The following is a 57,671-nucleotide window of genomic DNA, read 5'->3' on the forward strand; positions in this document are numbered from 1 at the left end:
ATCAAAGAACGTCTTGTATATATTATATTTACTGATGTTTTAAAATATTTAATCTATCTTAACGCATCAGTACTAATATTGGATTATGATGAAATTGATGGTATGCTAATTCCAGCTAAGCGTAGGTACAAAAAATCTACTTGGGATGCAGCGATAAATGAAGGTCCTTGGACGACTGTAAATTGGACTAATATTCAATTTAATAATGATCTAAGTGAAGAGGTTTTTGAGAAGTAAATTTACGAGGTTTCGATTTTCTTAAGAAGTTTAATCTCAAAAGTAGTTCCTTGATTAAGTTCGCTTTTAAGTACTTTAATTTTGCCTTCGTGATAGATTTCTATAATGCGTTTAGCTAAAGAAAGACCAAGTCCCCAACCTCTTTTTTTAGAAGTTACTCCTGGTGTAAAGATCTTTTTAAACTGACTTTTAGGGATACCCTTACCGTTATCGGAAATTAAGATTTGTACCCATTTGGTTTCTTCGTTAATTTCAATTTTTATGTCTCCTTTTCCTTTTAAGGCATCAATGGCATTCTTTACAAGATTTTCTATAGTCCAACTATAAAGTTCTTCATTAAGGTCTACCATAATCTCTTTCTGCGGAAGCTTTATTTCAAAATGTATAAGTTTTGAGGTTCGTGCTTTTAAATAATCATAAGAATCTTGAGTAGCCTCTATGATATTTGTGGGTTGTAACCTAGGTAAAGAACCTATTTTAGAAAACCGTTCGGTAATGGTTTGTAGCCTACTTACGTCCTTTTCTATTTCTACTAAATAGGAAGGATTAACATTTTCACTTCTTAAAATTTCTGTCCAACCTACTAAAGAAGACAAAGGTGTTCCTATTTGATGAGCAGTTTCTTTTGCCATTCCCGCCCAAAGCTGACTTTGTTCGTGAGATTTTGAAGTTGAAAAGAAGTAATAGATAATTCCTAAGAATAGTAAAATGATTAAAATAATAATGATTGGAAAGTACTTTAATCGTATCAATAAATCTGAATAACCATAATAAACAATACTTACAAGCGTATCACCATCGTAAACCTCTATGGGTTGATATTGTTCTTTAAAATTCTCTATGAGTTCTAACTTTTTCTCTGGAGAATTAATTTCTTCATCGGCAATATTTCTAGAGCTATAACTTTCATCATTTACTCCAAATACAATCATTGGAGTAGTGCTATTGGTAGACAATATTTCTACAATAATATCATTGATGTTATCATCATTATTGCTTTTAGAAATTTCGGAATAGGCACTTCCTAAAATTTCCATTTTATTACGCTCTTCTTCTTTTATCTTATCAAAGAAGATAGAGACGTTCCATAAGAATAAACCTATAATAATGATGGAAGATAAAGTGACAAACCACCTAAAAAATTTACGCTCTTTCGAGTAAAACATATAAAAATCTATAATGAATTTGAAATATAATCTTTTTTATAAATATAAGCTCATTTTTTCATTGCTCACAAGATTAATTATCTTTGCGGAAAAGAAACTTACATGCTCACAATAGATCCTAAAAAAGTACCTGTTAAAAAAACATACGGACTTATGGTAAGTGCCGTTGGACCTCGGCCAATAGCCTTTGCAAGTACCGTAAATGAAAAGGGAGAGCCTAATTTGGCACCTTTTAGTTTTTTTAATGTATTTAGTGCAAATCCGCCTATTCTTGTTTTTTCTCCCGTATTGAGAATTAAAGACGATTCAGAAAAGCACACGTTAGAAAATGTAAAAAATCATAAAGAAGTTGTAATTAATATCGTGAATTACGATATGGTGCAACAAATGTCTTTAGCGAGTACAGATTATGCCGACGGTATTAATGAGTTTGAAAAAACAGGTTTAACCATGCAGGAATCTGAAGTGGTAAAACCTTTTAGAGTGAAAGAATCTCCGGTTCAATTTGAATGCAAGGTAAATGAAGTAAAACCTTTAGGTGATAAAGGCGGAGCTGGAAATTTAGTGATTTGTGAAGTGTTGAGAATTCACGTAAGTGAAGATGTGTTGGCAGAAGGAGAAAAGATAGATCAGCATAAGCTAGATCAAGTTGCGAGAATGGGAGGAAACTTATATTCTAGAGCAAATATGGGTGTTTTTGAAATTCCGAAGCCGCAAACCACTTTAGGTATCGGGGTAGATAATATTCCGCAAAGTATTAGAACAAGTACAATTTTAACAGGTAATGATTTAGGTAAATTAGGCAATGTAGAAAACTTACCTAATGAAACAGAAATTACTGAATTTTTATCAGAAAATAAATTAGTAGATTACGTTAAGGAGAGTTCAGAAGAGAAAATTCATGCTATCGCTCAAGAATATCTTAAAAAAGAAGAAGTAAGGAGTGCATGGAAGATATTATTAGCAAAAAATAAATAGTAAATTATGGAAGTTCAAGGAAAGATTAAAAAGATTGATGAGACTAAAACTTACGGAAGTAACGGATTTAGAAAGAGAGAGGTAGTAGTAACGACAGAAGAGCAATATCCACAACATATTTTAGTAGAGTTTATTCAAGATAAATGTGATTTGCTAAATAGCTACCAAGAAGGGCAAGCGGTAAAAATAGGAATTAACTTAAGAGGAAGAGAGTGGGTAAACCCTCAAGGAGAAACGAAATATTTCAACTCTATTCAAGGTTGGAGAATTGAAAACTTACAAGCAGGAAATTCTCAAAATAATGCTCCAATTCCTCCAGCAGATCAATTTGAGCCAGCAACTAATCTTAATGAAGAAGATCACGACGATCTTCCTTTTTAAAATAAGCATATGAAACTAGGAGCATTTTCAATGAGTTTAAATGTAAAGGACTTGCAAATATCTAAAGTCTTTTATGAAAAATTGGGTTTTAAAGCCCTTGGCGGAAATGAAGAAATGAACTATTTAGTCATGAAGAATGAAAATGCGATCATTGGTTTATTTCAAGGAATGTTTGAAGATAACATTCTTACTTTTAATCCTGGATGGGATGAGAACGCTCAAACTTTAGAGAACTATAATGATGTTCGAGAGATTGAGAAATCTTTAAAAGAAAGTGATATTGTTTTAGAACAAGAAGTGAAAAAAGAAACTCAAGGTCCTGGCAGTTTAATTGTAAAAGACCCTGATGGAAATGTGATTTTAATCGATCAACATATCTAAAAATTATAAGTTTTTCAGCAGAAAATCCGACTTTTTAAGTCGGATTTTCTTATTATTAACCTTGTGAAAAACAAATTCAAAAAAGCAATGATGAACAAAAATTTAATCTCAAAAGGTTAACTCAAATATCGTTAAAAATTTGAAAACGAGCAATGTAAATTTAATATAAATGATTATTTTTTCTTTTTCATGATAATTTTATACGATAAAGAACCCTTCCCTGCTGTAGAAAAAGCAGATGATCAAGGCTTGTTAGCTATTGGCGGAAAACTGTCTCCAGAGCGTTTATTAGAAGCTTACCGCTCAGGTATTTTTCCATGGTTTGAAGAAGGTGATCCTGTTTTATGGTGGAGTCCAGATCCTAGAATGGTTCTTTTTCCTAAAGACTTAAAAGTTTCTAAAAGCATGAAACAGCTTTTTAAAAAAAGTGCTTTTAAAGTGACCTACAATCAAAATTTTGGGGAAGTCATTAATAATTGTTCTCAAGTATTTAGAAAAGACCAGGAAGATACTTGGATTACTCCAAATATGATTTCAGCTTATATGAAGCTACATGAGTTGGGCCATGCGCTATCAGTCGAGGTTTGGGAAGAAAATGTACTTGTAGGAGGTTTATATGGCGTCTATTTGAGGGAGAAGCAGGTGTTTTGTGGAGAAAGTATGTTCACTAAAGTAAGCAATGCTTCTAAATATGGATTTATCTCTTTAATAGAGAAATTAAAAGCTGAAAATATAAAACTTATCGATTGCCAAATGCATACTAAACATTTAGAAAGTCTAGGAGCAAAAGAAGTGGCGCGCGAAGTGTTTTTAAGCTATTTGTAACAAGATTAGAGAGATATTTTTAATCCGCTAAGGAGAAACACCTCCACATAAGGAGAATGAGTGTAATCTCGGTGTCTATATTCAAGTCCTAAGTTGAGTCTAGTGTTTTCAAATAGGCGATAAGTGATTTGAGCGGCAAAACGTTGACCTAAATTAGGTCTTTCCTTTTTTCCCATTTCCCAAACAGCTTCGGTAGAAGCGACTAAAGAGAATTCTTTTGGGTTAACTTTATCTCCTTGCAAAGGAAATTCTGCTGAAAATCTGTATCGAGTCCTAAACGTTGTAATTTCTCTATAACGTTGAGCCAGTCTTAGGCGGTGAGCAATTTTAATTCTACCTATTTTTTTTGAATAAGCATATTGTTCTATAATACGGGTTTCATTCTTTCCATCTTCAAATCGGTAACGAATACCGGCACTAACCTTACTATGAAAGCCTATTTGTCTACTAGTATAATGATTAAGCTCTAAAAACTTATATTGAAAGTCTAGTTCTTTGTTAAAATCATTTACATTTTCATAATCTGTATAAACTATGTCTCTATTGGCTATACCAAAAGAATGAGACCAAGGACTTTCATTAGAAATATTTATGGATATCTCTGGATTAATATAGCCAGTAAAGTTGGTTTGTGAATAACCAGTGTAAGAAATGAATAAGAAAAAAACAGAAAATAGGAATTTAGAAAATGAGGTAATCAAATTGATTTTTAACCACTTTTCGTTTCTCTTTATAATCTCCGTTAGCATCAAACAAAAATTCATATTTATAATAGCTTTCCTTTAGCCTTGTTTGTACAATGAGTTCAAAATTATCGGGATGATTTGTAGGTAAAAGTGACTTTTCAAATACCACTTTCGCTATCCCGTTTTTAAACTGCTTTTGTACTTTAACTATTTTAAACGCATCGAAATTATCTTTTAAAAAAGATTCTATTTTATCTAAAGGTTTTGGAGCAATTTGTTGTTTTTTTATAACAACTTCAACGTCCTCAAGTTTACCTTTAGGGGAGAATTCTACACTATAAGCACTTTTATTATAAATAAATTTTGCTTCGAAACTCTCTTTATTTCCGTCTTTTTCAAAAAAATAATGCTGCTTTTTAAATTTTTTATCTTTAAAAAGATCTAAAATTTGAAGAGCTCCTAGAGGCATTTTCTCCCTAGAGATACGTTGTTCAACTTCTTCTTTTTTTGATTGTGCAATAGTACTCAAACTAAAGATTATAAACAGAAAAAAACATAACTTTTTCATAACTAAAACTTAATATTGAGAGATTTCTTTATATCTAAAACAAGAAACTTCATGATCATTTACCATACCCGTAGCCTGCATATGAGCATAAACTACGGTAGATCCTACAAACTTAAAACCTCGTTTTTTTAAGTCTTTACTTAGTAGATCACTTAACGGAGTGTTAGCTGGAGCTTCTCTGTAATTTTCAACTTTATTTTGAAGAGGTTGATGATCTACGAACCCCCAAATATATTTACTAAAACTACCAAACTCTTCTTGTATATTTATAAACGCTTGTGCGTTGGTCACGGCAGATCTAACCTTAAGCTTGTTTCTTATTATCCCTGGGTTTTGTAGTAATTCTTCAATCTTTTTTTCAGAATATTTTGCAATTTTTTTATACTGAAAATCGTTAAATGCTTTACGGAAATTTTCTCGTTTTTTTAAAATGGTAATCCAGCTTAATCCAGCCTGAAATGTTTCTAATAAAAGAAACTCAAATAGGGTTTTATCATCAAAAATAGGTACTCCCCATTCTTGATCGTGATAGGCCTCATATAGTTCATCTCCTTCACACCAACCACACCTTTTCTTCTTCATAGTTTAAAAATTTATTCTAATTTAGTAAGTTATAGGTAGCAAACTACGACCTACATAAAAATTAACCTAATGAAAACATTATCTTTAAAAAAGACGATAGAAGAAGCATTAGATAATGCAATGTCTTATACAGAATATAAAACCTTAATGAACGATTTGTTGGCCGAGAATAAATCTACAGCAGCAATTCAAGAAGAAAGTCTAGTTGAATATTCTAAACTTAATCAACGCCGAATGAAGCGTTGGGAGAAAACTTTAAAAATCACTGATGAAGCTGAAGCATTTTTTAAAAACTACGATCAAAAGATGGTTTGGTTAGTAGTTTCTGAAGGTTGGTGTGGAGATGCTGCACACGGCTTACCTGTTCTTAACGCTTTAGTGGAATTAAACCCCCATATAGAATTGAAAATTGTTTTACGAGATAGTGAAGACGATTTGATCAATCAATTTTTGACCAATGGGGCAAAATCAATTCCTAAATTAATCATGCTTAAAGAGGAAAATTTAGAAGTAATAGAAACTTGGGGGCCGAGACCTTCAACAGCGGCAAAACTTACTGCAGATTATAAGCAAGAATTTGGTCAATTAGACGCTAGTTTTAAAGAAGATTTACAGCGTTGGTATAATCAAGATAAAGGACAAACTACTATAGAAGATTTACAAGCTTTATTAAGCTAAGTAAGATTTACTCCCTCGGAGATTTTGGTGGAAGTGTAGCTATGAATCTATCTAGATCATAGGAATCATTGACATTAAAATCTCCAATTTTTGTTCTTCGTAAAGCCGAAAGATGTGCGCCACTTTCTACAGCTTTTCCAAAATCGTGCGCTAGGCTTCTAATGTAAGTACCTTTGCTACATCTCACTTGAAAATCTACTTCTGGTAAATTTATCCGCGTAAGCGTAAATGAAGAAATACTTACTTTTCTAGAATCTATTTTTACTTCTTCTCCTTTTCTGGCATATTCATACAGCCTTTTACCGTCTTTCTTCAATGCTGAAAATACGGGAGGGTATTGTTCAATTTCTCCTAAAAATTGGGGAATAGCATTATTTAAAACCTCTTCGTTAAGATGATCTATAGGAAAGGTATTATCAACTTCGGTTTCTAGATCGTAAGAAGGAGTGGTGGCTCCTAGGGTAAATGTGCCTGTATATTCTTTTTCTTGTCCTTGTAATTCTTGTATGCGTTTGGTAAATTTTCCTGTACAGATGATTAAAAGTCCCGTTGCTAACGGATCTAAAGTCCCAGCGTGTCCTACTTTTATTTTCTTAATTCCGCAGTGAGAGCGAATGAGCCAACGCACTTTATTAACCAATTGAAAGGAAGTCCATTCTAGAGGTTTATCAAAAAGTAAAATTTGTCCGTTTTTAAAATCTTCAGCAGTAAAATTAACCATTCATATAGCTTACGGCAATTGCAATAATTCCCACAATTAAACAATAAATGGCAAAGTAACTCAATTTACTTTTTTTAACCAAAGCAATCATCCAGGTACAGGCAATTAATCCTGCTACAAATGCAGCGATAAAACCTACGCCTAAACTCGCGACGTTATCTGTGGTAAAAGTTAAATCTCCGCTAAGAAGATCTTTGGCAATTTTCCCTAAAATTAAAGGAACAACCATTAAAAATGAAAACCTTGCAGCTTTAGTTTTGTCGTTTCCTAAGAGAACCGATGTAGAAATGGTAGCACCACTTCTAGAAATACCAGGAAGCATGGCTATGGCTTGAGAAACTCCAATGACGAAGGCATTGGAGTAACTTACAGGTTTTTCGGTGTTTTTAGCTTTATCGGCTAGCCAAAGCAAAAGAGCCGTGATAATAAGCATAAAACCTACAAGCATAACACTTCCGCCAAAAAGCTGTTCTAATTCTTCTTCAAAAAGAACTCCAATAATTGCTGCAGGCAGCATAGAAATAATAATTTTTAGAGAAAACTTTGTTTCTTCATTCCATTTCAACTGAAATAAGCCTTTTAGTATTTCTAAAATATCTTTACGGAAGACTACAATGGTACTTAATGCGGTTGCAAAATGCATGACTACCGTAAAAAGCATAGATTCTTCGGGAATACTGTTGTCGCCTAAAATGGCTTTTCCTAATTCTAAATGACCGCTAGAAGAAACTGGAAGAAATTCGGTTAAACCTTGAATAACACCAAGGATTAAAGCATCAAGTACTTCCATTATTTTTTATTAGGGTTTAAGAGTATAGCATAAACTTCTATACCAAAACCTAGTAAAACGAGCATAGGAGCTAAACGAATTCTTCGCCAGCTAAAAATTTCGGGATTAAAAACTTCGGGGTCATCGCTACCACCGCCTGCCATGAGTATAAAACCTAAAGCGATTACGCCTAAGCCAATGGCCATCATCACGTAATTTTTCTTTTCAAAAATAAAATAAGGTTGGGTTTTTTCTTCTTTAACTTCTCGTCTTTTTTGCTCTCCCATAACATTCTAATTAAGGTTTCAAAAGTAATGAAAACTTCTCGAAAATAAATTAATAATAAAGTTCGTCTGTCTTTAAGTTTAAGAAGCGTTGTGTAGCAAAGAAGGTGCTGAACCAAGAGATAAGAATTCCCAGTAAAAAAACTGCCAAGAATAAAGCTCCTAGAATCATTTCATCTTTAAGTAAGTTTAATTCAGGGAAACCTTTATCAATATAATATAGAACTGCTGCCATCCCTATTAAAGCGACAACGGCACCTACTAAACCAAGTTTAATGCTTTTCCAAATAAAAGGTCGGCGTATAAATCCTTTTGTTGCACCTACCATTTGCATGGTTTTTATCGTAAATCGTTTAGAATAAACGGAAAGACGAATAGAACTGTTGATCAACAACACCGCAATAAAAGTAAATAAGCCACTAACTACTAGAATCCAAAAACTAATTCTTTTTACGTTATCGTTTAATAAAGCGATAAGGGGTTTGTCATAAACCACTTCATCTACAAAATCTTTTTCGCCTAGGTCACGAGATATTTCTGCGATTTGGGTTTCAGAAACATAATCGGCGTTAAAATAGACATCAATCGAATTTTGTAACGGATTGTATCCAAGGAAATCCATAAAATTTTCTCCAATTTCTTCACTATGCGCTTTTGCAGCATCTTCTTTGGATACGAAATTGGTAGATTTAGTAAATTCGGCTAAAGCCAAACTTTTTTCAAGTTGATTAATTTCTACTTCTTTCGCAGTGTCTTTTAAATAAACCGTTAAAGCGATTTGTTCTTTAAAATGATCGGCTACTTTTTTTGTATTCAATACTAATAAGCCTAGCAATCCCAGTAAAAAAAGTACTAAGGAGATGCTAATGACAACAGAAAAATAAGACGAAATTAAACGTCTTTTTTGATATCTTTCAAAAGAAGAACTCATAAATTAACCAGTTGTTTTTTTGTAAAAATAAGAAAGTAATTGAAACTCTATTCTTTAAAACGTTCAAACTTTTCACTTTCGTACATTAATAGTACTTTTGCGACTTAATTTTGATGATTCGTAACGACGATAAATAGATAAAATGAGCTACAATTTTAATGAGATCGAAGCCAAATGGCAGAAATATTGGGAAGAAAACCAAACTTTTAAAGCATCTAACAACAGTGAAAAACCTAAGTTTTATGGTTTAGATATGTTTCCTTATCCCTCTGGTGCTGGGCTCCATGTAGGGCATCCGTTAGGTTATATTGCCAGTGATATTGTAGCAAGATATAAACGCCATCAAGGTTTTAATGTATTGCACCCACAAGGGTATGATTCTTTTGGTTTACCAGCAGAGCAATATGCGATACAAACCGGTCAACATCCTGCAGATACCACTCAGGTGAATATTGAAGGCGGTGTAGATAAAGCAGGAAACAAAATTGCAGGTTACCGCAATCAACTCGATAAAATTGGTTTTTCATTCGATTGGAGCCGAGAGGTGAGAACGAGCGATCCTAATTATTATAAATGGACGCAGTGGATTTTCATTCAGTTGTTTGAAAGTTGGTATGATAATGAGGCGGCTAAAGCTAGACCTATTTCTGAGCTTATTGAAATTTTCTTAGCGGAAGGAAATGAAAAAGTGAACGCGGTGTGTGATGATGAGGTAAAAGATTTTTCCGCAGCAGCGTGGTCATCTTTTTCCCATAAGGAACAACAAGAAATTTTATTGCAATATAGATTAACTTACCTCGCCGAAACCGAAGTTAATTGGTGTCCCGAGTTAGGAACCGTTTTAGCTAATGATGAGATTGTAAATGGCGTATCAGAACGTGGTGGGCATCCTGTGGTAAGAAAGAAAATGAAACAATGGAGTATGCGTATTTCTGCTTACGCGGAAAGATTACTGCAAGGTTTAGAAGATATCGATTGGACAGAAAGTCTTAAGGAAACACAGCGTAATTGGATAGGGAAATCGGTGGGAGCATCGGTTACGTTTAACGTGCAAGATCACGAAGACACTATTGAGGTCTTCACCACTCGTCCCGATACTATTTTTGGTGTAACTTTTATGACTCTAGCTCCAGAACATGAGTTGGTCTCAAAAATTACGACACCAGCGCAAAAAGAAGCCGTAGAAAATTACATTCAAGCAACTGCAAAACGTAGCGAGCGAGAGCGAATGGCCGATGTAAAAACCATATCGGGAGTATTTACAGGAGCTTATGCAGAACATCCATTTACCAAAGAATCTGTCCCTGTTTGGATTGGAGATTACGTATTAGCTGGTTATGGTACAGGAGCTGTTATGGCGGTACCTTGTGGCGATCAACGTGATTATGACTTTGCGAAACATTTTGATATTCCTATCAAAAATATTTTTAAAGACGTAGATATTTCTGAAGAAGCACATGCCGGTAAAGACGGAACTGTGATTGCTAATTCAGATTTTCTAAATGGTCTAACCTATAAAAAAGCATTAAAAACGGCGATCTACGAACTAGAGAAATTGGGACAAGGTGAAGGGAAAACCAATTACCGACTTCGTGATGCGGTATTTAGCCGTCAGCGTTATTGGGGAGAACCTTTCCCGGTGTATTATGTCAACGGAATGCCACAAATGATTGAAGCCGAGCATTTACCTATCCGTTTGCCCGAAGTAGAGAAATACTTACCGACCCAAGAAGGAGAGCCGCCATTAGGTCGCGCCGATGTTTGGGCTTGGGATGCTACAAAAAACGAGGTGGTAAAAAATAATCTGGTGGATAATGAAAAGGTGTTTCCGTTAGAGCTAAATACGATGCCAGGTTGGGCAGGAAGTTCTTGGTATTTCTTTAGATATATGGAAGATCAAAAGCGAGATGAGGTTTTCGCTTCCGCGGAAGCGATGCAATACTGGCAAAATGTAGATTTATATATTGGAGGTAGTGAACACGCAACAGGCCACTTACTTTACGCACGTTTTTGGACAAAGTTCTTAAAAGACCGTAACCTCGTTCCTGTAGATGAACCCTTTAAAAAACTCATCAACCAAGGAATGATCTTGGGAGAGAGTGCATTTGTTTATCGCATCAGTTATGAAGCTTCTGGTTGGGGAGATAATATAAACGAATTGCTTTTGGAAATACTAAAAAAAACTGATGAGATCCCTACTTTAATAGTAGGTTCTCCTGAAGTTGATAATACTAACTTAATTAAAGAATATATTTTAAAAAATGAATATTTAAATGCCATAGAAGTTAGTAACTTGAGTTTTAATTTTAATCCTATTCATGTAGATGTTTCTTTAGTAAATACATCAAACGAGTTAAATATTGAAGGTTTTAAAAGTTGGCGAGAAGAATATAAAGACGCTGAGTTTATTACCGAAGAAAACGGAAAGTATATTGTAGGACGCGACGTAGAAAAGATGTCGAAGTCTAAATACAACGTCGTGAATCCTGATGATATTTGTAAGGAGTACGGAGCCGATACTTTACGTATGTACGAGATGTTTTTAGGTCCGTTAGAGCAAGCGAAACCTTGGAACACCGCAGGAATTACAGGAGTGCATAATTTCTTAAAGAAACTGTGGAAGTTGTACCAAAATGGCGAAGAGTTTTTGGTAAGCGATGAAAAAGCGAGTCCAGAGAGTTTAAAAACCTTTCATAAAACCATTAAAAAGGTAACCGAAGATATTGAGGAGTTTAGTTTTAATACTTCAGTCTCTACGTTTATGATTTGTGTGAACGAGCTGGCTGCTCAAAAATGTACCAGTAGAGAAGTGTTAGAGCCTTTAGCGGTTTTAATTTCGCCTTATGCGCCGCATATTGCAGAAGAATTATGGAGTTTGATGGGGAATAAAGAAAGTATCGCAACTGCTAGCTATCCTCAATTCGAAGAAAAATTCTTAGTGGAAAGCACCAAAACCTACCCGGTGTCCTTTAACGGAAAAATGCGTTTTACACTAGATCTATCTTTAGACCTGTCTAAAGACGAGATAGAAAAAGCAGTGATGGAAGATGAAAGAACACAAAAACAATTGGACGGTAGAACCCCTAAAAAGGTAATAATTGTTCCTGGTAAAATTGTGAATATTGTAGGGTAGAATGACAAAATAACAGCAAAAAATAACCTCGCTTCTTTGGCGGGGTTTTTGCTTTTAAAAAGACTATATTAGAGTTTTAAAAAAATAAAAAATTATGATGGGATATTATATTCTTATTGGCGCAATTATGCTAGTAAGTTGGTACGTAAGTCACAAGCTTAAATCTAAATTTAAGCAGTACTCAAAAGTACATTTGCAAAATGGAATGAGCGGAGCAGAAATTGCTCGTAAAATGTTAGAAGATAATGGGATTTACGATGTAAAAGTCATTTCAACTCCAGGACAATTGACAGATCATTATCATCCTCAAAAGAAGACTGTGAATTTGAGTGAATCGGTTTATGCGCAACGTAATGCAGCTGCAGCGGCTGTAGCAGCGCACGAATGTGGTCATGCGGTACAACATGCACAAGCTTATGGATGGTTAAAAATGAGAAGTACTTTAGTTCCTGTTGTAAGTGTAGCTTCTAAATATAGTCAGTTTGTGATTATGGGAGGAATTATCTTAATGATGATGGTCGCTGGTGGAGTAGGACAAATGGTGCTGTTGGCAGGAATTATTATGTTTGGGATGGGAACTTTGTTTAGTTTTATTACCCTTCCGGTGGAATATGATGCGAGTAACAGAGCTTTAGCCTGGCTTAAATCCGAAAACATTGTAACCCCGCAAGAGTACGAAGGTTCTAAAGATGCTTTAAAGTGGGCAGCAAGAACATATGTTGTTGCAGCAATTGGTTCTCTAGCTACCTTACTTTATTTTATCGGGATCTTTCTAGGCAGAGATTAAATCTGTAAAAGAAATATAGATTAAAAAATTAATAAATTATACTTGAAAACGCCTCTACTTAGAGGCGTTTTTTTATTTTTAGGCTATGAAGACTTTTATAGAAGAAACCTTAGATACCTTACTGTCTAATCCCGATTTTAATTTTGAAAAAACCACGTTTATCTTGCCGAGTAAAAGAGCAGGAAGTTTTTTAAAAGAAAAGATTAAGAGTAAAGTGCATACAACTATTTTTATGCCAGAGGTTTTGAGCACCGAAGATTTTATTGCGCAAGTTACTCAGCTTATTCCCTTAGATAATACAGGGAGTATATTTGAGCTTTATCAAACTTATGTGCAAACTATAGACAAAGAACATCAAGAATCTTTTGATAGTTTTTATGCTTGGGCACAGACCTTAATTTACGATTTTAATGAAATCGATAGGTATTTAATAGATGCCGACCATTTTTTTAATTATCTCTCTAGAATACAAGACATTAATCACTGGTCTAAAAGTGAAAATCAAACCGATTTAGTAAAAAATTATTTATGGTTTTGGAAGCAGCTACCCGAACTTTATAAAAACTTCACTCACCGCATTATTAAAGATGGGAAGGCGTACCAAGGTTTAATGTATAGAGAAGCTTCAGAGAAGATTGTTTCATATTTAGAAGAAAATACACAAGACTATATTTTTATTGGTTTTAATGCTTTAAATACAGCCGAGCAGAAATTAATTCAGTATATACTAAAACAAAATCGAGGAAAAATATTTTGGGACCTCGATGAGGTTTTTTATCAGAACCCTAATCACGAAGCTTCTTTGTTTGTTCGTAATTATGTGAAAAAATGGGACTACTTTAAAGAGAACCCTTTAAAAGATTTACCGAGAAATTATGAGCAGCCTAAAAATATCCAGCTTACAGGAATTCCAAAAAATATAGGACAAGCAAAATATATAGCACAAATTTTAAAAGACCTTCCAGCAGAAGAAATCAAGCAAACGGCAGTCGTGCTTAATGACGAAAGTTTATTACCTGTTTTACTTAATTCTTTACCAGAGAATGTAGAGAAGATAAATATTACGATGGGATTGCCTTTGGGAGATACTCCTTTAGCTTCCTTATTTGAGAGTTTATTTAAAATACAAGAACGAGAAGAGGATCAGCTTTATTTCAAATGGGTTTTAGAAGTTTTAAAACATCCATTTGTGTTGCAAATATTTGCATTAGAAAGCGAGCAGCTGCAAAAAGAAATCATTGTCTCCAATCTGGTCTTTATTAGTTTAGATAAAATTAAATCGGTAGAGAATTCCGCATTTAGCGAATTTTTAAATCAAGCTTTTCAATTACATCAATCCACCAAAAGTTTTATCCAAGCCATGCTGAATATTATTCAAGTCTTGCGAGGAAAAGAGGTTGATAACTATGCTTTAGAAACCGAGTATTTATTTCATTTTAATGCGCTATTTGTTCAGTTAAAGAATATTTTAGAAGAGCAAAGTACTGTAGATCATATTAAGGTGTTGTATAAAATTTATAGAGATAGTTTAACGACCAAATCTTTAGATTTTGCAGGTTCTCCTTTTGACGGTTTACAGCTTATGGGAATGTTAGAAACAAGGGTAATTGATTACAAAAATGTGATTCTTACATCGGTTAACGAAGGTGTTTTACCTGCAGGAAAAAGCAGTAATTCGTTTATTCCTTATGATCTCAAAAAAGAATATGGTTTGCCTACCTACAAAGAAAAAGATGCAGTATATACTTATCACTTTTACCGATTAATGCAACGTGCTGAGAATATTCATATTTTATATAACACCGAGCAAGACGGACTTAATGCCGGAGAAAAAAGTAGGTTTATTACCCAGTTAGAGGTCGAGAAGAAATTAGAATCCACTTTTGTTAACCCTAAAGTGCCTTCTTTATCGAGCCAACTTTTAGAAATAGAAAAAACTCCTGCGGTAATTAAAAAGCTAGAAAAACAAGCCGCTTATGGGTTTTCACCCTCTGCTTTGACTACCTATATTCGAAATCCTTTAGATTTTTACAAGCGTTATGTATTGGGGATAAAAGAGGAGCAAGAGGTAGAAGAAACTGTTGCTGCAAATACGTTGGGAACGATTATACACGATAGCCTTGAGCAGATGTTTCTTCCATTTGTTGGGAAAGAGATCTGTAAAGAAGATGTGGAGAAACTTGTTAAAACCAGTGATGATGAGGTTTTGAAACAATTTAAAAAAGTATATAAGAATGCTCCAATTCACAAGGGTAAAAACCTATTGATTCATGAGGTGGCTAAACGTTATTTACATAATTTTTTTCAGTTTCAGAAAAATGAATTAACACAACATTCGGTTCAGATTATTAGTTTAGAAGCCGAAGAGAAAATACAAGTAGAGATTCCGCAGCTGCAAACTCCCGTTTTTATCAAAGGAAAAGTAGATCGCCTAGATTCCCTTGACGGAATTAAAAGAATTATAGATTACAAAACAGGAAAAGTAGAAGCAAAAGATGTTACCATCAAAGATTGGGATTTGCTGGGAACCGATTATAAATTCAGTAAAGCATTTCAAGTTTTATGTTATGCGAAAATGATTTTAAAGGACGAAGATTATGATAAAGCTCAAGGCGGAATTATTTCTTTTAAAAATTTAAAATCAGGTTTTTTGGAATTAAAACAAGGGAAAGAGACCTTAATTAGTAATGAAATGATGATTCAGTTTGATGAAGTATTACAGAATTTAATTCTCGAAATTCTCAATCCTGAAATTCCGTTTAAAGAAAAAGAAGTATGATAAGAGAAAAGAATTTTAAACTAAAAGGAAGTAATGGTTTACCAATTGTCATTGATGCATTTTTTAAACCCAATCAATCTCCAAAACCTGTCGTTGTTTTTTGCCATGGTTATAAAGGATTTAAAGATTGGGGAGCTTGGAATTTAGTAGCCGAACATTTTGCTGAAAACCATTTTTTCTTTGTTAAATTTAATTTTTCTCATAATGGAGGTACACCTGAGCTACCAATAGATTTTCCAAATCTAGAAGCTTTTGCACAAGATAATTATACCAAACAGCTGTACGATTTACAGTGTGTGATAGATTGGTTGCTCAACGATAATCGATTTGCTGCAAATATTAATACTCAGAAAATACATTTAATAGGTCACAGTAGAGGTGGCGGAATTGTTTTATTAAAAGCCAACCAAGAAAAAAAAGTAAGTACGGTCACCACCTGGGCAGGAGTTAGTGATTTTGCTTCTCGATTTCCCTCGGGAGAAAAATTAACCCAATGGCAAAAGGATAAGGTCTATTATGTGGAAAATGGAAGAACTAAGCAACATATGCCCCATAATATTCAGTTTTATGAAGATTTTATAGAACATAAAGAAGATTTAGACATTTCTAAAGCGGCACGAAATTTAAAAATTCCGCAACTTATAATTCATGCCAAAGGAGATACTTCCGTAAAGGTAAAGGAAGCCGAACAACTACAAGAGTGGAATCCGAAAGCAAAAATGTTTTTATTAGAAGAAAGTAATCACGTTTTTGATACCCAACACCCTTGGGGAAAAGATGAAATGAGTGCGAGTTTGAAACAAATAGTAAATAAAAGTATTCAATTTATTAAAAACAATTAGATGGAATCTCAATATCTTATTCTTGTAGGTTCGTTGTTGTTGCTTATGAGTATTTTGGCAGGTAAAACTTCTTATAAATTTGGAGTGCCAACCTTAATTTTATTCCTTTCCGTTGGGATGCTGGCAGGATCTGAAGGAATCTTAGGAATTAATTTTGATAGTCCTAGTTTTGCACAGTTTATAGGAATAATTGCCCTTAATGTCATCTTGTTTTCAGGAGGGTTGGATACTCGTTGGAAAGCTGTAAAACCTGTGGCCGCAAAAGGATTTTTGCTATCTACACTCGGTGTTTTTATAACCGCAGGAGCCGTGGGAGGTTTTACGTATTACTTATTAGATTTTACACTTATTGAAGCATTTTTACTTGGCGCTATTGTATCTTCTACAGATGCTGCTGCGGTATTTTCTATTTTGAGATCTAACAATATCAATTTAAAGTATGGGATTAGACCCATGCTCGAGTTAGAAAGTGGAAGTAACGACCCAATGGCTTACTTTCTTACCACCTTATTTACGGGGATGGTCGTAGCTCAAGAATTTTCTTTAACCTCTTCTGTTTTAGATTTGGTTTTACAGCTTGCCATAGGTGGAGTTTCTGGATATTTTTTAGGGAAAGGAAGTAAGTGGCTTATTAATAAAATCGCTTTAGATTTTGAAGGCTTATACCCAGTTTTAGGTTTAGCCTTAAGTTTTATTATTTATTCCTTTACGGAAGTGATTCACGGTAATGGTTTCCTAGCCGTATATGTATCTTCGGTTTTGTTAGCGAATAGCGAATTGGTTAAAAAGTATGCTTTACGTCAGTTTTTTGACGGTTTTGCTTGGTTAATGCAGATTATACTATTCTTAACTTTAGGATTGTTGGTATTTCCTTCTAGAGTAATTGATATTCTTCCTATTGGTTTAGCGATTGCCTTGTTTCTCATATTTGTAGCTCGTCCCTTAAGTGTTTTTATAAGCCTAGCTTTTTTTAAATTAAATATAAGGAGTAAACTATTTATCTCTTGGGTGGGATTACGAGGAGCGGTGCCTATTGTTTTTGCAACTTTCCCGATGGTAATGGGATTAGAAAAAGCCGATTTAATCTTCAATATCGTATTTTTAGTCACCTTGGTTTCTATTATGTTGCAAGGAACTACCATCAACAAAATGGCTCAATGGCTTGGTGTGCAAGATAATGAGGTGAAAACTTTAAAGAAGGCAAGAGCATTTGAGTTTTCTGAAGATTCAAAAACTGAAAGTGCCGAAATTTATATCTCTTCTAACAGTAAAGTTATTGGTAAAAAGATTCACGAATTAGATCTGCCAAAAGATAGTTTGGTGGTAATGATCATTAGAAAAGCGAAATATTTTGTTCCATCTGGATCCACAGAATTGAAATACGGAGACACTTTACAGGTGATTTCAACGAGTACTAAAGATTTAACTAAAATGGCTCAGGATTTTGGATAAATGTTTTACATTAGCCACTCCATTGGGGGATTAGCTCAGTTGGCTAGAGCGTTTGGCTGGCAGCCAAAAGGTCATCGGTTCGACTCCGATATTCTCCACAAAAAAACCTGCTAAATTATAGCAGGTTTTTTTTATAAAAATTTAATAAAGCTTATCCCACAATATTATCTTTGTTATAGCCTAAATACTCCACTTCTTTTTCAGTAAATTCAATTCCATTTTCAGCTAATTCTGCTAAAATAGGCTCGTAAACTTCTTTGCTAATTGGTCTTAAAACTCCAGGAGTAGTAATTTCTTTGTTTAAGATCTTAACAGTTGCAATTGCTACAGGTAAACCTACAGTTTTCGCCATTGCAGTATAAGTTTGGTCTTCACCAATATGAACCATGGTAGAGTCGATCTGTTTTTTCTTTCCGTTAAGTTCATATCCAAATTTATGATACATTACAATCATGTCTTTATCATCTTCCGCTAAGGTCCATTTGTCTTCAAGAATTTTTTGGAGCGCTTGGGCAGGTGTTGCATCTTTAATTCCTATCTTTTTCTCGGTGTTGAAAATATCAAGTTCCAAAAGTTTTTCCCACATCAAATCATCTTGATCTATTTTAAGGGAATAACGCATTTTAAGCTCTACAGAATCTGTTGGGGAGTAAGGGAGAAATGAGTTTACAAACTCTCTATAACTCATATTTTCTGAGTTTTGCATAAAGTAAGTGTCATCGGTCATTCCTAATTGAACAAACATATTCCATGCTTTACTAAAGCCTACTCTTCGTAGAGTTCCTCTATATAAAGTTTTTATACTGTCTAAGCCATAAACGCTTTGGTAAGCAAGAGAGTTTCTGTTGGCAAGTCCTTCAAATTTTCCGTAACCTTCAACTTCCAAAAATTCGGTTCTTCTAAAAAGTCGGTGATAGGGAATATATTTATACTGTCCTTCTTGCATAAATTCTGCAGCACCACCTTGACCCGCTACTACAACATTTCTAGGATTCCAAGTAAACTTATAGTTCCATAAATTGGTATCGCTCTCTGGAGCTACTAAACCGCCAGTAAAAGATTCAAAAAGCAATAGCTTGCCGCCATTCTCTCTAATTTTATCAATTACCTGCATGGCACTCATATGATCAATGCCTGGATCGACACCAATCTCATTCATAAACACTAAACCCTTATCTTTTACAGCTTCATCTAGAGCTTCCATTTCTTTGCTTACGTAAGAAGCGGTAACCATATTTTTCCCAAATTCTACACAATCTTTAGCGACTTCTATATGGAATCTTGCGGGAAGCATTGAAATAACAATATCTGCATTTTTAATAGCTTCTTTACGTTCTTCTTCCTTAAAAATATCTAGAGAAATTGCTTTGGTGTTTTCATGATCTCCAGCAAATTTTTGAGCATTTTCTATAGATAAATCTCCAATAGTTAAGAAGAGTTTTTCTGAAGTAGATTTTTCTTTTAAATATTTAATGAGGGAAGAGGTAGATTTTCCTGCTCCAATAATTAATATGTTTCGCATCTTAAATAGTTGTTTAAATTTGCAGTTATTCTTCAAAGTAATTAATTAATTACCGGTAAAAAAAATAATAGATGCATAGAAAGTTGTTAATTTTAGGGAGTGTAAGTGGATTTTTGGCAGTAATTCTTGGCGCTTTTGCAAGTCATGGATTAGAGAAGGTTTTATCTGTGAGTGAATTGAGTACTTTTGAGGTGGGAATTAGGTATCAGTTTTATCATACGCTATTAGCGATCCTTTGCGGAAGTATTTCGGCGTTAAGCGAAAAAAGTAAAAACACTATATTTTACTTAATTCTTATAGGTGTGATTTTATTTTCGGGATCAATTTATGGTTTAGCTACCAACATTCTTTCTGTTTTCGATTTTAAAACCATTGCCTGGTTAACTCCTGTTGGGGGCATATTTTTAATTTCTAGTTGGTTAGTGTTGTTTTTTAACGTGCTGAAAATGAAAAAGAAATAAAAAAACTAAGTAATCCTATATTTGTTTGGTATTATTTATATTTTTGTTCTAAAGAACACAACAAATCAATTTTATGGTGGAAAATAATAAAACCACGAAAGCGTTTTCATTAGAAAACTACGGAATAAAAGATACTAAGGCTCACTATCAACTATCTTCAGAAGAGCTTCACAAAATCACAGTAGAAAAAGGACAGGGCGTTGAAGTAAGTTCAGGTGCTTTGGCAGTCAATACAGGAGAGTTTACAGGAAGATCTCCTAAAGACCGTTTTATTGTAAAAGATGAAGTGACTAAAGATGAAATATGGTGGGGGGATGTAAATATTCCTTTCGATCCAGAAAAATTTGATCAGCTATATGATAAAGTAACCGAGTACCTTTCAGGGAAAGAGTTATACGTAAGAGATGCTTACGCTTGCGCGGATGAAGAATATCAATTAAATATTCGTGTAATTAATGAGTACCCTTGGAGTAATATGTTTGCTCACAATATGTTTTTGAGACCTACGGAAGAAGAATTGAAAGACTTTACTCCAGAGTGGACGGTTGTAAATGCTCCAGGCTTTATGGCAGATCCAGAGGTTGATGGAACAAGACAGCATAATTTTGCAATCTTAAATTTCTCTAAGAAAATAGCTTTAATTGGTGGAACTGGTTATACTGGGGAAATTAAAAAAGGTATTTTCTCTGCTTTAAACTTTATCTTACCTGTATTTAAAAATACATTGTCAATGCACTGTTCTGCTAATGTGGGAGATGATGGTGATACAGCAATTTTCTTTGGTCTTTCAGGAACAGGAAAAACAACTTTATCTGCAGATCCAGAAAGAAAATTAATTGGAGATGATGAACACGGATGGACGAAAGATAATAAGGTGTTTAATTTTGAAGGTGGTTGTTATGCAAAAGTAATTAACCTTTCTAAAGAGAATGAACCAGATATCTTTAATGCGATCAAACCGGGAGCCATTCTAGAAAATGTCATTATTGATGATAAGGGAGGTGTAGATTTTGAAGATGTTTCAATTACACAAAACACGAGAGTAAGTTACCCTATATACCATATTAACAATATTCAGCAGCCTTCTGTAGGAGAAAATCCAAAGAATATTTTCTTTTTAACGGCAGATGCTTTTGGGGTATTACCTCCAATTAGTAAGCTAACGCCGGGTCAAGCTGCTTACCACTTTATTAGTGGTTATACAGCAAAAGTAGCAGGAACAGAGGCAGGAATTACCGAGCCAGTACCAAGTTTCTCTGCTTGTTTTGGAGCGCCATTCATGCCATTACACCCAACACGCTATGCAGAAATGTTAAGTAAAAAAATGCAAGATGCAGGTGTAAACGTATGGTTGGTTAACACAGGATGGACTGGAGGTCCTTACGGAGTTGGTTCTCGTATGAAGTTAAAATACACAAGAGAAATGATTTCTTCTGCTTTAGAAGGTAAATTAGATAAGGTAGATTATATAACGCATCCAATTTTCGGATTAGAAATGCCAAAAGAGTGCTTAAACGTTCCTTCTGAAGTTTTAAACCCAAGAGAAACTTGGAAAGATAAAGAAGCATACGATGTGAAAGCAAATGAATTAGCATTATTCTTTAAAAACAATTTTAAGATGTTTGAAGATAATGCAAGTGAAGAAATATTAAAAGGCGGACCTATTGTTTAGGTTTTTCTTTTAGAAATATTAAAAATCCGGTTGAAAAATTCAACCGGATTTTTTTTTGATAAAAAAATATAGCCTAGTTGATATCAACTAGGCTATATTTTTAACTTGATATTTGGTAAACTACTTCTTGTTTTGCTCCTTTATGTACTTTTCTAAAGCCATAGTCATAGAAGGGGTTTCTGGGGTAGGTGCTTTAATATTAGCAACTAACCCGTGTTCTTTCGCAGCTTTTATGGTAGAATTTCCAAAGACAGCAATACGTGTATTGTTTTGTTTAAAGTCTGGGAAATTCTCAAAGAGAGATTTTATTCCGCTAGGACTAAAGAAAACAACAATATCATAAAACACTTTTTCTAAGTGTGATAAATCACTTACTACTGTTCTATAAAAAATACCTTTTGTCCAATCTACTCCTAATTTATTTAATTCTTTAGGGATATCTGGCTTCAACATATCAGAAGAAGGGAGTAAGAATTTTTCTCCTTTATACTTTTTGATGGTTGGAGACAATTCTGCGAAAGTTCTCTTACCAACATAAATTTTTCTTTTTCTGTAAACTACATATTTTTGTAGATAATAAGCAACAGCTTCACTCAAACAGAAGTATTTTAAAGTATCGGGCACTTTATAGCGCATTTCTTCTGCGATTCTGAAAAAATGATCTACTGCATTTCTACTTGTAAGAATAATGGCTGTGTATTGAGTTAAATCAATTTTTTGCTGTCTTACATTTTTTGAAGAAACTCCTTCAACGTGAATAAATGGTATGAAATCAATTTTTACTTTTTGTTTTTCTTCAAGTTCAGAATATGGAGAATTTTCAACCTTAGGCTCTGGTTGAGAAATTAAAATTGTTTTCACTTTCATATGCGTACAAATTTAGAGTTTTGAAACTTAGCTTTTATGTAATTACTTTATATAAAATAATATACGGTGCTATTTCAAGGGTGCAAAGGTACAAAATAAAATAAAACGAATACTTAAAAACAAGTTTTTGGTTTTTTAAATAATATTTTAATAGAATAAATAAATTTAATAAAAGGTATAAGAGTGTAGATATAATAAGGGTTATAGGGCTTGGAGTCCAGCTATATATAAAGATCAATAAGATGGGAAATAAGGTGAAAGCCAGTAAGTTTTTATAGGTAATCTTATAAAAAATATAATTATCGATCACTTTATCTATCGTAAAAATAGAAGCGATGATTTTTTCTACAAGGTATTTTATTCCGATAAGGACATTTAACAGAATAAAAATCTGAAGAAAAAAAAGGAAATTATATTCAACATTTAAAATTCCGATTACTTTAAACAAGGTGAAAAGTCCTAAAGAAAGGATAACACTATGGGATAAGTAAATAATAAAACTAAAAAAATTAAAGACCGATGGTTTTTTTTGGTGTGAGGTAAAATACTTACCCGAGAAGAAAAGATTTCTAAAATCGGTAAATTTTTCAGGATATAATTGATTGCTAACTAATACTAAGACTAAAACAAATAAAAAGGTTAAAGTAACCCAATTGTTATGCTCCATATTTCTTACAATCACTTCCAAAGTATAGAATTTTGAGCAAAGTTAAAAATTAAATAGCTAGGATTTGCTAAAATTTTGAGGTTAAAAATAGTTACATTTGCCAAAAAAAGAGAATGCCCCAGCGCTTAGTAATTATACCTACATATAATGAAATTGAAAATATAGAGCGTATTATTCGCAATGTGTTTTCACAAAAGCACGATTTTCATATTTTAGTTGTAGATGATAATTCACCAGACGGCACAGCCTCTTTAGTTTCATTATTACAAAAAGAATTTGATAATAAACTCTTTCTAGAAGTTAGAAAAAATAAATCGGGTTTAGGGACAGCTTATATTCATGGGTTCAAGTGGGCTTTACAAAAGGATTACGAATTTATTTTTGAAATGGATGCCGATTTTTCTCACAATCCAAACGATTTAATTCGTTTGTACAATAGTTGTGTTAAGGAAAAAGCAGATGTTGCTATTGGGTCGCGATATGTTAAAGGTGTAAATGTAGTTAACTGGCCCATGAAACGGGTTTTGATGAGCTACATGGCCTCTAAATATGTAAAAGCTATTACTAGAATGCCAATTCAAGATACTACGGCAGGGTTTGTGTGTTATCGAAGAAATGTATTGGAAAAAATTAATCTTAATTCTATTCAATTTGTGGGATATGCTTTTCAAATTGAAATGAAATTTAAAGCTTACCTATTAAATTTTAAAATTGTTGAGGTACCTGTTATTTTTACTGACAGAACTCGTGGAGAATCAAAACTGAGCAGCAATATTATCTCTGAAGCTGTTTTTGGTGTATTAAAAATGAAGTTTAAAAGTCTATTTGGAAAAGAAGTATGAAAAAGATACTAATAAAAAATGCTAAGATTGTAAATGAAGGCATCGTTAGAGATGGAGAAGTTTACATTGAAGATGATATCATTAAAGAAGTAGCAGACATTATAAGTGTAAAATCTCATGATGTTCAAGTTATTGATGCAGAAGGGCAATACTTATTGCCAGGGGTAATAGATGATCAAGTTCATTTTAGAGAACCAGGATTAACTCATAAAGAAGATATCGCTTCGGGTTCAAGAGCTGCTGTAGCAGGAGGAATTACTTCTTTTATAGAAATGCCTAATACCAAGCCGCAAACCACCACGATAGAACTGTTGGAAGAGAAATTTGCCACAGCAAAAGAAAGCTCTGTTGCAAACTATTCATTTATGTTTGGTGGTACTAATGATAACCTTGAAGAGATAAAAAAAATTAATCCTAAAAACACGGCTGCTTTAAAGTTGTTTTTAGGATCTTCTACGGGGAACATGTTGGTAGATGATGAAAAAACATTAGAGGAAATTTTTAAACATTCTCCAGTACTTATCGCGGTACACTGTGAAGATGAACAGACGATAAAAGATAATTTAGCTAAACATAAAGAAGAGTTTGGTGATGATATTCCTATGGTTTATCATCCAAAAATTAGAAGCGAAGAAGCTTGTTATTTATCGTCTTCAAAAGCGGTAAAACTTGCAAAGAAAACTGGAGCACGATTACATGTGTTTCACTTAAGTACAGCAAAAGAATTAAGTTTATTTGATGGAAAAAAACCATTAAAAGACAAAAAGATAACAGCAGAAGTTTGTATTCATCACCTATGGTTCAATAACTCAGATTATGAACAAAAAGGTACGAGAATAAAATGGAATCCTGCCGTTAAAACGGAAAAAGATCAAAAAGCATTATTTAAAGCATTGCTAGAAGATAAACTAGATGTAATCGCAACAGATCACGCTCCTCATACTAAGGAAGAAAAAGATCAGATATATACCAAAGCACCAAGTGGCGGACCCTTAGTGCAACACGCTTTGCCTGCGATGTTAGAATTTTATCATCAAGATAAAATCACATTGCCTAAAATTGTAGAAAAAATGTGTCACAATCCTGCCATTCTATTTCAGATAGGAAAAAGAGGTTACATTAAAGAAGGGTATAAAGCAGATTTAGTTTTAGTAGATTTAAATGCTCCATGGACCGTTCAAAAAGATAATATTTTATATAAATGTGGTTGGTCTCCATTTGAAAAAACCACATTTAAATCTAGAATTACCCACACATTTGTGAATGGAAAACTAGTATATAAAAACTTTAAAGTTTTAGAGGTTAAAAATGCAGAACGCTTAATGTTTGATAGGTAATGAAAATCAAATTTCTCATCATTTTCGTCGTTATTTTAGGAGCTTGTCAAAATGTTAATAAAGCACCAAAACCAGATAATCTTATTCCTGAAGATAAGATGGTTGATATTTTGGTTGATCTTCAGCGATTAGATGCAGTTATTCAGAAGAATGACCAACAGTTCGAAATGAGAAATGTAAAGGCTAAAGATTTGATTTTAGAAAAATATCAAGTTGATAGCTTGCAAATAGCAAATAGCAGTAATTATTATGCAGAAGATTTTTCAGTAAATGAAAGCATTTACGAAAAAGTAAAAACTATACTTGAAGCTGAAAAGAAGTTAGTTGATAGTTTGTATGCTAATAAAAAAACTGAAATGGAAAAAGTCAAAGCTAAGAAAACAACAGCAGTCGATAGTCTCTAATTATTAGTATCAATATAATACTTAGAGACTCTTTTAATGGTTTTTTCTAAAGGGGTAAACTGTAAGTCTACCGCTTCTTCAATCTTAGTAGTCTTATAAAAGGTCTCATTAAAAGCTGCTTTTATAGACAATTTAGTGATTTCTTGTGGAGTTCCTAATAGCTTTCTTCCTATCGATTGAAAAATCCATCCTAGACTGATCATCCAAGATTTTATTGGTTTTTTAGGAGCTTGGCACTTTAACTCTTTAGCAATTTGTTGAAGAATTACCTTAAAAGATAAGTTCTCTCCAACCAAAATAAAGCGTTCTTGTTTAATATGAGAAGTCATAAGGCTAACCATAGCTTTAGTAACATCTTTTACATCTACAAAGCCTGTTATTAACGAAATGTAATAGCTTAACCCTTTTTTTACTTTACTGAATAATAATCCGCTGCCGCTTTTCCAAAATCCCTCTCCAATGATAATTCCCGGGTTAACAATAACCACATTTAAACCTTCTTGAGAAGCTCGCCAAACTTCCATTTCTGCCCCATACTTTGTAATTGAATAATTATCGTATTTTTTTTCGTTGTTACGAGGAGAAACTTCAGTAACCATTTTTTTATTTAACTCACTCCCCAAAGTTGCGATAGAACTTACATGACAAAATTTCTTTACGGAATGTGACAAAGCCAAATTCACCATATTAGAGGTACCTTCAATATTCACTTTTCTCAGCTTCTTATATTCCTTTTCAGAAGGATTATAAGAGATGTATCCTGCACAATGATAAACTTCGTCAATTCCTTGAAAGGTATCAGATAGTTGTGGGATATTTTCTAGGGTAGCATTAACCCATTCAATTCGCTCTAATTGTGAGGCAGTATTAGGGTAGCACGAAAGGAGTAATTTTTCTACGTAAATTACTTTTTCTTGAGACCTATAAATAGCTCTTATAGGTTTGTTTAATTGTAAGAGTTGGGCAAGAAGGTGACTCCCTACCAAACCTGTGGCGCCAGTAACTAAAATCATACTGTAAATATAGCGAAATCCTTATAGGAAAATTTTGAGTTTCCTATATCTTTGCGCTTTGCTATAATTAAATAATAAAGCCATGACCAAAAATTTTGTACAAGAAATAACTTGGAGAGGAATGTTGCATGATACCATGCCAGGAACAGAAGAACATTTACAAGAAAAAATGCGTGCAGCATATGTAGGGATAGATCCTACGGCAGACTCCCTTCATATTGGTCATTTAGTAGGGGTGATGATGTTGAGACACTTTCAGTTAGCTGGGCACAAGCCTTTTGCTCTTATAGGTGGTGCAACAGGTATGATTGGAGACCCATCAGGAAAATCTAAAGAAAGAAATTTGTTAGATGAAGAAACTCTAGCACACAATCAGGCAGCTCTTAAAAGTCAGTTAGAGCGTTTTTTAGATTTTTCTAAAGACGAAGCGAACGGAGCAGTTTTAGTGAACAACTACGACTGGATGAAAGATTTTAGTTTTCTAGAATTTGCGCGAGATGTAGGAAAACACATTACCGTAAATTATATGATGGCAAAAGATTCTGTAAAAAAGAGACTCTCATCGGAATCAAAAGAGGGAATGAGCTTTACGGAATTTACTTATCAATTATTGCAAGGCTACGATTTTTTACATTTGTACAATCAGCATGAATGCACTTTGCAAATGGGGGGAAGCGACCAATGGGGAAATATTACTACGGGAACAGAACTCATAAGAAGAATAGGAAACGGTAAAGGTTATGCTCTTACCTGTCCCTTAATTACAAAAGCAGACGGGACCAAATTCGGGAAAACCGAAGGAGGGAATATCTGGCTAGATGCCGAAAGAACTTCACCTTATAAATTTTACCAATATTGGTTAAATACCAGTGATGACGACGCTGCTAAATATATTAAGATTTTTACATTTTTAACTCAAGAGGAAATTGAAAACTTAATAAAAGAACATCATGAAGAGCCGCATTTAAGACAATTGCAAAAGAAGCTTGCCGAAGAAGTAACTACAATGGTGCATTCTAAAGAAGATTTAGAGAATGCCATAAAAGCTTCTAATGTGTTATTTGGTAAAAGTACTGCAGATGATTTGAAGGCTTTAAATGAAAAAACCTTTCTAGATATTTTTGAAGGTGTTCCACAAGCAGAGATTAAGCATAGTCTTATTGAAAACGGGATGGATATGATTGCAGCTTTGGCGGCTGAAACCAATTTCTTGAAAAGTAACGGTGAAGCAAGAAGAGCACTTAAAGAAAATTCTATTTCAGTAAATAAAGAAAAAGTAAAAGAAGATTACACCATTACTGAAAAAGACTTGATAAGTGGAAAGTACATTATCATTAATAAAGGAAAAAAGAATACCTATATTATTAAAGCGATCTAAATAAATTAAAGTTCGTTAAAATAGATAAAAACAGAAACCCCAAGCATCACACTTGGGGTTTCCTACTAACTAACCAATCTATTATGAAAAAACTTTCATCTTAGCACTTATTAAGACGTAATAAAAATAGTTTAATTACAGCTTAGGCTGAATTTTAACATAATTATAATACCATTAAATTACAGCCTCTAACATCACTGGCATCAAACCTTCCTAAAATCTCAAATTGATTGTCATCAATTTTTTTTCCTAAATCTTGAGTAGCAATAAATGAGCAAGAATCTACATTTGCCAAATCAATTATATTTAAGCCTCCAGTTTTTTGCTTAGAAAGTAGGCTTAAAGGATCTTCAGAGTCACGAATGAGTATATCCATATGATTAGGGCAAGAAAAGATACCATCACCTTTAGAGTAGGCTTGCGAAAGTAATTCGGTCATTCCATATTCACTGTGAATTTTATCCACTTGAAAAGCTTGGGCTAAAATTTCGTGTAATTCAGTTCTAATTATTTCTTTTCTTCTTCCTTTCATTCCTCCCGTTTCCATTACAATGGTATTTTTTAGCTGAAGCGGAAATTTTTCTGCTAAATCTAATAGGGCAAAAGAAACCCCAATAAGTAAGGTTTTAATCCCTCTTTCTTCTAAATCTTGGAGCGTATTCGCAAGCTCTTTTAAGTTGTCTAGGTAAAAGCCACTTTCCTTATACTTACTTCTTTTTATAAAATCATTTGCCATATAAACTAAAGAAGATCCTTTTCTTTCTAAATAGGCCGGTAATAAAGCAAGAACGGCATAATCTTCTAAGTTGCCATAAAATTGCTGAAATCCGTTAAGGAAAGATGTTTCATAGATGCTAAGATTTTTTACGAAATGCCGACTTACTTGGCTACCTGTGGTTCCGCTGCTTGTAAATGTCTCTTCATAATCTGAATCTTGAGAGATAATTTTTTTTGTTTTAAAGAATTCTATAGGTAAAAAAGGAAGCTCCTGTAGGGAATGCACTGTAGATATGTCTTTATTTAAATGATGGCAAAAGTTTTGGTAAACCTTATTATGTTTATATTGATATTGAAAAACTTCAATGGCTATAGCTTCAAACTCTTGTTTGTTTTGAATGGAGAAAATACGTTCGATTAAAGACATGGTAAGTATTATGTACTTTGCAAAAATAAAAAAAGCGCCTCTATTATGAGGCGCTTTAAATATGAATTAAATGAAAGATTACTCAATCACTAATTTTTTAGTAGCTGATTTTCCTTCAACAGAAACTTTTACTAAATAAACACCGCTAGATAAATTAGCTACATTTAAAGTAGAGTTAGTTAATGTTTGAGAAATTACTTGCTTACCTAAAAGGTTGTATACTTCTACTGCCGCAGCTTCGTTAGAAGCAGTTTCGATAGTAACTAAACCTGTATTACTTGGGTTAGGGTAAATACTTACATTTGTTAAAGTATTGCTGCTAGCCGATAAGTTTGCATTAAAGTCATTTGAATCTCTTGGGAAAATTTGTGGAGTCACATCTGTTCCATTATCAAATTGAGAAGCAATTCCTACAATGTTCGATAACTGAGTAGTTGGGATAACTTGTCCAATGTAATCAGCATCAAAAAACTGAGTTCTCATAGTTGTAGTTTCAGAACCATTAGAGATGACGTAATTTGTACCTGTAGCAAAAGTTACAGTACCATCAGCATCAGTTAATGACACATTTAAGAAAGCGATCAATTCAGACTCATAATCTTCAGAGTTTGCATTAAAATCTGCAATAGTAACCGTTTGTATAGTTAAGTTGTTTCCAGTAGAAGTTGCAGCACCTGGATCAGACTCAGGAATAAATTGCATTACACCATTAAATTCAGATAACTCACCTGTTATTCCAGTGATTCCATCACCTACAGCATATGTAGTAGTAATATTTCCATCATTATCATCTATTAAGATAGCAGCAGTTGCATCTTGAATATATTTTTGACCTCTAAAAGTTTGCTGATAAGTTAAAAATGCTTCACCTGTAAGCGTGTATTTGTCACCTAAAGTACCTTGTCTTAAAGTAGCGATATCTACTACATTTGTTGAAGGTTCACATTCAGGAGATGTTATACTTCCTTGAATATTACAATTTGCACTTGTAATTGTATAAACTACATCTGTACCTTCTGTTGCGTTAACAATAATTGTTCCTGTTGCGCTTGTTGACGGATCATCAGAATTAGCAACATCTATAGTTCCTCCTACAACGGTTGGAACGTAAGTTTCTGTTCCTCCTCCTGTAAATGAAGCTACAATAGTATAAGTATCTGAGTTAGCTCCAGTAGTTTGTGTATCACAAGTAATACTAGTAACTGTAATTACTAATGGGCAAGCTACTGTACCAGGTGTAAATGTTCCAATTCCTATAATAGACTCAAAACTACTTCCTCCTTGACATAGTCCTTCTCCATTTAAATCTCCATTATTGAAAGTCCAATCCCCAGGATTAAAAGAGCCGTTAGCTGTAGTTCCAGCATTTCTTTTAGCATAACCATCTTTATACTCCCAAGTTTCACCAGTACCATCTACACCACTTGCGCCGTATTGATCAACAGCTGCGGTTGGGTTACTGTCTAGAATTATTCTCACTCGATCATTACCATTAAAACTCATTACAGATGAAGTAGTGCTTAAAGTGTTTGTAGCACTTGGATATTCCGTTGCAAAAGTTGGATCATCCGCATGGATGTATACAAAATCATCAGTTACAGTTCCTAAACCAGAAAGGTTAAACGAATTTCCAAAACCAGTATTTCCATTCGTTTCATTCTCTAATGAATATAAAGAGAAATCTACGGTTCCATCTGCATAAACTTCTAATACTTTAGGATTTCCTCCAGAACAATCTCCGTCAGAGATCATAGTAATAATTGGTGTTTGTGCCATTGATGCTAAAGCAATCAACATACATGACATTAATAAAGTAATTTTTTTCATAATAAAATGTGTTTTTATAATACGGTCAAAGATACAAAGATGTAAAATGAAATTTTAGAATATCTTTGATTATTTATGTGTCTTAACTATAAGATAATAGATAATATTTAATAAAAAGCCACTCTAATAGAGTGGCTTTTATGTATAAAAATGTATGTTTATTAATTTAATGCCCACGCAAAAGTAGAAGCATCTACGGTAGCTGCTGCATCATAATTCATAGAAGGGTCTGCGTCTACGCCGTCAATTTGTACATTTGATAATGGTCCATTGTCAGCCATGTCAATAGTTGTATCATACCCATTCAAAGATAATCCTGTGATGGTTGCACCAGATTGAGCTTTAAATTGTAATGCTTTACCACCAGCTTGAGATACTGCAGTAAAGTTGGTGATAGTTGGATTGTTATTTGCTCCATCTGCTTCTAATGCAGTAGAAAAATTGCTCTCTGTATGTAATACATAAGTATTGGTTAAAGTTCCGTTCCAACCTTCTGTCCAGTCAATAGCATCATCTTGCAAATCTTGAACATAAACATTTGTTGCATTTACAGATCCTCCAAAAAATTCGATACCATCATCTTCACCATCAATAAAGGCAACATTGTTGATAGTCGTTCCAGAACCAACAGCATATAGTGTTAATCCATTATATTGAGAATCAGCGTTAATTTGTGCACCAGATTTTTTGATGATTAAATACTCGATAGAACCAGAGTTATCTGCATTGTCATTACCACCATAAATAAGACCGCCCACTTCTGCAGTTGCATCTGTACCAGCAGTAGTAACAGCGTTTCCTAGTAATAATAAACCTCCCCAAGTTCCTTCTGTTGTAGGAGCCATAGTTACTGGGTTACTTTCTGTACCTTCAATGAAAATTTGACCTCCTTTTTGAACAGCAATATATACATCTGTTCCTATTCCTGTTTCAATAGTTGTCCCAGCTGGTATGGTTAAAGAAGCTCCGTTTTCTATGCTTAAAATTCCTTGTAGGTTATAAGTGATAGAAGCATCTAAAGTAACATCAGAAGTAATAGATCCGTTAAGTAAGTTATCACTACCTGCATTAGCAACCCAAGCAAAGTCAGCAATGTTTACTGTGGCAGGACCTGTGTAAGCATTAGCTAAGTCTGCCACTTCACCGTTAATTGATACGTTTGCTAAAGGTCCATTGTCAGAAAAATCTAAAGAAGTTTCATAACCGTTTAGGGATAAACCAGTGATAGTTGCTCCCGATTGTGCTTTAAATTGTAAAGCTTTTCCACCTGTTTGAGAAACAGCTGTAAAATTTACGATAGTTGGATTATTGTTAACTCCGTCGGCTTCAATTGCCGTAGAGAAATCACCTTCACTATGTAAAACATACGTATTGGTTAAAGTTCCGTTCCAACCTTCAGTCCAATCGATAGCATCATCTTCTAAGTTTTCAACATATACATTAGAAGCATTTACACTACCACCAAAGAACTCAATCCCGTCATCAGTTCCGTTAAGGATAGCGACATTATCGATGGTTGTTCCAGATCCTACAGCATAAAGTGTTAAACCATTATACTGTGAATCAGCGTTAATTTGAGCTCCAGACTGCTCGATGATTAAATATTCGATAGAACCAGAGTTATCAGCATTATTAGAACCACCATAAATAAGACCGCCTACTTCTGCAGTTGCATCTGTACCAGCAGTAGTTTCAGCATCACCTAAGATCACTAAACCTCCCCATTCTCCAGCTCCTGTAGGTCTCATCACTACTGGAGAGCTTGCAGTACCTTGAATATCTATTTGAGCTCCTTTTTGTACAACCATATATACATCTGTACCTGTACCAGTTTCGATAATTGTTCCTGCAGGAATAGTTAATTTATTACCTTCTTCAATACTTAAGATTCCTGTAAGGTTATAGGTTACTGAAGCATCTAATGTTGTGTCTTCAGTGATCATTCCGTTTAACTCTGCAGATGGAGTTGAACCTTCGTCATCAGAGCTAGAAGAAGAGTCATCGTCACTACTACAGCTAATTGCTGTCATACTCAATATTGCAACGGAGCATAAAATAGATAAATTTTTAATTGCTTTTTTCATTTGTTTAGTGTTTAAAATTAAAGTTCAAGTTTATAGTTTGATTTAAAAGTTATAATTAATACCTAGAGTAAATACCGCTCCTCTGGTATATGATCTGGTAGTTTGATTATTTTCTGTTTGAACCCCTCCTGAAAGTGGTAAGACGTCTTGTGTCCTTTTAATCTCTGGATTTAAAATATTCTGAGCTTTAAATCTTAGTAATAATCTTTCGGATAGTTCTTGGCTAAGTGTAGCATTTAGAGTTACGAAACCTTCTTCAATAATTTCATTATTATATAATACCGAGTTTGCATCTGTCTGGCTATCTGGTGCAGAGCCTAATGCAAATATTTTATCTGAAGCGTAATTTCCTGAAATATTAGCATTAAACTCTCTCTCCCAATTGGTAGAAAAGTTTAAAGAAGTGTTTACGATGTAATCTGAAGCTCCTTGTAATCCTACTTCTGTTTTATTATTGTATTGAAATGTTCGAGCTAAAGTTCCGTCATCATTAAAATTTGTTTTCAGATCTTGGTTATGCCACATTCTACTAAAGTTAACACCTAAATCTAAATTGATTCCATTTTCTTCTTCTGAAGAAGTTAAGTTTACATTTGCATCTAATTCTATCCCATAAATAGTAGCTTCTTCTCCTGAGTTGAAGAAAGAAAATACGCCTGCAGAACCTCTATCTAATACTCTATTTATTGGATCTTTAATATTTTTGTAAAAAGCAGTTGCGGAAATAAGCTCTTTATTAGTTGGGAAAAATTCCCATTTTAAATCTAAATTATAGACGTTACTAGCCTCTAAATCTACATTACCTCGGGTTATTTGGCCAGTAGCAGAAACATATTCGAATGGAGCAATTTCTTTAAACTCTGGTAATGTAATAGTTTTACTAGCTGCTAGTCTAAGATTATGCTTTTCGCTTACAGCATATTTTATATTTAAAGCAGGGTAAAAATTGTCGTAATTTTTTTCAACATTTCCTCCTTGTCCACCAGGAGCATTAGCAACATCATAATCGAGGTTTATCATATCTTTTTGATAACGAGCACCTACATTAAAATTAAACTGACTAAAAGAGTAATTAATATTAAAGAAACCTGCGCTAGAATTGAGTTCTGCATCATAAGTGTCAGGTGTAATATTCCCTTCACTATCAGACCTCACCAATCTAAGGTCTAATAAATCATTATTAAAATTTTCAGTAATGAATACAGCATCAAGATGATCGATAGAAGGAGGATTAACTCCCGCTCCATTTTCTGTGACACCAAAAAAACTTGAAGTGAAATCTCTAGTTTTGTTTCTATAATTTCCTCCTAAACTTAATTTTAAAGTTGATATAGAATCGTTTTCAAAGACGGTAAATTCGTTTTTCAATCTTGCATTATATTCTAAATCTTCAAGGATTTGAGAAGTTTTCCTTTGTTGAAAACCTCCTTGAAAACCTAATTCTACAAGTTCACCTTCCATATCTGTAGGTTTCTTGATGTTTACCTCGTTACGAATACGATTAGGCTCATCTGCATTTAACTTATTATATCCTAATCCCCAAGTAAGGTGATTTTTTTCTCCAATTTCGTGATCACCTAAAAGTTGATTAACCCATAACCTTGTTTGTTTGGTGTTTTGATCCCTAATAAATTGGCTGTATTGATCTTCGTTATTTACTTCTTCAAAAACGAAACCTTCACGGTTTCTACCAGCTTCATAAACTTCATCTTTTACTTTATTAACAAAAAGACTTAAAGCTTTAATTTCATTTTTTTTGTCAAAACGATACTTCAAATCCAATAATCCGGTAGTGTTGATGGTATTGTTATATAAAGAAGCATCTGTAAATTCTACATCTGTTCTATTTCTTTCAAACTGCCTAAAAATTCCTTCAGAATATTCAAATTTGCTAGATTGGGAACCTGTAAAAAAGATTTTAAATTTTTCTCCTATTTTCTTTCCAGCAGTTAAAGAGTATTGGTAATTAATAGGCATATTGGTGCTCTGAGCATTCCAAGTCTGGTCTGTGATTGCATCTCTTGTAGAAATATCTTTAGAGTAGAAACCTAAAGAAAGATCACTTTCATTAGCTGTTCTTTTAAAGTTGCTTCCTATACCTTTAGCATTAGCATTTGTGTTTAAGCCTACTTGGGTTCCAAAACCAAATTCCTCTAACCCAACTAAGCTTCTAGAGCTTATGTCTACACTTCCTGAAGATTGATCTGCAGAGTTTGCAGAAGAATAGGTTTTGCTTATTGATACGCTTTGAACAATTCGGGTAGGGAATAAGCTTAAATCGATATTTTTTCTTTCAATATCATCTGAAGGAATAGGCATTCCGTTAAGGGTGGTGTATAAATAACGATCACCAAGTCCTCTTACGAAGACATCTCCAGAAGCTTCACTGCTACTAACTCCAGAAATTTTTGTAGTTGCCGTAGCAGCATCACTTACACCAAGCTTGGTAAGTTCTTGAGAACCTATACTTTCTTTAATATCAACAGCATCTTTTTGATCAAGTAAAAGAGCTACTTCAGAGTCTCTCCTGCTTACGGTAGTAATCATGACTTCATCTAACGCAGCAGCACTCGCTCCTAAGCCAGTATTTATTTCAGTAACCTTATTGGCTTCCACTTTTACATTGGGAATTTCTACGGTTTCGTATCCAATAAAACTAAATACAATGGTGTAAGTTCCAGTAGGGATGTTTTCAATTTTGTACAATCCGTCAAAGTCAGAGGTTGTACCTTTAGAGGTGTTTTTAACGGTTACGTTTGCAAAAGGCAAAGGTTCGTTATTCATTTCTTTATCGCTAAGGGCACCAGCGATAGTTCCAGTTTCTTGGGCAAATGCGAAAACTGAAAAGAAAAATAAGATTTGGGCAAAAAGTTTTTTCATTACATGTTTATTTACGCTGCAAAGAAAAACAAGTGATGCTTAATAGGTGTTACCCATGAGTTAACTTTGAAAGGGTTCAATGTTAGAAAAATGTTACCAATGTTATGTGATTGAAATATTTGTTAACTTAGAGGTTTTAATATTATATTTACTTTTACCTCTTAAATTTTTAACCACGTTTGTTATGAGTAAAAATGACATGAGTATACTGCTTGTAGATGATGATCCAGATATTCTAGAGATTGTAAGCTATAACCTTTCTGCAGAGGGGTATCAAGTATTTACTGCCGAAAATGGAATAGAAGCCGTAAAAAAAGCAAAAAAGAAAAATCCAGATCTAATCATCTTAGATGTAATGATGCCAGAAATGGATGGGATTGAGGCTTGTGAGCAAATAAGAAAAATACCTTCTTTAGAAAACACCATTATTACCTTTTTAACTGCTAGAGGAGAAGATTACTCCCAAATGGCTGGTTTTGATGCTGGGGCAGATGATTACATCACCAAGCCTATTAGACCTAAAGTATTAGTAAGTAAAGTAAAAGCTTTATTAAGGAGAGTGAGTTCAGAAGAAATTGAAACCAATATTGTTGAGATAGGAGACCTTACTATTAATAGAGATGAGTATAAGATCCTTAACGGAAAGGAAGAAATTATTTTACCAAGAAAAGAATTCGAACTTCTTTCTCTCTTAGCCTCTCAACCCGGAAAAGTTTTTAAAAGAGAAGACATTCTCAATAAAGTTTGGGGAAATGAAGTAATTGTAGGAGGTCGAACTATTGACGTGCACATTAGAAAGTTAAGAGAAAAAATAGGAGATAAAAAGTTTAAAACCGTAAAAGGAGTAGGGTATAAATTTGTAATTTAATGGCGCAAGAATTTAAACGATCATATAAATTTGCTTTTTATACCTCTTTGTTTGTTACCTTATTTATGGTAACTCTTCTTCTTTTTTATCAATTTGTTTATTTAAAAATTTTTAACTGGCAGCCTATTATCATCTTCGGATTAGGTTGCTATGTTTTCTCTTTCCTTATTATACAACTTAGAATAGAGCATTTTATTTATAAAAGAGTAAAAGCGGTTTATGATAAAGTTTCTTTGTTAGAGTCTTCTAGTCTAGAAGAAAAGCAAATCACTACAGATATGGCAACTCTAACAAAAGAAATAGAAAAGTTTGCCAAAGGAAAGAAGCTAGAAATAGAATCTTTAAAAGTGAGAGAAAACTATAGAAAAGAGTTTATGGGAAATGTTTCTCACGAATTAAAAACACCTCTCTTTACCGTTCAAGGTTATATTTTAACTTTATTAGATGGTGCAGCAAATGACAAAAAAATTAGAGATAAATATTTGGAGCGTGCAAGTAAAGGGGTAGACAGGCTCATCTATATTGTTAGAGATCTAGATATGATCACCAAGTTAGAAACAGGTGACTTACACTTGTACAAAGAAAAGTTTGATATCATAGAGCTTGTAGAAGGACTTTTTGATATGTTAGAAATGAAAGCTTCCAAAAAAAATATCTCTCTAACTTTCGATATGGATTATGAGCAAGAGATTATGGTGTTTGCCGATAAAGAAAGAATACAGCAGGTAGTCACTAATTTAATCGTTAACTCCATTAAATATGGTAAAAATGGAGGAACCACCGAAGTAAGTATCGAAAACCTAATTAAAAATAAAATTATTGTAAGAATAACAGATAACGGAGAAGGAATAGAACAAAAAAACATTCCTCGTCTTTTTGAACGTTTTTACAGAGTAGATAAAAGTGGTTCTAGAAAAGAGGGAGGTTCTGGGTTAGGACTCTCTATTGTAAAACATATCCTAGAAGCACATAAAGAAAAAATCTACGTAGAAAGTGACTTTGGAGTAGGGAGTGAGTTTTCATTTACGCTCGAAAAAGTGAAAAAAACTGCTTAGAGGAAGAAAGCTTTTATATTCCATAAGACCATTATAATCCTTTAAATTGTCCAAAAGAGACAATTTAAATTCGTGCTGTCTACAGCTAGGAGCTATATTTTTTCGGGTTAGGCGTTTAGCAAGGTATTCTTGTTCGGTTTGACCAGGAGTGGGGATAAAAAATGCTTTCTTCTCTAATTTGGCAATATCCATTATGGTAGTATAACCAGCTCTAGCAATGATAAATTTACTTTCATTAAATGCATTTTCTAAAGCTTTTCCTGTAAGAAAATTATAAAAAGTAACATTGCCTTCTTGCCAGCGTTTTTGCTCTTCTTCCATTTTTCCGCAAATAAAAAGTATCTTGTTTTCGCTTCCGCGGATTTCTTCTCGCAATCTTTTTTCTAAAAGTCCGCGTTGAGGTTCGGGGCCAGAAAGAATAAACAGATACTCATATTTTAAAGGAATGTCTTTTTTAGAGAACCTGCTTAAAGGACCTATATAGGTAATTTCAAATTTCCTTTTCTTTTTAAAGTGACCTAGTTTTCCGCTAAGGCTAGGAGAAAATTCTACATCAGGAATCCAACACGTATCAAATTTCCTTATGTAATGTTGATGTAACCAAGAGGTGATAAAGGTAGTGCTGCCAGAAAGTACGTTTAGTTGATGTGTGATAAAAACACTTTTCACGTAAGAAAGTCTTACTCCTAATCGATTGTCAGATATAATTCCGTTAAGGTTTTCTTTTTTATGAATTTGTAGCGTTGCCTTTTGTTCTGCCCAAATAGCTTTTACCACATGATAACTTCTTAGTAAGAATTTAAATTTAAAGAAATATCCCTTTTTTGCATAGCTTATTTTGTAAGAAGGTAATACGTAGGTTTTTAAGTTAGGAAATTCTTTTCTTAAAAGCTGTAAAGCATCCCCATCTGAAGCTAAAATAGGTTCAAATCCGCTCTCTTGCAACGCATTTATAATAGGAATACACCTGGTGGCATGTCCTAATCCCCAATTAAGAGGAGCTACTAAAATTTTCTTTTTTGCCATAAACAAAAATAACATGAATTACCTCTGCATTATTTTAGTTAATTTTACCAAAATATTAAATGTAAGTTGTGGGAAGTAAAAATAAGTTAAAACGTTTTAAAGAAAACGAAACCTTTACAAATGTAATTCAACCCTCTAGAGAAGAAATAGTAGATCAAACATTTCCGTTAAAAGGAAAGTGGAGGGAAGATTTTTTTAAAAACGAAAAACCTATCGTCTTAGAGTTAGGTTGTGGTAAAGGAGAGTACTGCTTAGGACTTGCAGAAATGTTTCCTGAAAAGAATTTTTTAGGAATAGATATTAAAGGCGCAAGATTTTGGCGTGGGGCCAAAACAGCCTTAGAAGAAGGGATGGATAATGTAGGTTTTCTAAGAACACAAATAGAACTCATCGATCATATCTTTGCAGAAAGTGAAGTAGATGAAATTTGGATCACCTTTCCAGATCCTCAAATTAAATACAAAAGAACCAAGCATAGATTAACGAATACTGAGTTCTTACAAAAGTATAAACATATCCTTAAAGAGGACGGCGTGGTGAACTTAAAAACCGATAGTGAGTTCATGCACGGTTATACATTAGGCTTGCTGCACGGGGAAGGCCATGAGATTTTACATGCCAATCACCATGTATATAAAAACGAATACAGCCCTAAAGAAGTAATAGGTATACAAACTTTCTACGAAAAACAGTATCTTGAACAAAATAAGCCTATTACTTATATAAAATTTAAGGTAAAATAGATTTGATAGAAACAGCTCAACTTTTTTTAATTACCTATTTTGCGGCTCTTGCCGGAGTAATACCACCAGGATTGGTAAATATGACAGTAGCAAAAAGTTGCGTCGAAAAAGGGAAGAAAAGTGGCGTGTACGTAGCTTTAGGAGCTTCGATTATTGTTTTTGCTCAAGCTTTGGTCGCCATACTTATGGCGAAGTATATTTTTACGCATCCTTATGTGCAAAAGATGATGTTGCGTGCAGGCTTGGTCGTTTTTGTCATTATGGGGATTCACTTTTTTGTAGCCGCAAGAAAGAACAAAGCAAAAGAAAAAGTACGTACCTCTAAAAAAAACTCTGCTAAAAGTTTTTTAAAAGGAGTCATGATCGCTTCGGTCAATGTGTTTCCTATTCCTTATTTTGTAGCGATAAGTATGGCATTTAGCCCTAATGAGGGCTATGGATGGCCTACCATAATCGCTTTTGCGATTGCCGCTGCTTTAGGTACATTTACAACTTTATATATTTATGTAGTTTCCTTTTTAAAAATTGAAAAAAATACCCAAGCTTTTTCCAAATACTCTAATTATTTTATGGCAGGCTTAATGGCCTTACTTATTTTAATAACGCTTTTTAGAATTTTCTATTAAATGCCTAGCGATAATTTTTATCATAAAGTATATGAAGTAGCTCGAAAAATCCCTTACGGAAGGGTGACGAGTTACGGTGCTATTGCTAAAGCCATAGGAGCTGCTAAAAGTGCTCGCATGGTAGGTTACGCGATGAATGGAGCAGCAGCAATGCAAGAGGTTCCTGCGCATCGAGTGGTCAATAGAAATGGGCTACTTACAGGGAAACACCATTTTCCTGGTACTCATTTGATGCAACAACTATTAGAGAGCGAAGGGGTAGAGGTAGAAGACGATAAAGTCCAAAATTTTAAAACAATTTTTTGGGATCCTATGCGTGATTGCTAAAAGTAAAATCATCATCGATAAATTCAATCAATCTCTTTCCGTGTTACGCACTTAACCCTTATATTTGCACTTTAGAATTATTCTAAGTAAGCATTAACAGAAAGAAGACTTTTTATGAAGTTGCAAAAGAAAGAAATCCTTAAAGCATTAGAAACCATTAGTGTTTCTGGTGAAGGTCAAAATATGGTAGAAAGTGGTGTGGTTAAAAACATACTTACTTTTGGTGATGAGGTAATTGTAGATTTGTTATTAACTACTCCTGCAATGCATATTAAAAAGAGAGCAGAGGTAGATGTAATGAAAGCTATTCATGAACACGTTTATGAGAAGGCAAAAGTGAAAGTGAATATCAAGGTGGAGGCTCCTCAAGAAAAAAAGAACGAAATAAAAGGGAAAGCTATTCCTGGAATAAAAAATATTGTAGCGGTAGCCTCTGGTAAAGGAGGAGTAGGAAAGTCTACGGTCACTGCAAATTTAGCAGTAAGCTTAGCAAAAATGGGCTTTAAAGTAGGTTTATTAGATGCAGATATTTATGGTCCATCGGCTACGATTATGTTCGATGTTGAAAGAGAAAGACCTTTATCGGTTACGGTAGATGGAAAGTCTAAGATGAAGCCTGTTGAAAACTACGGAGTAAAAATACTTTCTATTGGTTTCTTTACAAAACCAAATCAAGCGGTGATCTGGAGAGGGCCTATGGCAGCAAAAGCGTTAAATCAAATGATTTTTGATGCCGACTGGGGAGAACTTGATTTTTTATTGGTAGATCTTCCTCCAGGAACAGGAGATATTCATTTATCAATTATGCAATCTTTACCTATCACAGGATCTGTTATTGTTAGTACACCTCAAAATGTAGCTTTAGCAGATGCTAAAAAAGGAGTAGCCATGTTCCGTCAAGAAAGCATCAACGTACCTATTATAGGAATTATTGAAAATATGGCTTATTTTACTCCAGAAGAATTACCAGAAAATAAATATTATATTTTCGGAGAGAAAGGAGCTAAAAATTTGGCTGAAGATTTAGAAATTCCATTTTTAGGAGAACTCCCATTGGTACAAAGTATTAGAGAATCTGGAGATATAGGGAGACCTGCAGCTCTTCAAGAAAACACTCTAATTGCTAATGCCTTAGAAAAAATTACTAAGAATGTAGTTCAACAAACCGTAAGCAGAAATAAAGATTTACCACCAACGGAGGCAATTAAAATTACTACTATGGCAGGTTGCAGCGCCGTTAAAAACTAAACCTATGACAACAGTAAATCACGAATTAAGAGCAAACGTAGAAAAGGCATTAGAAGAAATAAGGCCATTTTTAAGAAACGACGGAGGAGATATTTCACTGGTTGAAATTAATGAAGAAGAAAACGTGGTGAAAGTTCAGTTAGAGGGAGCCTGCGTAGGTTGTAGTGTGAATCAAATGACACTTAAATCTGGCGTAGAAATGACCATTAAAAAGTATGCTCCTCAAATTGAAAGAGTGATTAACGTTAGTTAAATGATGTGATTTAATTTCCGTCAAGCGGATTTGAAGACCCAAGAGTAGAAAAGAGTTATGATTAAAACAGATATACTGATTATAGGAGCCGGACCTACTGGTTTATTTACAGTGTTTGAAGCAGGTTTATTAAAATTAAAGTGTCACCTTATAGATGCTTTGCCTCAACCAGGAGGACAATGCTCAGAGATTTACCCTAAAAAGCCTATTTACGATATTCCCGCTTTCCCTGAAGTTTTAGCAGGAGATTTAGTAAATAATTTGATGGAACAAATAAAAGCATTTGAGCCAGGATTTACTTTAGGTGAGCGAGCACAAACTATAGACAAATTAGATGATGGTACATTTATCGTCACTACCAATAAAGGAACTAAACATCACGCCCCAGTAGTAGCTATAGCAGGAGGCTTAGGTAGTTTTGAGCCTAGAAAACCTCCTATTGCTAACATTGTAAATTTCGAAGATAAAGGAGTAGAATATATCATTAGAGATCCAGAGCTTTACCGCAATAAAAAAGTGGTTATTGCGGGAGGTGGAGATTCTGCATTAGATTGGAGCATTTTTCTAGCCGATGTCGCGTCAGAAGTTACCCTAGTTCATCGTAGAAATGAATTTAGAGGTGCTTTAGATTCTGTTGATAGAGTAAAAGAATTAAAGGATATCGGGAAGATTAACCTAATCACTCCTGCAGAAATTGATCAGGTAAACGGTAATGAGAAATTAGAGTCCGTTTTAATCCGTAAAAATAATGAAGCTTCTGAAGAGATTCTTTTAGAGGTAGATCACTTTATTCCATTATTCGGACTTTCACCTAAGTTAGGTCCTATAGCCGATTGGGGATTAGAAATTGAGAAAAATGCCATTAAAGTAAATAATAGCTTAGATTATCAAACGAATATTCCTGGCATTTATGCTATTGGTGATGTGAATACTTATCCAGGAAAATTAAAGCTTATACTTTGCGGATTTCATGAAGCTACCTTAATGTGCCAGAGTGCATACCAGCGAATTTTTCCAGACAAAAAATATGTGATGAAGTATACTACGGTAGGCGGAGTTACGGGGTTTGATGGTACTAAAAAAGAAGCGCCAAAGGCCGTGGTTAAAGCAATTAATTAGCGATGAGTGATATAAAAGTTACGATAATTGATAGAGATAATGTAGAGCATACGATAGATGCGCCTACAGATATGGCGATGAATTTGATGGAAGTGGTACGTTCATATGAGCTCGCTCCAGAGGGAACAATTGGTGTTTGTGGCGGAATGGCGATGTGTGCCTCTTGTCAATGTTACGTGCTTTCTGATACTGAATTGCCAGAAATGCAAGATGATGAGGAAGCTATGCTCGCAGAAGCATTTTACGTAGAGGATAATAGCCGGTTGGGTTGCCAAATCCCTATTCTTCCAGAAATGGAAGGTTTAAAGGTAAAACTGGCTCCAGAGTCTTAAAATTCAATTTTCTTATAAAACAATAAAGCCTCTATTTTTAGAGGCTTTATTGTTTTATAGCTATATGGTTTTTGCTTAAGATGAGATGCTTTCTTCTATTCCGTCCCAGAGCATAATTCTGTGTTGTAAAGACTCTATCGAGATGGTTTCGGCTTCTTTCCATTTTTGCTCATCGTTTTCACAAAGCTCTTTGACCATTTGCAAAGCCATAGGTCCGTGTTCATCCTCATCCAATTCAATATGCCGATCAAAATAGTACTTAAATAAACTAAGGTCCTGCTCTGGGAAATTACGTTGTACTTTTTCGATAATAGAAGTAAACATTGCTGGGATTAGATTTTCTCTTCCAAAAGTAAAGGCGGCAGCAACTAAATGTGGTTTTCTGCTATAGATCACATCGAAGCTAAATTTTAAAAATTTTTTAATGCTTGCAGGAATATCACTCGATGCAATGACTAAATAGATATCGGTACCATGCTGAATATGATCTACAAAATTGTGGATAGCTTCTGTATTGGCTTCACTTTTTTGCATCGCATCCAAATACATTTCATAGTGACTTTGTCTTTTTCCGTCAAGGTTAATATCGGTTTCTTCTGCTAATACAATTTCGTTAATAAGGTATCGAAGTTCAGGATTGCCAACGGGGTACCAGGGAAAAGAAGTATGTGTTAAACTAGATTGTAAAGATTTTAATAAAGACATAAAATCCCATACAGCAAAAACGTGATGCTCCATAAAAACTTGCAGGTCTTTAGGCGTTTTAATCTTTTCGTATAAAGTATGTTCTAGCAATTGCTTTTTATAAGGTTCTATTGCTGATTCTATATGCGCTAAATTCATATCAATTTTTTTTTCAAAATTACAGCGAATTAAGCGTATTTACAATGTGTTATTTAACTTTCCAAAAGAAAAAGCTGTACGGTTTTTGTTGATAATAATATATGATTGGAATTCTTATTTTTTATTCTCAAAGATCAATAGATTTTCTTCAAGTAGATGGAGTAGTTTCTGCTACTTCAAAGCCTTTGAAGAAAAAGTGTTGTGATAAATATATAAAAAAGGGCAAGCGTTGTAAACGTTGCCCTTGTGATGATCTTCTCTAAGTATTTCCTATTTAAATGCAGAAATACCGGTTACATCTAATCCTGTAATTAATAAATGGATATCGTGTGTTCCTTCATAGGTAATTACACTTTCTAAATTCATCATATGGCGCATAATGCTGTACTCTCCACTAATTCCCATTCCGCCTAACATTTGTCTAGCTTCACGAGCAATGGTAATCGCCATATCTACATTATTTCTTTTAGCCATTGAGATTTGTGCGCTTGTGGCTTTATTTTCATTTTTTAACTGACCTAGGCGTAAAGCTAACAATTGAGCTTTGGTGATTTCGGTAATCATTTCAGCAAGCTTTTTTTGCTGTAGCTGAAAACCAGCAATTGGTTTGCCAAATTGAATACGTTCTTTTGCATAGCGTAAAGCCGTATCATAACAATCCATCGCTGCTCCAATAGCTCCCCAGGCAATTCCGTAACGCGCAGAATCTAAACAACCTAATGGCGCTCCTAGTCCGCTTTTGTTGGGTAATAAATTCTCTTTAGGAACTTTTACATCCTGAAAAATCAGCTCTCCCGTAGCAGAAGCTCTTAAAGACCATTTGTTATGAGTCTCTGGGGTCGAAAATCCTTCCATCCCACGTTCTACGATAAGACCGTGTATTCTTCCTTCTTCATTTTTTGCCCACACTACGGCAACGTCACAAAAAGGAGAATTAGAAATCCACATTTTAGCTCCGTTTAATAAATAATGATCGCCTTTATCTTTAAAATTGGTAGTCATTCCACCCGGATTAGAACCATGATCGGGTTCGGTTAAACCGAAGCTTCCCATAAATTCTCCCGTAGCTAATTTGGGTAAGTATTTTTTACGTTGTTCTTCGGTACCATATTTCCAGATAGGATACATGACTAACGAAGATTGTACAGAAGCTGTAGAACGAACACCACTATCGCCACGCTCAATTTCTTGCATAATTAAACCATAAGAGATTTGATCTAATCCTGCACCACCATATTCTGCAGGAATATAAGGACCAAAGGCGCCAATTTCGGCAAGACCGCCAATAATAGATTTAGGGAATTCTGCTTTTTGAGCAGCTTCCTCAATAATTGGAGAAACCTCTTTTTTTACCCAATCGCGGGCAGCGTTTCTCACCATAAGGTGTTCTTCGGTTAATAAATCGTCTATATTGTAATAGTCTGGGGCTTGAAATAAATCAGGTTTCATCTATATTAGGTTCTATTGTTAAAAATCTTAAGGGTAAAGTTAACGAATGAGGTGTTAGTCGCCAATTTTATAAGTAATAATTTTTTATCATAAAATTTATATACGATCTTTTTATTTTCTATATAAATTTAAAGGATTCTTCTTGTAATATATAACTAATGAAAAATTACCATATTATATACATTTTCTTCTGTCTATGCTTTTTGACAAGTTGCAAAAACAATCAAAAAAGCCAATCAAAAGAATTTCATAAAAAAGAAGATAGAGTTTTAAAAGATACTAGGGTTACTGATATAGTTTGGACTTCTGATTCAGCAAGTTTTGAAAAAATAGAATATATTCAAGTCACTAATTATGGATATTTCTATGGGGTAGATCCAGATGAGAAAACAAGTAAGTATACGGGCTTAAGAAAAGAAAATTCTAAACTTATTATTCCAAAAATAAGCGAACCTCAAGTGCTTGAAATTCGTAGTGGAATTAAATTAAAGGAGGGTATAAAAGTTTTCAATACTCGAGTTCTTGCAAGTCCAGGTGACAGTCTCAATTTTATCGTCGATGGAAGTAATATTAAATTTGAAGGAAAAAATGCAGCAAATTATAATTTCTTCTCCGAATTAGATCCTGGTAATTTGGCTTGGTCTAAAGTGGGTTATCAAAACGATTTAATAAATTATAAAAACCGAGCAAAAAACCTCTACAATTCCCGAAAAGTCTTTTTTGAAAATTATATTCAGCAGAATCCCCAGGTTTCAAAGGAATTTGTCAAAGAAGTAGAAGAAGAACTCTATTTTGAGTATTTGTATAATTTATTGTCACCAAGATCTAAGTGGGACCCTGTAAATAGGTTGTACGTGAACACGATGCAAGGATTAACTTCAATTATTGAAAAAAATGAAAACTCCACAGAAGCGCCATTTAATTTAGAAACTTATTTGGATGACATTCAATTAAAAGATTTTGATCAACCAGATCTTGTGGGAAATGATTATTATCAACGTAGTTTGGAAGCCGTTATCCGGAGTTATTTTTCAGGAAATAAATCTTCTAATTATACCATCGAAAATTTTAAGAAAGAACGTCAATATATAGAAGATAATATCGATAATCCTTTGATGACTAATTTACAAGGAAAGTTGATTAGGCGTTATTATTATAGTGGTGGTTTTGGGAGGGGAAGTGTAGAGAAGGAGTTTCTGCAAAAGCAAATTTCAGCCTATAGAGAAAAAAAACTAACTGCTTCTCAAAAAATGGCTATGAGTGAAATTGAAAATAAACTGCAAAGTAGTAGCTCACAAATCCCTTCTTCTTTCTTAGAAGAAAAAATAATTAGTTTTTCCACAGGTGATACTATGACCTTAAAAACGGTATTAACAGAAAAGCAATTTAGTATTTTATATTTTGATAGGTTTTTACCTAATGAGGATATAGATATGCAAAAAGGAAATTTATCTCGTAAGAAATTAGAAAAATCCCAAGAGGTGCAATTCATATATATAAATTTAAATAAGTCAATTTCCACTTGGGAAAAAAGAGCGCAATTATATGAAGAGGAACTCGGTGTTCAAAATCAATATAGACTATTAAATATAGGTGATTCTAAATTGTTAAGGTTTTTAAAAGTAAGAACGCAACAAGTTCTTCATTTTCCCTCACTTTCTTTGATTGATAGAGATGGTAATTTATTGAGAAACGATTTGCCGTTACCTTCAACAGGTGTTCCTTTTGAAAGATCTGTTGAAAACGCTTGGGAATAAACAATCTTTTATTCAAAATTAATGTTTATAACAGGATATCTCGAAGAGAATATAAAATCCCTAAAATAAGCGTACCTTTGCGGCTTATAACAAGATATGACATTTAAAGAATTGGGCGTTATTGAGCCCATATTAAAGGCGTTAGCCGAAAAAGGATATACACAACCTACACCTATTCAAGCACAGGCGATCCCTGTTTTATTAAAAGGAAAAGACTTGTTGGGGTCAGCACAGACAGGTACTGGAAAAACAGCAGCTTTTACCATTCCTATTTTACAGCATTTGGCAGAAGGTGTGCCGCCTAAAAAACAAAGAAAAATACAAGCGCTTATCATCACTCCAACACGAGAATTAGCAATTCAAATTGATGATAATATACGAGCTTATGCTCAGCATACCGATATTCGAAGCACCGTTATTTTTGGAGGTGTAAAGCAAGAATCACAGGTAAAAACCTTAAAAAGAGGGGTAGATGTACTTACAGCAACTCCTGGGAGGTTACTCGATTTGATTAATCAAGGATTTATTTCCTTAAAAAATGTAAATCATTTTGTGCTCGATGAAGCCGACCAGATGTTGGATATGGGCTTTGTACACGACATTAAAAAGATCTTAAAAAAGTTACCTCAAGAAAGACAATCTTTATTTTTTTCGGCAACTATGCCTAAATCGATTATTGAGCTTTCAAAACAAATTTTAGGAGATTTTGAACGTGTAAATATTGCGCCGCAACACACCACTGCCGAGCGAGTAGATCAAGCCATTTATTTTGTACCTAAGAAAAATAAAACGAAGTTGCTGGTTCACGTATTGAAAACAGAACCTTTTGAGACCGTTTTGGTGTTTTCTAGAACAAAACACGGAGCTAATAAAATTGTAAAGAAACTCAGTCAAGCTGGAATTCAATCTGCTGCGATTCATGGAAATAAATCGCAAAACCAACGTCAGAAGGTGTTGAATGAATTTAAAGATGGGAAAATCAATGTATTGGTAGCTACCGATATCGCTGCCCGCGGAATTGATGTTTCACAACTTTCATTAGTAGTACAATTTGATTTGCCTAACGTACCAGAAACCTATGTACATAGAATAGGAAGAACAGGCCGGGCGAAAGCAAGTGGAAATGCAATTGCTTTTAGTGATAAAGATGAGCGTCCGTACTTAAAATCCATCGAGAAACTTATAGATCAGCGTTTACCTGTGGTTAAACATGAGTTTAATGAAGTAGTGGTAGAAGAAGGGGATTCAAGCTCAGCTAAACCTCCAAAAAAATCCTATAAACCTAATTCTCGAAGAAATTCAAATTCTAGGAACAAGAAAAAATCAAATTAAAGTTTTAAGTAAAAGTCTTTAACTAAGTCGGTATAAGCTTCCGTGTAAACGTGTCTTTCTTTTTCAATAATGAGAGTTTGCTCTTCTATCGTTATTTTTTCAAAACCCAATTGGAGTAACACACGTTTTATGGGAGTGGTTTGGTTGCCTTTTACGTAGGTGACCCGCTGTAAATAAAGTTGGTTTTTACTGGCTAGTTGGATAAAATCCTCATATTCAGAAAAAGGAATTATAGTTTGAAAAGTTCCTTTTTTTGAAAGTAGTTGCGCGGTATTTTTTAAGAGATCTTCAAAAGGCAACGCATCATAAAAACGAGCCTTTTTTCGAGATTCAGGTGTTGTTTCTGCTAAAGAAGGTTCAAAGAATGGAGGGTTGCTAACGATTAAATCATAGGTTTCGTCCTCGAATTCTTCCGTAAATTCATCTAAATCGGCATGGTAACAAAATACACGATCTCCCCACGGACTGTTTTCAAAATTATCAACACATTGTTCGTAGGCGTCTTCGTCAATTTCTAAGGCATCGATCAATTCTGCCTGACTTCTTTGAGCAAGCATTAAGGCGATAACGCCTGTTCCTGCACCAATATCTAAGATAGAAAAAGTATGGTCATTAATTGCAGTCCAAGCACCTAGTAAAACCCCATCGGTGCCAATTTTCATCGCGCAACGATCTTGTTCTATGATAAATTCTTTAAATTGGAAGGGTTTGGACATAGTGTTTAGAAGTCAGTTTTATTTCTGCATTGATCTTTTTACTCAATTCTAACCTCTCACTACTGCTTAAAGGTACATTTCAATCAAGCCTTCTGGAACGTCTAGATGTATAACTTTATTTTCTTTGTCAATTTTACTGATAAAATCATCATTTAAAGGAATAAGAATCTGTTTTCCTTGATGATCAATTTCAAATAGCGCTTGCGCTGTATTGGTATTAACACCAGTGAGCGTGCCAATTTTACCAAAATTTTTGTCTATAGATTGGTATCCAATAATTTCATGGTAATAAAATTGATCGGCTTCTAGAGCTGGCAATTGGTCTAAGGGAAGATAGACTTCTCTTTTAAGAAGATCTTCAGCATCTTCTTCGGTATCGATATCTTCAAATTTTACACGAAGAAGTTCACTTTTCTGTAAGGAAGATTTATCAATAAAAAATGGAACCAATTTTTTGCGGTATTCCACAAAAACTGATTCCATTTCTAAATAATGTTCGGGATCGTCGGTGTCTAATTTGATCAGCAATTCACCCTTAAAGCTAAACTTACTAACGATTTTACCTAAATAGAAACAATCTTCTTTACGCACGTCGTTAGGTTATTTTTAAGCTTCTTTTTCTTCTTCAGTTGCATCAGCACTAGCTTCAGCTTCTTCAGTTTTTGCTTCATTTTCAGCAGCAGCGGCAGCTAGAGCTTCAGCTTCAGCAGCTTTTGCATCAGCTTCACGCTTGTCATTAACTTCTTTTTCAGCAGCTAATGCTTTGTCTTTAGCTTCTTGATCTGCTTTAGAAAGGTTTTCTTTCTTCGCATCAATTCTTCCAGACTTTTCTTCTACCCAAGCATTAAATTTCTCTTCTGCTTGTTCTTCAGTTAAAGCGCCTTTACGAACACCTCCAGCTAAATGATTTTTTAATAAAACACCTTTGTAAGAAAGAATGTTTTTAGCAGTTGCTGTAGGCTGTGCTCCATTTTGAAGCCAGTTTACAGAACTATCTACATCTAACTCAATAGTTGCAGGGTTAGTGTTTGGATTGTAAATTCCTAATTTCTCTAAGTATTTACCATCTCTTTTTGAGCGCACATCTGCAGCTACGATCCAGTAAAAAGGTTTTCCTTTTTTACCGTGTCTTTGTAATCTTATTTTTACAGGCATAAAAATTAAATTTTGAGGTTCTCGACCTCGATTATTAATAATCTGGCAAAGATACATCATATTTTTTTACTGTTAATAAAAAGATTATTATTTTTTCTTTTACATTTGTAACTATTATAACCAAATTTAACCTACCCATGAAAAAAATCTTTTTAATTGCGCTGCTTGGTCTTTTTGTAATAAGTTGTGGAGACGATATTGAAACCAATACCCCTTCTATACAAGGAGAAGTAGAGGATATTTTCTTTAGATCTGGAAGTTCAACAGCAACGCTTAACGAAGATGGGTCGGTGACCTTAACGGGTAGTTCTTCAGATGAAGTGGTAACCTTAACAGCTTCTGCTTACGAAGAAGGGATTTACTCTTTTGGAGGTAGCGTAACCAATGAGGCTACTTTTGAGGACTTTAACGGAGTCTTATATTTAACCGGAGAAAACGGAGATGGAGAAATAGAGATTACTAGAATAGAAGGTGGAAGACTTTCGGGAGAATTTTATTTTAATGCCTTAGAGAATGGAGTAGGAGATACTATTAACTTTAGTAAAGGTTCTTTCTTTGATGTGCCTTTAACTAACCCAGGAACTCCAAGTACTCCGGGCTCAGATTTAGATTGTGAAGAAGCTCAAAATATAAGATTAGCAGCTAAATTAGCTTATGATGATGTAGACCCTAATAATACAGAGCAATTACAATTGGTGTGTAATGCGTATCGTAATGCGTTAGATCAAGAAATAGAAGCTTGTGGTGATGAAAGCGGAGATCTACAAGCTATTTTAGATACTTTAGGAAGTTGTGAAAGTTAAACTGTTTTCAACGATCTCAAACAAAAAAAACTTTAGGAAACTAAAGTTTTTTTGTTTGTGCACAATACTTTAAAAATAGTTACGTTATCTACAAACCTACAAGCAAAAACACATTTTGCCCCAAATTTTAAAGACTATTTTTTATAAATAGTCTTTTTTTTTGTTGATAACTAAACTTTCCTAAACCTAAATGAATTCCTAATTTTATACGTTCAATAGTTGCAAAAAATTAGGCGTACATGTATTTAATCTTCGATACCGAAACTACCGGATTGCCAAAGCGTTGGGATGCTCCAATTACCGATTCAGATAATTGGCCAAGAGCAATTCAAATCGCTTGGCAATTGCATGATGAGATGGGGAATTTGATTGAGAATGAAGATTTTCTAATTCGCCCTGACGGATTTAACATTCCTTATGATGCCGAAAAGATTCACGGAATTTCAACTGAGCTCGCTCAAGAGGAGGGAATTTCTTTAGAGGAAGGCTTAGCGAGATTTAAAACGGCTTTATCAAAAACTAAATTTGTTGTCGGTCAAAATGTAGGTTTTGATATCAATATCATGGGGGCCGAATTTTTCCGTGAAGGGGTGGAAAATAACCTAACTGAACTTCCGGTTTTAGATACGTGTACCGAGGCAACCGCCCAGCTTTGCCAGATTCCTGGGGGTAGAGGAGGAAAATTTAAGCTTCCTACCTTAACGGAATTACACCAGCATCTTTTTAAACAACCCTTTGCCGAAGCGCATAATGCTACAGCCGATGTAGAAGCTACTACCCGATGTTTCTTGGAGCTGATTCGTCTTCGTGTTTTTACCGCAGAAGAACTGGATGTAAGTCCAGATTATTTTGAAAATTTTTCTGAAGAGAATCCACAAGTTATTCCGTTAATAGGTTTAAAACACATTAACCTTAAAAAAGCTTCGGAAGCCATTCGTAAGAAAATGGCAAAAAAGGAACCTCAGCAAGACCTTTCTGAAGCGGAGATTCAAGAAAATATTGAAGTGCTTCAAGATGAAGATTTTGTTCACCTGCATAATCACAGTCAATTCTCCATTTTACAATCCACCATAAGCGTACACGATTTGGTAGCGGCAGCCGCAAAAAAGAATATGCCAGCAGTAGCTTTAACCGATCACGCGAATATGATGGGGGCTTTTCATTTTGTTTCCGCAGTAGCGAAACATAATGGTGAGATAAAAGCAAAAAGAGAAGCAGCTTTAGAGAATGGTGAAGAATTTAAAGAAAGAGAAATAAAAGCCATTGTAGGCTGCGAATTTTTTGTTTGTGAAAATCATTTAGATAAATCTAGAAAAGATAATGGCTATCAAATTGTATTGTTGGCTAAAAATAAAAAAGGCTATCACAATTTAGCAAAAATGTCTTCGGTCGCTTATACCGATGGTTTTTACTATGTGCCTCGTATAGATAAAGAGGTGATCAAAAAATATAAGGATGATATTATTGTTCTTACCGGAAACCTCTATGGAGAAGTGCCAAGTAAGGTTTTAAATATTGGAGAAAACCAAGCTGAAGAAGCTTTGCTTTGGTGGAAAGAGGAGTTTGGAGAAGATTTATATATAGAGTTAATGCGCCACGGGCAGGAAGATGAGGACCGTGTAAATCCCGTATTGGTGAAATTTGCAGAGCAACATCAAATAAAGATGATTGCGAGTAACAATACTTATTACTGCGATAAAGAAAATGCGAATGCTCACGACATTTTATTATGTGTAAAAGACGGGGAAAAACAGGCAACGCCTATAGGTAGAGGACGTGGTTATCGTTACGGTTTACCTAACCAAGAATACTATTTTAAGTCGGCTACAGAGATGAAAGATCTCTTTAAAGATTTGCCGCAAGCGATTACCAATATTCAAGAGGTAGTCGATAAAATTGAGCCGTTTGTATTAGCTCGAGATGTCTTGTTACCTGCATTTACGATTCCAGAAAAGTTTTTAGATGTAAAAGACGAAGAAGATGGCGGTAAAAGAGGAGAGAATGCGTATTTAAAATACCTTACTTTTAAAGGTGCCGAAGAGCGCTATGGAGAACTTACTGATGATATCACCGAGCGTTTAAACTTCGAACTTTCGGTAATTGAAAACACGGGTTACCCCGGATATTTCTTAATTGTAGAAGATTTTATTCGAGAAGCTAGAAAGATGGATGTTTCGGTGGGACCCGGAAGGGGATCTGCGGCAGGAAGTGCTGTGGCCTATTGCTTAAAGATTACCAATATCGATCCCATTAAATACGATTTGCTTTTTGAGCGTTTCTTAAATCCAGATCGTGTAAGTATGCCCGATATTGATATTGACTTTGATGATGAAGGTCGGAGTCGAGTGATGGATTATGTGATTGAAAAATATGGAGCCAATCAAGTAGCGCAAATTATTACCTACGGAACCATGGCCGCAAAATCGTCCATTCGAGATACAGCTAGGGTATTAGATTTACCTTTAAGCGACGCCGACCGGATAGCGAAGTTGATTCCAGATATGTCGAAGCTGCATAAGATTTTTGCACTAGACGAAAAGGGAATCCGATCTAAGTTTAGAAGTGAAGAAGTAGATAAAGTAAATGAACTTCTTAATATAGCAGAAGGGAGTGATCTAGAAGCGCAAACCGTTAATCAGGCTAGAATTTTAGAAGGTTCGGTAAGAAACACCGGGATTCACGCTTGTGGGGTGATTATTACTCCGGGAGATATCACCAATTATGTACCAGTTTCTGTAGCAAAAGATTCAGATTTATATGTTACCCAGTTTGATAACTCCGTAGTAGAAGATGCGGGGTTATTAAAAATGGACTTCTTGGGATTAAAAACCTTAACCCTGATTAAGGATACGGTTAAAATTGTAAAAGGCCGACATGGAATCGATTTAGATCCAGAGAACTTTCCGCTTGACGATGAAGAAACTTACGCTTTGTTCCAACGCGGAGAAACCGTAGGGATATTTCAATATGAATCTCCTGGAATGCAAAAACATATGCAGGCTTTAAAACCTACCGTTTTTGAAGATCTTATTGCGATGAATGCCTTGTACCGACCAGGTCCAATGGAGTATATTCCTAGTTTTATTGCCAGAAAACATGGGGATGAAGAAATTACCTATGACTTGGAGGATATGGAGGAATACCTGCAAGAAACCTATGGGATTACGGTATACCAAGAGCAAGTGATGTTGCTTTCACAAAAGTTAGCCGATTTTACCAAAGGTGAAGCCGATGTTTTGCGTAAAGCCATGGGTAAGAAGCAAAAGGCAGTATTAGATAAAATGAAGCCTCAATTTATCAACCAAGCTGCATCGAAAGGTCATGATCCCGAAAAGTTAGAAAAAATATGGAAAGACTGGGAAGCCTTTGCGAGTTACGCTTTTAACAAATCGCATTCTACTTGTTATGCTTGGATTGCTTATCAAACCGCTTACTTAAAAGCACATTATCCAGCAGAATATATGGCGGCGGTGCTTTCTAATAACATGAATAATATTAAAAACGTTACCTTCTTTATGGAAGAATGTAAGCGTATGAAGTTGGAAGTTTTGGGTCCAGATGTGAATGAATCCTATTTTAAATTTTCAGTAAATAAAAATAATGCCGTTCGTTTTGGAATGGGAGCGATTAAAGGTGTAGGTAGCGGAGCGGTACAAACCATTGTAGAGAATAGAAAAGATGGCGCTTATAGGTCTATTTTTGATATGGCTAAACGCATCGATTTAAGAGCAGCCAATAAAAAAGCTTTTGAGAGTTTAGCACTAGCAGGAGGTTTTGATGGCTTTAAGCCGACTCATAGAGGACAGTATTTTCACGATGAAGGAGACGGAGTTACCTTTTTAGAAAAGGTGGTGAAATACGCGGCAAAGTATCAAGAGAATCAAAACTCTTCTCAAGTGAGTTTATTTGGAGAGGCGAGTGATGTACAAATTCCAGAACCTGTAGTTCCTCCTTGCGAAGAATGGGGTACGATGGAAAAACTCCGTAAAGAAAGAGAAGTGGTGGGTATTTATATCTCGGGACACCCTTTAGATGATTTTAGGTTAGAAATGAAATACTTCTGTAACTCATCTTTAGCTTATTTAAGTGATTTAAGCACTCAAGTAAATAAAGAGTTTACGATGGGGGTAGTAGTAAGTGATGTGCAACATAGGGTGAGTAAAAATGGAAAAGGTTGGGCGATATTTACTGTAGAAGATTATAATGAATCTTATGAGTTTAAAATTTTTGGAGAAGAATACTTAAAACACCGTCACTTTTTAATGATCAATAATTTTGTGCGCGTAAGGTTATTTATTAAAGAAGGATGGACGAATAAAGACACAGGAAAAAAAGGAGAACCTAGAATACAGTTTAGAGATTTTAGTTTGCTGCACGATGTCATCGAAGAAAACGCAAAAAAACTCACCATTCAATTGAATGTTGAAGAGTTGAGCGATCAGCAAATTATATCCCTTCAAGAATTGTTTCACATTCATAAAGGAGATCATTTGCTCAATTTTGTGGTGTATGAACTGCAAGAAAAAATAAAACTCCATATGCCTAGTAGGCGTCAGAAAGTAAAAATTTGTCAAGAATTAATTACAGAGTTAGAGTCTCAAAACATCCAGTACAAGTTAAATTAAATTTGAAATCATTGAGGTATAACTTAAATTGATGCCTAAATAATAGAAACCCATTCTTAAGTGTAAGGATGATCTAAAATATTTGACTATTTTTGTATATCAATAAAAATTAAAATTATGGCATTAGAAATAACAGACGCTACATTTGAAGAGCAAGTATTAAATAGTGATAAGCCTGTATTGGTAGATTTTTGGGCTGCTTGGTGCGGACCTTGTAGAATGGTTGGACCAATCATCGACGAAATTAGTAAAGACTACGACGGGAAAGCCGTAGTAGGTAAAGTTGATGTAGATGCTAACCAAGAATTTGCTGCTAAATACGGAGTAAGAAATATTCCTACAGTATTGGTTTTTAATAAAGGTGAGTTAGTAGGTCGCCAAGTAGGAGTTTCTCCTAAAGATGCTTATACAAAAGCAATCGACGAGTTATTATAAATCACTCTTTTAAGATTATAGAAAAAAGGTTTAGCTTAATTGCTAAACCTTTTTTATTTTAGACAAAACTCCAACCATTAAAAATGAAGCTGCAAGAAGAAATAAATAAGAGTGAGGGATTTGGAAATTTAGACCATTTGGCCAATCAAATTGTAGAGGGGTTTATTTCGGGAATGCATAAAAGTCCGTTTCACGGCTTTTCGGCAGAGTTTGCAGAGCACAAGATTTATAACAGTGGAGAAAGTACCAAGCATATAGATTGGAAGCTGTACGCAAAGACAGATAAGCTCTACACCAAACGCTATGAAGAAGAAACTAACCTACGCTGTCATGTGATCATCGATAATTCCTCTTCTATGCATTATCCACGATTAAAAACACAGAGCCTAAAAGAATATAATAAGATTGGTTTTTCCGCCTTAGCGACGGTAAGTTTAATGAAGTTGTTGAAGAAGCAACGAGATGCCATGGGATTAAGTCTATACAGTGAAGATTATGATTATTATCTACCAGAGAAGGGAAGTGAAAGGCATTTTCAATTACTGGTACATCAATTAGAAGAAACATTAAAGAAAATTCCGCAGCAGCGAAAAACAGAAACCTATACCTATTTGCACCAAATTGCAGAGAAGCTAAAGCGGAGATCTCTTGTTTTCTTGTTTACGGATATGTTTCAGGCAG

At 34.3% G+C, this 57,671-nt stretch carries 53 protein-coding genes, 1 tRNA gene and 1 pseudogene (1 of these 55 running past the window's edge); 33 read left to right on the forward strand and 22 right to left on the reverse strand.

What is annotated here, in order from left to right:
- A pseudogene (locus tag FT986_RS15885) lies at window positions 1-237 on the forward strand (hypothetical protein); the annotation flags it as partial.
- Between the two features lie 2 nt (window positions 238-239).
- On the opposite strand, the gene FT986_RS05875 reads toward FT986_RS15885, so the two are convergent.
- Complete coding sequence (locus FT986_RS05875; protein WP_147864280.1) at window positions 240-1,403, reverse strand: HAMP domain-containing sensor histidine kinase; 1,164 nt, start codon at window positions 1,401-1,403, stop codon at window positions 240-242.
- 102 nt (window positions 1,404-1,505) lie between these two features.
- Here FT986_RS05875 and FT986_RS05880 point away from each other — a divergent pair, with 102 nt between their 5' ends.
- The 4 genes from FT986_RS05880 to aat all read left to right on the forward strand — a co-directional run bounded on the left by FT986_RS05880 (window position 1,506) and on the right by aat (window position 3,968).
- Window positions 1,506-2,381, forward strand: coding sequence for a flavin reductase family protein (locus tag FT986_RS05880; RefSeq protein WP_147864281.1), 876 nt, complete (start codon window positions 1,506-1,508; stop codon window positions 2,379-2,381).
- 6 nt (window positions 2,382-2,387) lie between these two features.
- Window positions 2,388-2,762, forward strand: coding sequence for a DUF3127 domain-containing protein (locus tag FT986_RS05885; protein WP_111539541.1), 375 nt, complete (start codon window positions 2,388-2,390; stop codon window positions 2,760-2,762).
- A 9-nt stretch (window positions 2,763-2,771) separates the two neighbouring features.
- Window positions 2,772-3,143, forward strand: a complete 372-nt coding sequence (locus tag FT986_RS05890) for a VOC family protein (protein ID WP_147864282.1) — start codon at window positions 2,772-2,774, stop codon at window positions 3,141-3,143.
- 189 nt (window positions 3,144-3,332) lie between these two features.
- On the forward strand, window positions 3,333-3,968 hold the full coding sequence (gene aat, locus FT986_RS05895) for a leucyl/phenylalanyl-tRNA--protein transferase (protein WP_147864283.1): 636 nt from the start codon (window positions 3,333-3,335) through the stop codon (window positions 3,966-3,968).
- Window positions 3,969-3,973: 5 nt separating this feature from the next.
- Here the strand turns inward: aat and FT986_RS05900 are convergent, their stop codons facing one another.
- The 3 genes from FT986_RS05900 to FT986_RS05910 are packed head-to-tail and all read right to left on the reverse strand — an operon-like array spanning window position 3,974 to window position 5,804.
- Complete coding sequence (locus FT986_RS05900) at window positions 3,974-4,669, reverse strand: DUF2490 domain-containing protein (protein WP_187248580.1); 696 nt, start codon at window positions 4,667-4,669, stop codon at window positions 3,974-3,976.
- Window positions 4,650-5,183: a hypothetical protein gene (locus FT986_RS05905; protein ID WP_147864285.1), complete on the reverse strand. Its 534-nt coding sequence runs from the start codon at window positions 5,181-5,183 to the stop codon at window positions 4,650-4,652. Before FT986_RS05905 ends, FT986_RS05900 begins: the two co-directional genes overlap by 20 nt.
- A gap of 48 nt (window positions 5,184-5,231) precedes the next feature.
- Window positions 5,232-5,804, reverse strand: a complete 573-nt coding sequence (locus tag FT986_RS05910; RefSeq protein ID WP_147864286.1) for a DNA-3-methyladenine glycosylase I — start codon at window positions 5,802-5,804, stop codon at window positions 5,232-5,234.
- 69 nt (window positions 5,805-5,873) lie between these two features.
- Between FT986_RS05910 and FT986_RS05915 the strand changes: the two genes are divergently transcribed.
- Window positions 5,874-6,482, forward strand: coding sequence for a thioredoxin family protein (locus FT986_RS05915; RefSeq protein ID WP_147864287.1), 609 nt, complete (start codon window positions 5,874-5,876; stop codon window positions 6,480-6,482).
- A 7-nt stretch (window positions 6,483-6,489) separates the two neighbouring features.
- Here the strand turns inward: FT986_RS05915 and truB are convergent, their stop codons facing one another.
- From truB to FT986_RS05935, 4 genes are read right to left on the reverse strand one after another with little or no spacing between them, the layout of a single operon-like run.
- Window positions 6,490-7,203, reverse strand: coding sequence for a tRNA pseudouridine(55) synthase TruB (truB, locus tag FT986_RS05920; protein ID WP_147864288.1), 714 nt, complete (start codon window positions 7,201-7,203; stop codon window positions 6,490-6,492).
- On the reverse strand, window positions 7,196-7,993 hold the full coding sequence (locus tag FT986_RS05925) for an undecaprenyl-diphosphate phosphatase (RefSeq protein WP_147864289.1): 798 nt from the start codon (window positions 7,991-7,993) through the stop codon (window positions 7,196-7,198). Before FT986_RS05925 ends, truB begins: the two co-directional genes overlap by 8 nt.
- On the reverse strand, window positions 7,993-8,259 hold the full coding sequence (locus tag FT986_RS05930) for a DUF3098 domain-containing protein (protein ID WP_111539532.1): 267 nt from the start codon (window positions 8,257-8,259) through the stop codon (window positions 7,993-7,995). Before FT986_RS05930 ends, FT986_RS05925 begins: the two co-directional genes overlap by 1 nt.
- A 49-nt stretch (window positions 8,260-8,308) precedes the next feature.
- A complete protein-coding gene (locus FT986_RS05935; RefSeq protein WP_111539531.1) occupies window positions 8,309-9,187 on the reverse strand; it encodes an ABC transporter permease in 879 nt (292 codons plus the stop codon).
- 142 nt (window positions 9,188-9,329) lie between these two features.
- Between FT986_RS05935 and FT986_RS05940 the strand changes: the two genes are divergently transcribed.
- The 6 genes from FT986_RS05940 (at window position 9,330) to FT986_RS05965 (ending at window position 18,278) form a co-directional block, all read left to right on the forward strand.
- The gene (locus tag FT986_RS05940) at window positions 9,330-12,320 is read left to right on the forward strand and encodes a leucine--tRNA ligase (RefSeq protein WP_147864290.1); all 2,991 of its coding nucleotides are present in this window, start codon (window positions 9,330-9,332) and stop codon (window positions 12,318-12,320) included.
- A gap of 94 nt (window positions 12,321-12,414) precedes the next feature.
- Window positions 12,415-13,107, forward strand: a complete 693-nt coding sequence (locus tag FT986_RS05945) for a zinc metallopeptidase (protein ID WP_147864291.1) — start codon at window positions 12,415-12,417, stop codon at window positions 13,105-13,107.
- A gap of 85 nt (window positions 13,108-13,192) precedes the next feature.
- Complete coding sequence (locus tag FT986_RS05950; RefSeq protein ID WP_147864292.1) at window positions 13,193-15,886, forward strand: PD-(D/E)XK nuclease family protein; 2,694 nt, start codon at window positions 13,193-13,195, stop codon at window positions 15,884-15,886.
- The gene (locus FT986_RS05955; RefSeq protein WP_147864293.1) at window positions 15,883-16,728 is read left to right on the forward strand and encodes a S9 family peptidase; all 846 of its coding nucleotides are present in this window, start codon (window positions 15,883-15,885) and stop codon (window positions 16,726-16,728) included. Before FT986_RS05950 ends, FT986_RS05955 begins: the two co-directional genes overlap by 4 nt.
- Window positions 16,729-18,180: a potassium/proton antiporter gene (locus FT986_RS05960; protein WP_147864294.1), complete on the forward strand. Its 1,452-nt coding sequence runs from the start codon at window positions 16,729-16,731 to the stop codon at window positions 18,178-18,180.
- A 24-nt stretch (window positions 18,181-18,204) separates the two neighbouring features.
- Window positions 18,205-18,278: transfer RNA gene (locus FT986_RS05965), tRNA-Ala, on the forward strand.
- A gap of 53 nt (window positions 18,279-18,331) precedes the next feature.
- Here the strand turns inward: FT986_RS05965 and FT986_RS05970 are convergent.
- A complete protein-coding gene (locus FT986_RS05970; RefSeq protein ID WP_147864295.1) occupies window positions 18,332-19,702 on the reverse strand; it encodes a saccharopine dehydrogenase family protein in 1,371 nt (456 codons plus the stop codon).
- Between the two features lie 71 nt (window positions 19,703-19,773).
- Between FT986_RS05970 and FT986_RS05975 the strand changes: the two genes are divergently transcribed.
- Together FT986_RS05975 and pckA are read left to right on the forward strand one after the other, a co-directional pair.
- Window positions 19,774-20,163, forward strand: coding sequence for a DUF423 domain-containing protein (locus tag FT986_RS05975; RefSeq protein WP_147864296.1), 390 nt, complete (start codon window positions 19,774-19,776; stop codon window positions 20,161-20,163).
- A 73-nt stretch (window positions 20,164-20,236) separates the two neighbouring features.
- Window positions 20,237-21,835, forward strand: a complete 1,599-nt coding sequence (pckA, locus tag FT986_RS05980; protein ID WP_147864297.1) for a phosphoenolpyruvate carboxykinase (ATP) — start codon at window positions 20,237-20,239, stop codon at window positions 21,833-21,835.
- Between the two features lie 120 nt (window positions 21,836-21,955).
- Here the strand turns inward: pckA and FT986_RS05985 are convergent, their stop codons facing one another.
- The gene (locus tag FT986_RS05985) at window positions 21,956-22,702 is read right to left on the reverse strand and encodes a uroporphyrinogen-III synthase (protein ID WP_111539522.1); all 747 of its coding nucleotides are present in this window, start codon (window positions 22,700-22,702) and stop codon (window positions 21,956-21,958) included.
- Window positions 22,703-22,736: 34 nt separating this feature from the next.
- On the reverse strand, window positions 22,737-23,369 hold the full coding sequence (locus FT986_RS16300) for a DUF4271 domain-containing protein (RefSeq protein ID WP_370451139.1): 633 nt from the start codon (window positions 23,367-23,369) through the stop codon (window positions 22,737-22,739).
- Window positions 23,370-23,482: 113 nt separating this feature from the next.
- Here FT986_RS16300 and FT986_RS05995 point away from each other — a divergent pair, with 113 nt between their 5' ends.
- From FT986_RS05995 to FT986_RS06005, 3 genes are read left to right on the forward strand one after another with little or no spacing between them, the layout of a single operon-like run.
- The gene (locus FT986_RS05995; RefSeq protein ID WP_147864299.1) at window positions 23,483-24,211 is read left to right on the forward strand and encodes a polyprenol monophosphomannose synthase; all 729 of its coding nucleotides are present in this window, start codon (window positions 23,483-23,485) and stop codon (window positions 24,209-24,211) included.
- The gene (locus tag FT986_RS06000) at window positions 24,208-25,548 is read left to right on the forward strand and encodes a dihydroorotase (protein WP_147864300.1); all 1,341 of its coding nucleotides are present in this window, start codon (window positions 24,208-24,210) and stop codon (window positions 25,546-25,548) included. Before FT986_RS05995 ends, FT986_RS06000 begins: the two co-directional genes overlap by 4 nt.
- On the forward strand, window positions 25,548-25,952 hold the full coding sequence (locus FT986_RS06005; RefSeq protein WP_147864301.1) for a DUF4296 domain-containing protein: 405 nt from the start codon (window positions 25,548-25,550) through the stop codon (window positions 25,950-25,952). The genes FT986_RS06000 and FT986_RS06005 overlap by 1 nt, the downstream gene beginning before the upstream one ends.
- Here FT986_RS06005 and FT986_RS06010 read toward each other — a convergent pair.
- Window positions 25,949-26,965 (reverse strand): NAD-dependent epimerase/dehydratase family protein, encoded by a 1,017-nt coding sequence (locus tag FT986_RS06010; RefSeq protein ID WP_147864302.1) that lies wholly within the window; start codon window positions 26,963-26,965, stop codon window positions 25,949-25,951. The genes FT986_RS06005 and FT986_RS06010 overlap by 4 nt on opposite strands.
- Window positions 26,966-27,047: 82 nt before the next feature.
- Between FT986_RS06010 and tyrS the strand changes: the two genes are divergently transcribed.
- Entirely contained in the window at window positions 27,048-28,343 is a 1,296-nt protein-coding gene (gene tyrS, locus FT986_RS06015) for a tyrosine--tRNA ligase (RefSeq protein WP_147864303.1), read from the forward strand.
- Between the two features lie 163 nt (window positions 28,344-28,506).
- On the opposite strand, the gene FT986_RS06020 is transcribed toward tyrS, so the two are convergent.
- The 4 genes from FT986_RS06020 to FT986_RS06035 all read right to left on the reverse strand — a co-directional run bounded on the left by FT986_RS06020 (window position 28,507) and on the right by FT986_RS06035 (window position 36,278).
- Window positions 28,507-29,487 (reverse strand): acyl transferase, encoded by a 981-nt coding sequence (locus tag FT986_RS06020; RefSeq protein WP_147864304.1) that lies wholly within the window; start codon window positions 29,485-29,487, stop codon window positions 28,507-28,509.
- Window positions 29,488-29,565: 78 nt separating this feature from the next.
- Entirely contained in the window at window positions 29,566-31,314 is a 1,749-nt protein-coding gene (locus FT986_RS06025) for a T9SS type A sorting domain-containing protein (protein ID WP_147864305.1), read from the reverse strand.
- A gap of 161 nt (window positions 31,315-31,475) precedes the next feature.
- On the reverse strand, window positions 31,476-33,398 hold the full coding sequence (locus FT986_RS06030) for a hypothetical protein (RefSeq protein ID WP_147864306.1): 1,923 nt from the start codon (window positions 33,396-33,398) through the stop codon (window positions 31,476-31,478).
- Window positions 33,399-33,440: 42 nt separating this feature from the next.
- A complete protein-coding gene (locus tag FT986_RS06035; protein WP_147864307.1) occupies window positions 33,441-36,278 on the reverse strand; it encodes a TonB-dependent receptor in 2,838 nt (945 codons plus the stop codon).
- Between the two features lie 184 nt (window positions 36,279-36,462).
- Here FT986_RS06035 and FT986_RS06040 point away from each other — a divergent pair, with 184 nt between their 5' ends.
- Both FT986_RS06040 and FT986_RS06045 read left to right on the forward strand, forming a co-directional pair.
- Window positions 36,463-37,146 (forward strand): response regulator transcription factor, encoded by a 684-nt coding sequence (locus FT986_RS06040; RefSeq protein ID WP_147864308.1) that lies wholly within the window; start codon window positions 36,463-36,465, stop codon window positions 37,144-37,146.
- Complete coding sequence (locus FT986_RS06045; protein WP_147864309.1) at window positions 37,146-38,201, forward strand: cell wall metabolism sensor histidine kinase WalK; 1,056 nt, start codon at window positions 37,146-37,148, stop codon at window positions 38,199-38,201. Before FT986_RS06040 ends, FT986_RS06045 begins: the two co-directional genes overlap by 1 nt.
- Here the strand turns inward: FT986_RS06045 and FT986_RS06050 are convergent.
- Window positions 38,166-39,227, reverse strand: coding sequence for a glycosyltransferase (locus FT986_RS06050; RefSeq protein WP_147864310.1), 1,062 nt, complete (start codon window positions 39,225-39,227; stop codon window positions 38,166-38,168). The genes FT986_RS06045 and FT986_RS06050 overlap by 36 nt on opposite strands.
- A gap of 68 nt (window positions 39,228-39,295) precedes the next feature.
- On the opposite strand from FT986_RS06050, the gene trmB reads away from it, so the two are divergent.
- From trmB to FT986_RS06085, 7 genes are all read left to right on the forward strand, one after another.
- A complete protein-coding gene (gene trmB, locus FT986_RS06055) occupies window positions 39,296-39,970 on the forward strand; it encodes a tRNA (guanosine(46)-N7)-methyltransferase TrmB (protein WP_147864311.1) in 675 nt (224 codons plus the stop codon).
- Window positions 39,971-39,972: 2 nt separating this feature from the next.
- Entirely contained in the window at window positions 39,973-40,596 is a 624-nt protein-coding gene (locus FT986_RS06060; protein WP_370451137.1) for a LysE family translocator, read from the forward strand.
- Window positions 40,597-40,923: an MGMT family protein gene (locus tag FT986_RS06065; protein ID WP_147864312.1), complete on the forward strand. Its 327-nt coding sequence runs from the start codon at window positions 40,597-40,599 to the stop codon at window positions 40,921-40,923. It begins immediately after the preceding gene.
- A 114-nt stretch (window positions 40,924-41,037) separates the two neighbouring features.
- The gene (locus FT986_RS06070) at window positions 41,038-42,171 is read left to right on the forward strand and encodes an Mrp/NBP35 family ATP-binding protein (protein ID WP_147864313.1); all 1,134 of its coding nucleotides are present in this window, start codon (window positions 41,038-41,040) and stop codon (window positions 42,169-42,171) included.
- Between the two features lie 4 nt (window positions 42,172-42,175).
- On the forward strand, window positions 42,176-42,424 hold the full coding sequence (locus FT986_RS06075) for a NifU family protein (protein WP_147864314.1): 249 nt from the start codon (window positions 42,176-42,178) through the stop codon (window positions 42,422-42,424).
- Between the two features lie 57 nt (window positions 42,425-42,481).
- Window positions 42,482-43,543: an NAD(P)/FAD-dependent oxidoreductase gene (locus tag FT986_RS06080; RefSeq protein ID WP_147864315.1), complete on the forward strand. Its 1,062-nt coding sequence runs from the start codon at window positions 42,482-42,484 to the stop codon at window positions 43,541-43,543.
- 2 nt (window positions 43,544-43,545) lie between these two features.
- Window positions 43,546-43,875 (forward strand): 2Fe-2S iron-sulfur cluster-binding protein, encoded by a 330-nt coding sequence (locus tag FT986_RS06085; RefSeq protein ID WP_147864316.1) that lies wholly within the window; start codon window positions 43,546-43,548, stop codon window positions 43,873-43,875.
- A 75-nt stretch (window positions 43,876-43,950) separates the two neighbouring features.
- Here FT986_RS06085 and FT986_RS06090 read toward each other — a convergent pair whose 3' ends face one another.
- Window positions 43,951-44,718 (reverse strand): DUF3050 domain-containing protein, encoded by a 768-nt coding sequence (locus tag FT986_RS06090; protein WP_147864317.1) that lies wholly within the window; start codon window positions 44,716-44,718, stop codon window positions 43,951-43,953.
- A 270-nt stretch (window positions 44,719-44,988) separates the two neighbouring features.
- Window positions 44,989-46,167, reverse strand: coding sequence for an acyl-CoA dehydrogenase family protein (locus FT986_RS06095; RefSeq protein ID WP_111539503.1), 1,179 nt, complete (start codon window positions 46,165-46,167; stop codon window positions 44,989-44,991).
- A gap of 158 nt (window positions 46,168-46,325) precedes the next feature.
- Between FT986_RS06095 and FT986_RS06100 the strand changes: the two genes are divergently transcribed.
- Together FT986_RS06100 and FT986_RS06105 are read left to right on the forward strand one after the other, a co-directional pair.
- Window positions 46,326-47,924, forward strand: a complete 1,599-nt coding sequence (locus FT986_RS06100; protein ID WP_147864318.1) for a hypothetical protein — start codon at window positions 46,326-46,328, stop codon at window positions 47,922-47,924.
- Between the two features lie 96 nt (window positions 47,925-48,020).
- Window positions 48,021-49,256, forward strand: coding sequence for a DEAD/DEAH box helicase (locus FT986_RS06105; RefSeq protein WP_147864319.1), 1,236 nt, complete (start codon window positions 48,021-48,023; stop codon window positions 49,254-49,256).
- Here FT986_RS06105 and FT986_RS06110 read toward each other — a convergent pair.
- From FT986_RS06110 to FT986_RS06120, 3 genes are all read right to left on the reverse strand, one after another.
- Window positions 49,253-49,972 carry a tRNA1(Val) (adenine(37)-N6)-methyltransferase gene (locus FT986_RS06110; RefSeq protein WP_147864320.1) on the reverse strand — a complete coding sequence of 240 codons (720 nt, stop codon included), beginning with the start codon at window positions 49,970-49,972 and terminating at the stop codon, window positions 49,253-49,255. The genes FT986_RS06105 and FT986_RS06110 overlap by 4 nt on opposite strands.
- Window positions 49,973-50,038: 66 nt before the next feature.
- Window positions 50,039-50,563, reverse strand: coding sequence for a ribosome maturation factor RimM (gene rimM, locus FT986_RS06115; RefSeq protein WP_147864321.1), 525 nt, complete (start codon window positions 50,561-50,563; stop codon window positions 50,039-50,041).
- A 15-nt stretch (window positions 50,564-50,578) separates the two neighbouring features.
- Window positions 50,579-51,127 (reverse strand): 30S ribosomal protein S16, encoded by a 549-nt coding sequence (locus tag FT986_RS06120; RefSeq protein ID WP_147864337.1) that lies wholly within the window; start codon window positions 51,125-51,127, stop codon window positions 50,579-50,581.
- 137 nt (window positions 51,128-51,264) lie between these two features.
- Between FT986_RS06120 and FT986_RS06125 the strand changes: the two genes are divergently transcribed.
- The 4 genes from FT986_RS06125 to FT986_RS06140 all read left to right on the forward strand — a co-directional run.
- Window positions 51,265-51,930, forward strand: a complete 666-nt coding sequence (locus FT986_RS06125; RefSeq protein ID WP_147864322.1) for a DUF6252 family protein — start codon at window positions 51,265-51,267, stop codon at window positions 51,928-51,930.
- 239 nt (window positions 51,931-52,169) lie between these two features.
- Window positions 52,170-56,555, forward strand: a complete 4,386-nt coding sequence (gene dnaE / locus FT986_RS06130) for a DNA polymerase III subunit alpha (protein ID WP_147864323.1) — start codon at window positions 52,170-52,172, stop codon at window positions 56,553-56,555.
- Window positions 56,556-56,672: 117 nt separating this feature from the next.
- Complete coding sequence (gene trxA, locus FT986_RS06135; protein WP_111539495.1) at window positions 56,673-56,990, forward strand: thioredoxin; 318 nt, start codon at window positions 56,673-56,675, stop codon at window positions 56,988-56,990.
- 83 nt (window positions 56,991-57,073) lie between these two features.
- On the forward strand, window positions 57,074-57,671 hold the 5' portion of the coding sequence (locus FT986_RS06140; protein WP_147864324.1) for a DUF58 domain-containing protein. It continues 332 nt past the right edge of the window; only the first 598 of its 930 coding nucleotides appear in the window; the start codon lies at window positions 57,074-57,076; the stop codon falls past the right edge of the window.

Source organism: Mesonia sp. K4-1 (assembly GCF_008017825.1).
Lineage (GTDB): Bacteria > Bacteroidota > Bacteroidia > Flavobacteriales > Flavobacteriaceae > Mesonia.

Bases quoted from the DNA above. Each gene is read 5' to 3' on its own strand.
- FT986_RS05910 (WP_147864286.1), bottom strand. From the start codon at position 5,804: ATGAAGAAGAAAAGGTGTGGTTGGTGTGAAGGAGATGAACTATATGAG.
- FT986_RS05985 (WP_111539522.1), bottom strand. From the start codon at position 22,702: ATGAAAGTGAAAACAATTTTAATTTCTCAACCAGAGCCTAAGGTTGAA.
- FT986_RS06105 (WP_147864319.1), top strand. From the start codon at position 48,021: ATGACATTTAAAGAATTGGGCGTTATTGAGCCCATATTAAAGGCGTTA.
- FT986_RS05935 (WP_111539531.1), bottom strand. From the start codon at position 9,187: ATGAGTTCTTCTTTTGAAAGATATCAAAAAAGACGTTTAATTTCGTCT.
- FT986_RS05975 (WP_147864296.1), top strand. From the start codon at position 19,774: ATGCATAGAAAGTTGTTAATTTTAGGGAGTGTAAGTGGATTTTTGGCA.
- FT986_RS05945 (WP_147864291.1), top strand. From the start codon at position 12,415: ATGATGGGATATTATATTCTTATTGGCGCAATTATGCTAGTAAGTTGG.
- FT986_RS06110 (WP_147864320.1), bottom strand. From the start codon at position 49,972: ATGTCCAAACCCTTCCAATTTAAAGAATTTATCATAGAACAAGATCGT.
- FT986_RS06035 (WP_147864307.1), bottom strand. From the start codon at position 36,278: ATGAAAAAACTTTTTGCCCAAATCTTATTTTTCTTTTCAGTTTTCGCA.
- FT986_RS06020 (WP_147864304.1), bottom strand. From the start codon at position 29,487: ATGTCTTTAATCGAACGTATTTTCTCCATTCAAAACAAACAAGAGTTT.
- FT986_RS06075 (WP_147864314.1), top strand. From the start codon at position 42,176: ATGACAACAGTAAATCACGAATTAAGAGCAAACGTAGAAAAGGCATTA.
- tyrS (WP_147864303.1), top strand. From the start codon at position 27,048: ATGACCAAAAATTTTGTACAAGAAATAACTTGGAGAGGAATGTTGCAT.
- FT986_RS16300 (WP_370451139.1), bottom strand. From the start codon at position 23,369: ATGGAGCATAACAATTGGGTTACTTTAACCTTTTTATTTGTTTTAGTC.
- truB (WP_147864288.1), bottom strand. From the start codon at position 7,203: ATGGTTAATTTTACTGCTGAAGATTTTAAAAACGGACAAATTTTACTT.
- FT986_RS05890 (WP_147864282.1), top strand. From the start codon at position 2,772: ATGAAACTAGGAGCATTTTCAATGAGTTTAAATGTAAAGGACTTGCAA.
- FT986_RS06005 (WP_147864301.1), top strand. From the start codon at position 25,548: ATGAAAATCAAATTTCTCATCATTTTCGTCGTTATTTTAGGAGCTTGT.
- FT986_RS05915 (WP_147864287.1), top strand. From the start codon at position 5,874: ATGAAAACATTATCTTTAAAAAAGACGATAGAAGAAGCATTAGATAAT.
- FT986_RS05880 (WP_147864281.1), top strand. From the start codon at position 1,506: ATGCTCACAATAGATCCTAAAAAAGTACCTGTTAAAAAAACATACGGA.
- FT986_RS06010 (WP_147864302.1), bottom strand. From the start codon at position 26,965: ATGATTTTAGTTACTGGCGCCACAGGTTTGGTAGGGAGTCACCTTCTT.
- FT986_RS06040 (WP_147864308.1), top strand. From the start codon at position 36,463: ATGAGTAAAAATGACATGAGTATACTGCTTGTAGATGATGATCCAGAT.
- FT986_RS06095 (WP_111539503.1), bottom strand. From the start codon at position 46,167: ATGAAACCTGATTTATTTCAAGCCCCAGACTATTACAATATAGACGAT.
- FT986_RS06100 (WP_147864318.1), top strand. From the start codon at position 46,326: ATGAAAAATTACCATATTATATACATTTTCTTCTGTCTATGCTTTTTG.
- FT986_RS05885 (WP_111539541.1), top strand. From the start codon at position 2,388: ATGGAAGTTCAAGGAAAGATTAAAAAGATTGATGAGACTAAAACTTAC.
- FT986_RS06050 (WP_147864310.1), bottom strand. From the start codon at position 39,227: ATGGCAAAAAAGAAAATTTTAGTAGCTCCTCTTAATTGGGGATTAGGA.
- FT986_RS05940 (WP_147864290.1), top strand. From the start codon at position 9,330: ATGAGCTACAATTTTAATGAGATCGAAGCCAAATGGCAGAAATATTGG.
- FT986_RS06070 (WP_147864313.1), top strand. From the start codon at position 41,038: ATGAAGTTGCAAAAGAAAGAAATCCTTAAAGCATTAGAAACCATTAGT.
- FT986_RS06120 (WP_147864337.1), bottom strand. From the start codon at position 51,127: ATGCCTGTAAAAATAAGATTACAAAGACACGGTAAAAAAGGAAAACCT.
- FT986_RS06080 (WP_147864315.1), top strand. From the start codon at position 42,482: ATGATTAAAACAGATATACTGATTATAGGAGCCGGACCTACTGGTTTA.
- trxA (WP_111539495.1), top strand. From the start codon at position 56,673: ATGGCATTAGAAATAACAGACGCTACATTTGAAGAGCAAGTATTAAAT.
- dnaE (WP_147864323.1), top strand. From the start codon at position 52,170: ATGTATTTAATCTTCGATACCGAAACTACCGGATTGCCAAAGCGTTGG.
- FT986_RS05925 (WP_147864289.1), bottom strand. From the start codon at position 7,993: ATGGAAGTACTTGATGCTTTAATCCTTGGTGTTATTCAAGGTTTAACC.
- aat (WP_147864283.1), top strand. From the start codon at position 3,333: ATGATAATTTTATACGATAAAGAACCCTTCCCTGCTGTAGAAAAAGCA.
- FT986_RS06045 (WP_147864309.1), top strand. From the start codon at position 37,146: ATGGCGCAAGAATTTAAACGATCATATAAATTTGCTTTTTATACCTCT.
- FT986_RS05955 (WP_147864293.1), top strand. From the start codon at position 15,883: ATGATAAGAGAAAAGAATTTTAAACTAAAAGGAAGTAATGGTTTACCA.
- FT986_RS05970 (WP_147864295.1), bottom strand. From the start codon at position 19,702: ATGCGAAACATATTAATTATTGGAGCAGGAAAATCTACCTCTTCCCTC.
- FT986_RS06085 (WP_147864316.1), top strand. From the start codon at position 43,546: ATGAGTGATATAAAAGTTACGATAATTGATAGAGATAATGTAGAGCAT.
- FT986_RS06025 (WP_147864305.1), bottom strand. From the start codon at position 31,314: ATGAAAAAAATTACTTTATTAATGTCATGTATGTTGATTGCTTTAGCA.
- FT986_RS06125 (WP_147864322.1), top strand. From the start codon at position 51,265: ATGAAAAAAATCTTTTTAATTGCGCTGCTTGGTCTTTTTGTAATAAGT.
- FT986_RS06030 (WP_147864306.1), bottom strand. From the start codon at position 33,398: ATGAAAAAAGCAATTAAAAATTTATCTATTTTATGCTCCGTTGCAATA.
- FT986_RS05950 (WP_147864292.1), top strand. From the start codon at position 13,193: ATGAAGACTTTTATAGAAGAAACCTTAGATACCTTACTGTCTAATCCC.
- pckA (WP_147864297.1), top strand. From the start codon at position 20,237: ATGGTGGAAAATAATAAAACCACGAAAGCGTTTTCATTAGAAAACTAC.
- FT986_RS05875 (WP_147864280.1), bottom strand. From the start codon at position 1,403: ATGTTTTACTCGAAAGAGCGTAAATTTTTTAGGTGGTTTGTCACTTTA.
- FT986_RS06065 (WP_147864312.1), top strand. From the start codon at position 40,597: ATGCCTAGCGATAATTTTTATCATAAAGTATATGAAGTAGCTCGAAAA.
- FT986_RS05995 (WP_147864299.1), top strand. From the start codon at position 23,483: ATGCCCCAGCGCTTAGTAATTATACCTACATATAATGAAATTGAAAAT.
- FT986_RS05960 (WP_147864294.1), top strand. From the start codon at position 16,729: ATGGAATCTCAATATCTTATTCTTGTAGGTTCGTTGTTGTTGCTTATG.
- FT986_RS05930 (WP_111539532.1), bottom strand. From the start codon at position 8,259: ATGGGAGAGCAAAAAAGACGAGAAGTTAAAGAAGAAAAAACCCAACCT.
- FT986_RS06000 (WP_147864300.1), top strand. From the start codon at position 24,208: ATGAAAAAGATACTAATAAAAAATGCTAAGATTGTAAATGAAGGCATC.
- FT986_RS06090 (WP_147864317.1), bottom strand. From the start codon at position 44,718: ATGAATTTAGCGCATATAGAATCAGCAATAGAACCTTATAAAAAGCAA.